Origin of the sequence: Oceanobacter sp. 4_MG-2023 (assembly GCF_030689165.1) — a bacterium.
GTDB lineage: Bacteria > Pseudomonadota > Gammaproteobacteria > Pseudomonadales > Oceanobacteraceae > Oceanobacter.
Genome location: NZ_JAUYVV010000012.1, coordinates 1 through 57,671, shown reverse-complemented (window position 1 = coordinate 57,671; position 57,671 = coordinate 1). Strand labels below are relative to the sequence as shown.

48 protein-coding genes, 1 tRNA gene, 1 other RNA gene and 2 pseudogenes (1 of these 52 running past the window's edge) are annotated in these 57,671 nt (G+C 51.9%); 12 read left to right on the top strand and 40 right to left on the bottom strand.

From position 1 onward, the window contains the following. On the top strand, positions 1-233 hold the final stretch of the coding sequence (locus Q8W24_RS10320) for a sodium:proton antiporter (RefSeq protein WP_303431862.1). The gene continues 967 nt to the left of window position 1, outside the view; the window shows 233 of its 1,200 coding nt (coding positions 968-1,200); its start codon lies off the left edge, out of view; its stop codon occupies positions 231-233. A gap of 39 nt (positions 234-272) precedes the next feature. Here the strand turns inward: Q8W24_RS10320 and Q8W24_RS10315 are convergent, their stop codons facing one another. The 6 genes from Q8W24_RS10315 to carA form a co-directional block, all read right to left on the bottom strand. After that, on the bottom strand, positions 273-1,526 hold the full coding sequence (locus Q8W24_RS10315) for a glycosyltransferase family 4 protein (RefSeq protein ID WP_303431861.1): 1,254 nt from the start codon (positions 1,524-1,526) through the stop codon (positions 273-275). Positions 1,527-1,645: 119 nt separating this feature from the next. Continuing rightward, entirely contained in the window at positions 1,646-3,301 is a 1,656-nt protein-coding gene (locus Q8W24_RS10310; protein WP_303431860.1) for a glycerol-3-phosphate dehydrogenase/oxidase, read from the bottom strand. Between the two features lie 28 nt (positions 3,302-3,329). Continuing rightward, the gene (gene glpK / locus Q8W24_RS10305; RefSeq protein WP_305475226.1) at positions 3,330-4,820 is read right to left on the bottom strand and encodes a glycerol kinase GlpK; all 1,491 of its coding nucleotides are present in this window, start codon (positions 4,818-4,820) and stop codon (positions 3,330-3,332) included. A 275-nt stretch (positions 4,821-5,095) separates the two neighbouring features. Next, positions 5,096-5,572 (bottom strand): transcription elongation factor GreA, encoded by a 477-nt coding sequence (gene greA, locus Q8W24_RS10300; RefSeq protein ID WP_303431858.1) that lies wholly within the window; start codon positions 5,570-5,572, stop codon positions 5,096-5,098. 25 nt (positions 5,573-5,597) lie between these two features. Next, the gene (gene carB, locus Q8W24_RS10295) at positions 5,598-8,819 is read right to left on the bottom strand and encodes a carbamoyl-phosphate synthase large subunit (protein ID WP_305475224.1); all 3,222 of its coding nucleotides are present in this window, start codon (positions 8,817-8,819) and stop codon (positions 5,598-5,600) included. Positions 8,820-8,838: 19 nt separating this feature from the next. Beyond that, positions 8,839-9,993, bottom strand: a complete 1,155-nt coding sequence (carA, locus tag Q8W24_RS10290; protein ID WP_303431856.1) for a glutamine-hydrolyzing carbamoyl-phosphate synthase small subunit — start codon at positions 9,991-9,993, stop codon at positions 8,839-8,841. Positions 9,994-10,478: 485 nt separating this feature from the next. Here carA and Q8W24_RS10285 point away from each other — a divergent pair, with 485 nt between their 5' ends. Further along, positions 10,479-11,135 (top strand): TetR/AcrR family transcriptional regulator, encoded by a 657-nt coding sequence (locus Q8W24_RS10285; protein WP_303431855.1) that lies wholly within the window; start codon positions 10,479-10,481, stop codon positions 11,133-11,135. A gap of 60 nt (positions 11,136-11,195) precedes the next feature. Here Q8W24_RS10285 and dapB read toward each other — a convergent pair whose 3' ends face one another. From dapB to grpE, 4 genes are all read right to left on the bottom strand, one after another. Next, positions 11,196-11,999 carry a 4-hydroxy-tetrahydrodipicolinate reductase gene (gene dapB / locus Q8W24_RS10280; protein WP_305413983.1) on the bottom strand — a complete coding sequence of 268 codons (804 nt, stop codon included), beginning with the start codon at positions 11,997-11,999 and terminating at the stop codon, positions 11,196-11,198. Positions 12,000-12,093: 94 nt separating this feature from the next. After that, the gene (gene dnaJ / locus Q8W24_RS10275; protein ID WP_303431853.1) at positions 12,094-13,218 is read right to left on the bottom strand and encodes a molecular chaperone DnaJ; all 1,125 of its coding nucleotides are present in this window, start codon (positions 13,216-13,218) and stop codon (positions 12,094-12,096) included. A gap of 104 nt (positions 13,219-13,322) precedes the next feature. Beyond that, positions 13,323-15,233 (bottom strand): molecular chaperone DnaK, encoded by a 1,911-nt coding sequence (gene dnaK / locus Q8W24_RS10270; protein ID WP_303431852.1) that lies wholly within the window; start codon positions 15,231-15,233, stop codon positions 13,323-13,325. Between the two features lie 153 nt (positions 15,234-15,386). Next, positions 15,387-15,968 (bottom strand): nucleotide exchange factor GrpE, encoded by a 582-nt coding sequence (grpE, locus tag Q8W24_RS10265; RefSeq protein WP_303431851.1) that lies wholly within the window; start codon positions 15,966-15,968, stop codon positions 15,387-15,389. Positions 15,969-16,128: 160 nt separating this feature from the next. Here grpE and recN point away from each other — a divergent pair, with 160 nt between their 5' ends. Continuing rightward, positions 16,129-17,808 carry a DNA repair protein RecN gene (gene recN, locus Q8W24_RS10260; RefSeq protein WP_305413979.1) on the top strand — a complete coding sequence of 560 codons (1,680 nt, stop codon included), beginning with the start codon at positions 16,129-16,131 and terminating at the stop codon, positions 17,806-17,808. Positions 17,809-18,120: 312 nt separating this feature from the next. On the opposite strand, the gene fur is transcribed toward recN, so the two are convergent. Next, on the bottom strand, positions 18,121-18,528 hold the full coding sequence (gene fur / locus Q8W24_RS10255; protein ID WP_303431849.1) for a ferric iron uptake transcriptional regulator: 408 nt from the start codon (positions 18,526-18,528) through the stop codon (positions 18,121-18,123). Positions 18,529-18,621: 93 nt separating this feature from the next. Here fur and Q8W24_RS10250 point away from each other — a divergent pair, with 93 nt between their 5' ends. Beyond that, entirely contained in the window at positions 18,622-19,029 is a 408-nt protein-coding gene (locus Q8W24_RS10250) for an outer membrane protein assembly factor BamE (protein WP_303431848.1), read from the top strand. A 29-nt stretch (positions 19,030-19,058) separates the two neighbouring features. Here the strand turns inward: Q8W24_RS10250 and Q8W24_RS10245 are convergent, their stop codons facing one another. After that, a complete protein-coding gene (locus Q8W24_RS10245) occupies positions 19,059-19,349 on the bottom strand; it encodes an RnfH family protein (RefSeq protein ID WP_305413978.1) in 291 nt (96 codons plus the stop codon). After that, positions 19,342-19,773, bottom strand: coding sequence for a type II toxin-antitoxin system RatA family toxin (locus tag Q8W24_RS10240; protein ID WP_303431846.1), 432 nt, complete (start codon positions 19,771-19,773; stop codon positions 19,342-19,344). Before Q8W24_RS10240 ends, Q8W24_RS10245 begins: the two co-directional genes overlap by 8 nt. Before the next feature lie 488 nt (positions 19,774-20,261). Here Q8W24_RS10240 and smpB point away from each other — a divergent pair, with 488 nt between their 5' ends. The 3 genes from smpB to Q8W24_RS10225 all read left to right on the top strand — a co-directional run bounded on the left by smpB (position 20,262) and on the right by Q8W24_RS10225 (position 21,917). Beyond that, positions 20,262-20,744: an SsrA-binding protein SmpB gene (gene smpB / locus Q8W24_RS10235; protein ID WP_303431845.1), complete on the top strand. Its 483-nt coding sequence runs from the start codon at positions 20,262-20,264 to the stop codon at positions 20,742-20,744. Positions 20,745-20,956: 212 nt separating this feature from the next. Beyond that, positions 20,957-21,314, top strand: a transfer-messenger RNA (tmRNA) gene (gene ssrA, locus Q8W24_RS10230). A 351-nt stretch (positions 21,315-21,665) separates the two neighbouring features. After that, positions 21,666-21,917 (top strand): YdcH family protein, encoded by a 252-nt coding sequence (locus tag Q8W24_RS10225; RefSeq protein ID WP_303431844.1) that lies wholly within the window; start codon positions 21,666-21,668, stop codon positions 21,915-21,917. A gap of 294 nt (positions 21,918-22,211) precedes the next feature. On the opposite strand, the pseudogene tadA reads toward Q8W24_RS10225, so the two are convergent. The 5 genes and pseudogenes from tadA to Q8W24_RS10200 all read right to left on the bottom strand — a co-directional run. Beyond that, positions 22,212-22,697: pseudogene (tadA, locus tag Q8W24_RS10220) on the bottom strand (tRNA adenosine(34) deaminase TadA); the annotation flags it as partial. A gap of 110 nt (positions 22,698-22,807) precedes the next feature. After that, positions 22,808-23,311 (bottom strand): MotA/TolQ/ExbB proton channel family protein, encoded by a 504-nt coding sequence (locus Q8W24_RS10215; protein ID WP_303431843.1) that lies wholly within the window; start codon positions 23,309-23,311, stop codon positions 22,808-22,810. A 156-nt stretch (positions 23,312-23,467) separates the two neighbouring features. Then, positions 23,468-23,827, bottom strand: coding sequence for a translation initiation factor Sui1 (locus tag Q8W24_RS10210; RefSeq protein WP_303431842.1), 360 nt, complete (start codon positions 23,825-23,827; stop codon positions 23,468-23,470). Positions 23,828-23,882: 55 nt separating this feature from the next. Then, positions 23,883-25,409 carry a sensor histidine kinase gene (locus tag Q8W24_RS10205; protein WP_305475223.1) on the bottom strand — a complete coding sequence of 509 codons (1,527 nt, stop codon included), beginning with the start codon at positions 25,407-25,409 and terminating at the stop codon, positions 23,883-23,885. A 100-nt stretch (positions 25,410-25,509) separates the two neighbouring features. Then, positions 25,510-25,998, bottom strand: a complete 489-nt coding sequence (locus tag Q8W24_RS10200) for an Lrp/AsnC family transcriptional regulator (RefSeq protein WP_305475222.1) — start codon at positions 25,996-25,998, stop codon at positions 25,510-25,512. 222 nt (positions 25,999-26,220) lie between these two features. Between Q8W24_RS10200 and Q8W24_RS10195 the strand changes: the two genes are divergently transcribed. Next, positions 26,221-27,897 (top strand): 2-isopropylmalate synthase, encoded by a 1,677-nt coding sequence (locus Q8W24_RS10195; protein WP_303431839.1) that lies wholly within the window; start codon positions 26,221-26,223, stop codon positions 27,895-27,897. Positions 27,898-28,257: 360 nt separating this feature from the next. Further along, positions 28,258-29,769, top strand: coding sequence for an acetyl-CoA hydrolase/transferase family protein (locus tag Q8W24_RS10190; protein ID WP_303431838.1), 1,512 nt, complete (start codon positions 28,258-28,260; stop codon positions 29,767-29,769). 210 nt (positions 29,770-29,979) lie between these two features. On the opposite strand, the gene Q8W24_RS10185 is transcribed toward Q8W24_RS10190, so the two are convergent. The 14 genes from Q8W24_RS10185 to rlmE form a co-directional block, all read right to left on the bottom strand. After that, positions 29,980-31,980: a hypothetical protein gene (locus tag Q8W24_RS10185; protein WP_305475221.1), complete on the bottom strand. Its 2,001-nt coding sequence runs from the start codon at positions 31,978-31,980 to the stop codon at positions 29,980-29,982. A gap of 342 nt (positions 31,981-32,322) precedes the next feature. Continuing rightward, entirely contained in the window at positions 32,323-34,431 is a 2,109-nt protein-coding gene (gene pnp, locus Q8W24_RS10180; RefSeq protein WP_303431836.1) for a polyribonucleotide nucleotidyltransferase, read from the bottom strand. A 271-nt stretch (positions 34,432-34,702) separates the two neighbouring features. Next, entirely contained in the window at positions 34,703-34,972 is a 270-nt protein-coding gene (gene rpsO, locus Q8W24_RS10175; RefSeq protein WP_303431835.1) for a 30S ribosomal protein S15, read from the bottom strand. A gap of 265 nt (positions 34,973-35,237) precedes the next feature. Further along, positions 35,238-35,642 (bottom strand): 30S ribosome-binding factor RbfA, encoded by a 405-nt coding sequence (gene rbfA / locus Q8W24_RS10170; RefSeq protein ID WP_303431834.1) that lies wholly within the window; start codon positions 35,640-35,642, stop codon positions 35,238-35,240. Between the two features lie 109 nt (positions 35,643-35,751). Continuing rightward, on the bottom strand, positions 35,752-38,496 hold the full coding sequence (gene infB, locus Q8W24_RS10165) for a translation initiation factor IF-2 (protein WP_305475220.1): 2,745 nt from the start codon (positions 38,494-38,496) through the stop codon (positions 35,752-35,754). A 27-nt stretch (positions 38,497-38,523) separates the two neighbouring features. Next, positions 38,524-40,020, bottom strand: coding sequence for a transcription termination factor NusA (nusA, locus tag Q8W24_RS10160; RefSeq protein WP_303431832.1), 1,497 nt, complete (start codon positions 40,018-40,020; stop codon positions 38,524-38,526). Between the two features lie 25 nt (positions 40,021-40,045). Beyond that, positions 40,046-40,507 carry a ribosome maturation factor RimP gene (gene rimP / locus Q8W24_RS10155; RefSeq protein ID WP_303431909.1) on the bottom strand — a complete coding sequence of 154 codons (462 nt, stop codon included), beginning with the start codon at positions 40,505-40,507 and terminating at the stop codon, positions 40,046-40,048. Positions 40,508-40,764: 257 nt separating this feature from the next. Continuing rightward, positions 40,765-40,850: transfer RNA gene (locus Q8W24_RS10150), tRNA-Leu, on the bottom strand. A gap of 33 nt (positions 40,851-40,883) precedes the next feature. Continuing rightward, entirely contained in the window at positions 40,884-41,261 is a 378-nt protein-coding gene (secG, locus tag Q8W24_RS10145) for a preprotein translocase subunit SecG (protein WP_303431831.1), read from the bottom strand. Between the two features lie 6 nt (positions 41,262-41,267). Then, a complete protein-coding gene (gene tpiA, locus Q8W24_RS10140) occupies positions 41,268-42,008 on the bottom strand; it encodes a triose-phosphate isomerase (RefSeq protein ID WP_305475219.1) in 741 nt (246 codons plus the stop codon). Positions 42,009-42,123: 115 nt separating this feature from the next. Next, positions 42,124-43,461 (bottom strand): phosphoglucosamine mutase, encoded by a 1,338-nt coding sequence (glmM, locus tag Q8W24_RS10135; RefSeq protein ID WP_305413968.1) that lies wholly within the window; start codon positions 43,459-43,461, stop codon positions 42,124-42,126. Continuing rightward, on the bottom strand, positions 43,454-44,293 hold the full coding sequence (folP, locus tag Q8W24_RS10130) for a dihydropteroate synthase (RefSeq protein WP_303431828.1): 840 nt from the start codon (positions 44,291-44,293) through the stop codon (positions 43,454-43,456). The genes glmM and folP overlap by 8 nt, the downstream gene beginning before the upstream one ends. Positions 44,294-44,473: 180 nt before the next feature. Next, positions 44,474-46,399, bottom strand: a complete 1,926-nt coding sequence (ftsH, locus tag Q8W24_RS10125) for an ATP-dependent zinc metalloprotease FtsH (protein WP_303431827.1) — start codon at positions 46,397-46,399, stop codon at positions 44,474-44,476. A gap of 66 nt (positions 46,400-46,465) precedes the next feature. Continuing rightward, positions 46,466-47,086, bottom strand: a complete 621-nt coding sequence (gene rlmE / locus Q8W24_RS10120; RefSeq protein ID WP_303431826.1) for a 23S rRNA (uridine(2552)-2'-O)-methyltransferase RlmE — start codon at positions 47,084-47,086, stop codon at positions 46,466-46,468. A gap of 110 nt (positions 47,087-47,196) precedes the next feature. Here rlmE and Q8W24_RS10115 point away from each other — a divergent pair, with 110 nt between their 5' ends. After that, complete coding sequence (locus Q8W24_RS10115) at positions 47,197-47,514, top strand: YhbY family RNA-binding protein (RefSeq protein ID WP_303431825.1); 318 nt, start codon at positions 47,197-47,199, stop codon at positions 47,512-47,514. A 40-nt stretch (positions 47,515-47,554) separates the two neighbouring features. Here Q8W24_RS10115 and Q8W24_RS10110 read toward each other — a convergent pair whose 3' ends face one another. Further along, complete coding sequence (locus tag Q8W24_RS10110; protein ID WP_305475217.1) at positions 47,555-47,896, bottom strand: hypothetical protein; 342 nt, start codon at positions 47,894-47,896, stop codon at positions 47,555-47,557. A 164-nt stretch (positions 47,897-48,060) separates the two neighbouring features. On the opposite strand from Q8W24_RS10110, the gene Q8W24_RS10105 reads away from it, so the two are divergent. Beyond that, positions 48,061-49,179 carry a beta-ketoacyl-ACP synthase III gene (locus tag Q8W24_RS10105; protein ID WP_305475215.1) on the top strand — a complete coding sequence of 373 codons (1,119 nt, stop codon included), beginning with the start codon at positions 48,061-48,063 and terminating at the stop codon, positions 49,177-49,179. A gap of 195 nt (positions 49,180-49,374) precedes the next feature. Continuing rightward, positions 49,375-49,890, top strand: a complete 516-nt coding sequence (fabA, locus tag Q8W24_RS10100) for a 3-hydroxyacyl-[acyl-carrier-protein] dehydratase FabA (RefSeq protein ID WP_303431822.1) — start codon at positions 49,375-49,377, stop codon at positions 49,888-49,890. 60 nt (positions 49,891-49,950) lie between these two features. Here the strand turns inward: fabA and Q8W24_RS10095 are convergent, their stop codons facing one another. The 7 genes and pseudogenes from Q8W24_RS10095 to Q8W24_RS16920 form a co-directional block, all read right to left on the bottom strand. Next, a complete protein-coding gene (locus Q8W24_RS10095; RefSeq protein WP_305451643.1) occupies positions 49,951-50,640 on the bottom strand; it encodes a hypothetical protein in 690 nt (229 codons plus the stop codon). After that, positions 50,603-52,831 (bottom strand): polysaccharide biosynthesis tyrosine autokinase, encoded by a 2,229-nt coding sequence (locus Q8W24_RS10090; RefSeq protein ID WP_305451642.1) that lies wholly within the window; start codon positions 52,829-52,831, stop codon positions 50,603-50,605. Before Q8W24_RS10090 ends, Q8W24_RS10095 begins: the two co-directional genes overlap by 38 nt. Before the next feature lie 7 nt (positions 52,832-52,838). After that, entirely contained in the window at positions 52,839-53,390 is a 552-nt protein-coding gene (locus Q8W24_RS10085; RefSeq protein WP_305451641.1) for a polysaccharide biosynthesis/export family protein, read from the bottom strand. 83 nt (positions 53,391-53,473) lie between these two features. Continuing rightward, a complete protein-coding gene (locus tag Q8W24_RS10080; RefSeq protein ID WP_305475213.1) occupies positions 53,474-54,664 on the bottom strand; it encodes an outer membrane beta-barrel protein in 1,191 nt (396 codons plus the stop codon). Between the two features lie 529 nt (positions 54,665-55,193). Beyond that, positions 55,194-56,597, bottom strand: a complete 1,404-nt coding sequence (locus tag Q8W24_RS10075) for an undecaprenyl-phosphate glucose phosphotransferase (protein ID WP_305451639.1) — start codon at positions 56,595-56,597, stop codon at positions 55,194-55,196. Between the two features lie 396 nt (positions 56,598-56,993). Then, the gene (locus tag Q8W24_RS16925; RefSeq protein ID WP_370693322.1) at positions 56,994-57,224 is read right to left on the bottom strand and encodes an MBL fold metallo-hydrolase RNA specificity domain-containing protein; all 231 of its coding nucleotides are present in this window, start codon (positions 57,222-57,224) and stop codon (positions 56,994-56,996) included. A gap of 39 nt (positions 57,225-57,263) precedes the next feature. Continuing rightward, a pseudogene (locus tag Q8W24_RS16920) lies at positions 57,264-57,536 on the bottom strand (MBL fold metallo-hydrolase); the annotation flags it as partial. Between the last annotated feature and the right edge of the window lie 135 nt (positions 57,537-57,671).

Here is a 57,671-nt window from a genome sequence, read left to right as displayed (position 1 = left end):
TGATTTCGCTGACAGGCAGTGGCTTGTCGTTTGGGCAACGGGTGTTTCTTGCCTGGTTTGGGCCCAGGGGCATCGCCAGTATTCTGTATCTGATGCTGGCGATCCAGCAAATGGGGTATGCCAACCGTATTGCCGCTTACGAAACGGTGTTTGGTACCACGGTGCTGACGGTGCTGCTGAGTATTTTTATTCATGGCATTTCCACCCATGTCTGGAAACGCTGGCCGGGCTAGCAATCCCTGCTCAACCGGTGGCTTGCCCACACAATGGCATCACAGCAACCGGTTTTTGGCCTCGATCCACTGCGACATATAACGGGTGCTTTTCAGGGTATGGTGCCGCAGCATGGCGCCGTAAAAGCCACTCAATCGATGCGCTTCCAGATTGGCTTCCAGCGTTTGCAGGCAAGCCAGCCAGCGCGGTGCATGTTCCGCAAAGGCGAAGCGTTCGGGAGCTAATTGTAATGCCGCCGTGGCACAAGCGTCCCACAAGCTGTCGTTCTGATACAGCCTGACCGCCGAGGTCACAAACGCCGTAGCAGACTCCGCCACCAGCACCCCCTGAGTACCTGGTGTTAACCCGCAGCCACCTTCACACTCGTACATGCCTTCAGCACCTACCGGAGTAGTCACTGCGGGGGTACCGGTAATGGCAGCATCCAGTAATTTGCCTTTAAGTCCGGCTCCAAACCGCAACGGTGCCAGCATTACACCGGCGGAACGCACCACTTCCAGTGCATCGTTTGCCCAGCCGGGCACATAAAAACCCAGTTTCTCATTCTGCAAACTGGTGGCTTTTTTGGGAGGATAAGCACCATACACATGCATTTCGGCCTGTGGTAACTGCTGACGAATCCCGGGCCAAATGGCTTCTCTGAGCCAGCGCACGGCATCCCAGTTGGGCTCGTGACGAAAGTTGCCGATACAGACAAAGTGCTGCCGCTGACTCCGTCGGGTAATGGGCTGCTGCCACTGCTCTGGCGACAACATAAACGGCAGGTAAATCAGCTGGGCCGCCGGTATCTGGAACTGCTGTTGCAGCCAGCGATATTCATATTCCGAGATCACCAACGTCTGGTCACAGCGTAAAATAGCCGCCACTTCCCGTATCGCCAGTTCGGAATAAACATGTTTCAGCCCCGGCTCAACGCCTTCTTTCAAAGCCTGGTGCCGGGCATGCCGCAAGCTGTGTACATCTTCCATATCCAGCACCCGCAGCGCGTTCGGGCAGTTTTCCTCGACCCGCCAGCCAAACTGTTCTTCCATCATAAAGCGGTCGAACATCACCAGGTCCGGCTGCAGCCCGGCGATATAGTGATCAAAGGTTGTGCTGTTAAGCTCCAGTCGGATGGCTTCAACGTTATAGTCTGCCAATGCCACGGCATGCTGGCTCCAATCGGCGGGAGATCCAAACACGATTTGGTAGCCCCCCGATTGCAACGCCGCCACCAGCTGCAACATCCGGCTACCGGCGGCCGATGACGCAGGTTCTGGCCAGACGTAGCCGATAATCAGAGCGGTTTTCATAAAGCATTCCCATAACAAGAAACCATCAACGATCCACCATAAAACGCGGCAGTATAGGCAGCCAATGGCTGGATTGACACAACCAGCGGGCATAACCGATGAACCGGATTACTGGCTATCTAACGGTCGTTGGTTGCCGCTGTTGTTGTCGCCAGATAGTTCTCCAGCTGTCGTTCTCCATCACTGCCAAACAACAGTTGACTGATCCGTGCCAAGGCCGGTGACTGTGCCAGCGCCGCTTTGCCCAGAGTCAGCTCCAGCATGGTACGGCGACGCAGAAAGTCTTCCAGCCGGGTGACCATTTCCAACCGCGCTGCCAGACGCACTTCTGCCTCGCGCACATCGTCACCATCCAGCATGGGCTGCAGCCATTCCGGATGGTCAGCCACATCCACCAGTAACTCAAAGGCATCGGTGCCGTAACGTCGCCACCAGCGTTGTGGCAGGGTCTCCCGACCGTGTTCACACCAGTGCTGATCCAATCCCTGTGCGGTGGCCTGATGCCAGAAACCTTCCCGGCGGCGCTCGTCCGGTTCTCCAAACCAACGATCCGACAGCGGTTGCAGTGATATGCCTAACGCGCACAGTCGCTCATGAATTTCTTCGCCGACGTTAATACAGTCGGTCAGCTTGCCACCAAAAATACTGAGGTAGCTGGGATCTGCGCTGTGATCAATTGCATGTTTGCGTGACAGGTTCAGCCAGTCGTTATCCCCACGGTCGTCTTGCTGACTTTCCGGGGAATCAGGGGCCGGACCAACCACCACCAGCGGCCGGACCCCGCAGCGTTCAGAGATGACATCAGCGATTGTCAGAGGCTGAGGCAGGTTCAAGCGTTGATTGACGTTATCCAGCACAAACTGGCGATCCGAATCAGTGACCACCGCCTCAGGCCGCTTAACCCGGGTATCCGTAGTACCCAGGCAGGTCTTGTTGCCCATGGGAATCATAAAAAACAGTCGTCCATCGCTGGCAAAAAATGCCAGTACCCGGTCTTCTTCCACCAACCGGGGAACAATCAAATGAATGCCTTTGGAATACACATGATGATGATTCATCGATTGCTGACTGTGCTGGTTATAATCATCCACCCACGGTCCTGTTGCATTCAACAATACACGGGAGCGAACCCGTGTTTTCTCGCCGCGGTACTGATCAACAGCCCAGGTGTGCCATTCGTCACCCACTTTTTGCGAGCCTGCAGAAGCCGTATAGTTGGCCACCACGGCCCCTTGTCGAACGGCTGTTCGAATAAAATCAAATGTCAGGCGAGCGTCGTTATCCACCAGCCAGGCGTCGGAATATTCCAACCCACCTTGAGCAATATCGGTGTTGATCAGTGGCTGACGTTGCTGCAAACGCCGTCGGGACAGGTATTCCGGCTTTAATGTGACACCGCGTCCAAACCCCCAGTACAACAAGGCACCCAGATATACCATCCAGGCCGGTTTGCGGAATCCTTTGGGTACTGTTGTCAGAAAGCGGATTTCCCGAATACGGCTGGGAAATCGCTGCATCAGGCGATTGCGACTGCGGCACAGTTCGTTCACCAGCGCCACTTCACCACTTTCCAGATATTTGATCCCGCCCCATACCAGGTTGGAGCTGTTGGCACTGGTGGCACTGCCAACGTCATGGGCATCAATCAGTGCCACCCGCGCACCATGGCTGGCCAAGGCCGCTGCGGATACAGCACCGTTAATGCCACCACCAACGATCAGTACATCAAAGCACTCACCATCCAGTTGTTTCAGAGTATCTTGTCGCAGGGTCACACGTTTTTCCTTATTGGCAGCAGGGCATTTATTCCAGCACCACACGCTGCACGGCTTTTTGCCAGCCAGCCAGCAGGGCCGTTCGCTGTGGCTCGCTCATGGTGGGTGTAAAGGTCGCGGTGCATTGCCACAAACGGGTAAATTCGTGGGTATCACCGTAGAGGCCGACAGCGCGTCCCGCCAGATACGCCGCTCCCAACGCGGTGGTTTCCAGCAGCGCCGGACGCAAGACTTCGGTATCCAGTACGTCGGCAAGAAATTGCAGCAACCAGTTGTTTGCCACCATACCGCCATCCACCCGCAATGACGTTGGCCGAATGCCTTCTTCTGCCATCACCGCAAACAGGTCGGCGGTCTGGTAACACACGGCTTCCAGTGCCGCCCGGGCCAGTTCGGCCTTGCCGGCCCCACGGGTCAGGCCAACAATGGCGGCACGGGCATCACTACGCCAGTAAGGTACACCTAACCCGGTAAATGCGGGCACCAGGTAAACGCCTTTGTTGCTGTCCAGTGCGCTGGCCAATCGTTCGGTATCGGACGCCCGTTCGATAATACCCAGTTCATCTCGCAGCCATTGCACCGTTGCTCCGGCAACAAAAATGGCTCCTTCCAACGCATAGGTACGCTGGCCATCCAGCTGCAAGGCAACCGTGGTCAGTAATCCATGACTGGAGCTCAGGGGTTGGGTACCGGTATTCAGCAGCACAAAACACCCAGTGCCGTAGGTGCTTTTGACTTGCCCCGGTTCAAAGCAACACTGGCCGACACTGGCGGCCTGCTGATCACCGGCCACACCGGTAATGGCAATGTCTTCAGCACCGGTAAAACACGCCAAGGCGGTGCCAAAATCGCCAGAGCAATCCTGTACCTGTGGCAGCATCGCCGCGGGAATACGAAACAGCTCGAGCAGTTCTTGATCCCACTCACCCCGATGAATATTAAACAGATTGGTACGGCTGGCGTTGGTGGCATCGGTTACGTGCCGCTGGCCACCGGTCAGCTTCCAGATCAGGTAACTGTCGACCGTCCCGAACAGCAGTTCACCGCGTTCGGCCCGTGCCCGGGCACCTTCCACATGATCCAGAATCCAGGCGGCCTTGGTGGCCGAAAAATAGGGGTCAAGGCGTAGGCCAGACCGCGCCTGAACGTATTCATCCCCGACCTCTGTCCGCAACTGATCACACAGCCGGGCGGTACGACGGTCTTGCCAGACAATGGCCGGATAAACCGCTTTACCACTGTGCCTGTCCCATACCAGGGTGGTTTCGCGCTGGTTGGTCATACCGATTGCGGCGACCTGGCAGCCTTGTTCTCTGGCAGCGGCCAGCGCTTGCTGTACCACCGCACAGGTACTCTGCCAAAGATCATCAGGATTGTGCTCAACCCAGCCATCATCCGGATAATGCTGGGGAAATTCCTGCTGTGCCGTGGCAAGGGTTTGCAACTGCTGGTCAAAGACAATGGCCCGCGTACTGGTGGTGCCCTGATCGATGGCAAGAATACCTAAACGGTTGCCCATGTCATTCTCCCGTAACACCTTATTATATTGATCATCTGACCATACCAGTCGCTGTCACCAGGATACAGCCTGAGTCCGCCGAACCGTGGCATAAAATCGGCTCAAAAATATAACAAGTATTTGATTTATAAAGATAATTCAAGAATCAGCCGCACTTGATACGAAGCGACACAAGCGGACACTCCCGGTACCAACCCACCTCTGGCGATGCAACAGCCAGATACAAAAACGCCTCCCGAAGGAGGCGATTAGGTGGTGCGGCAATCACTGACAGATCAGATATGTTCAACCTGATCAATTTCATATTCCACAGTACCACTTGGAATCTTGACGACAACGGTGTCGCCTTCTTCCTTGCCAATCAACGCACGCGCTATCGGCGATGACACCGAAATACGGTTGGCTTTGATATCGGCTTCGTCATCACCAACAATTTTGTATTTCACTTCTTCATCGGTATCGACGTTAATAATGGTAACGGTCACACCAAACAGCACCTTGCCGGTACGAGGAATGGAGTGAATATCGATCACCTGGCAATTGGATAGCTTGCCTTCAATTTCCTGAATCCGGCCTTCAATAAAACCCTGCTGCTCACGGGCTGCGTGATACTCGGCATTCTCTTTGAGATCGCCGTGTTCACGGGCATCCGCAATCGCCTGGATAACGGTCGGACGATCAACACTTTTCAGGCGTTGCAACTCATCGCGCAATGCCTTTTCCCCTTCTAGGGTCATAGGAAACTTCTGCATTTGCATTGACTCCTGATAACTTGGTTTATTGGCCGATGCTGGCATGCAGATCTTGCAGACGATGAACGTCTTTCAGACCTTCTGAACGCAGCGCTTCCACAATCGCTTCAGCACCTGCCAGTGTGGTGGTGTAATACACCTTGTGTTGCAATGCGCTGCGACGAATATCTGCTGAATCTGCAATAGCCTGGGCACCGTCTGTGGTATTGACGATCAGGTCGATGCCATCGTTCTTGATGGTGTCGACAATGTGCGGCCGGCCCTGGGTCACCTTGTTGATACGACTGGATGGCACTCCGGCCTCTTCCAGTACCCGTCGGGTACCGTCGGTACAGACCAGTTCAAAGCCGCATTCCACCAGCCCACGAGCAACCGCCACCAGACCGGCCTTGTCAGCTTCACGAACCGACAGGAAAGCAGTGCCACCTTCTGGCAAGTCTGCTCCGGCTCCCAGCTGAGCCTTGAAGAAGGCTTCGCCAAAAGTGGTGCCCGCTCCCATGACTTCGCCGGTCGACTTCATTTCTGGCCCAAGAATCGGGTCAACACCCTGGAACTTGTTGAACGGGAATACGGCTTCCTTGACGGAGAAATACGGTGGAATAATTTCTTCCGTAAAGCCCAGTTCCGCCAATGTCCGCCCCATCATGACCTTGGCAGCAACAGCGGCCAGCGATACACCGATACACTTGGAGACAAAAGGCACGGTACGTGATGCGCGAGGGTTCACCTCAATCACGTAGATTTCACCATCCTGCCAGGCCAACTGGGTATTCATCAGACCGACAACTCCCAGTTCCAGCGCCATGGCTTTCACTTGTTCGCGCATCAGGTCTTGCACTTCAGCCGACAAGCTGTAAGGCGGCAGTGAGCAGGCGGAATCCCCGGAGTGAATCCCGGCCTGTTCAATGTGTTGCATGATGGCACCAATCACGACCTGTTCGCCGTCACAAACGGCGTCAATGTCCACTTCAATGGCGCGATCCAGGAAGTAATCCAGCAGTACAGGGGAATCGTTGGAAACCCGTACTGCTTCGTTCATATAGCGGCGCAGGGATTTTTCGTTACTGACGATTTCCATCGCACGACCACCCAGAACATAGGATGGGCGCACAACCAACGGGTAACCGATTTCGGCGGCACGGGTGACAGCTTCTTCCGGAGAAGTCACGGTGGCGTTAACCGGCTGTTTGAGACCCAGACGCTGGATCATTTGCTGGAAGCGCTCGCGGTCTTCTGCACGGTCAATGGCTTCCGGCGAGGTACCAATCACCGGCACACCACAGGCTTCCAGTTCGTTGGCCAGTTTCAATGGCGTTTGGCCACCGTACTGGACAATGACACCCTTGGGTTTTTCTTTCTCGACGATTTCCAGCACATCTTCCAGGGTTACCGGTTCAAAGTACAAACGGTCAGACGTGTCGTAGTCGGTCGATACGGTTTCCGGGTTACAGTTGACCATGATGGCCTCGTACCCTTCTTCCTTCGCTGCCAGCGCCGCGTGTACGCAGCAGTAGTCAAACTCGATCCCTTGGCCAATCCGGTTAGGCCCGCCACCGAGTACAATAATTTTGTCACGATCGGTCGGATTCGCTTCGCACTCTTCCTCGTAGGTCGAGTACATGTAAGCGGTATCGGTCGAAAATTCAGCCGCACAGGTATCAACCCGCTTGTAAACCGGGCGAATATTCAATTTCTGGCGATGCTTGCGGAAGGCTTTTTCAGAAATGCCCAACAAGGTTGCCAGGCGTTGATCAGAAAAGCCTTTGCGTTTCAGGCGATAGACAGCGCTGGCATCCAATGCCGTCAGGCTGCTGGCAGAAACGGTGGCTTCGTCCTTGATCAGGTCTTCTATCTGTATCAGGAACCAGGGATCGATTCCGGAATACTGGTAAATCTCATCAATGGTCAACCCCATGCGGAAAGCATCACCTACGTACCAGATACGTTCGGCACCCGGCGTGACCAGTTCGGAGATCACTTTGTCGCGAGCTCCTTCGTCTGCCGGGTTTACCTTGGGATCCAGGCCGGATGCACCAACTTCGAGACCACGCAGGGCTTTTTGCAAGGATTCCTGCTGGGTACGGCCAATCGCCATCACTTCACCCACGGACTTCATCTGGGTGGTCAGACGGCCATCGGCCTGAGGGAATTTTTCAAAGGTAAAACGGGGGATCTTGGTAACCACATAATCAATCGACGGCTCGAACGATGCCGGGGTTGCACCACCGGTAATATCATTCTGCAATTCGTCCAGGGTGTAGCCAATCGCCAACTTGGCTGCCACCTTGGCAATCGGGAAACCGGTTGCCTTGGACGCCAGTGCCGAAGACCGGGATACCCGTGGGTTCATCTCGATCACGACCATACGACCGGTTTTTGGATCCATACCAAACTGCACGTTGGAACCGCCAGTTTCAACGCCGATCTCACGCAGTACCGCCAACGAGGCGTCACGCATGATTTGATATTCTTTGTCCGTCAGGGTTTGTGCCGGTGCCACAGTAATGGAGTCACCAGTGTGAACCCCCATGGCATCAAAGTTCTCGATGGCACACACAATAATACAGTTGTCGTTTTTGTCGCGCACGACTTCCATCTCGTACTCTTTCCAGCCAATCAGTGATTCATCGATCAACAGTTCGCTGGTTGGCGACAAGTCCAGACCACGGGTACAGATTTCTTCAAATTCTTCCTTGTTATAGGCGATACCGCCACCGGTGCCACCCATGGTAAAGGAAGGACGGATAATACAAGGGAAACCCAGTGATTGTTGTACTTCACGGGCTTCTTCCATGGTGTGGGCAATGCCCGCACGTGGACACGCCAGACCAATCTTTTTCATCGCCTGGTCAAAGCGATCACGGTCTTCTGCCTTGTCGATGGTATCGGCATTGGCACCGATCATTTCCACGCCGAACTGTTCCAGAACGCCGGCTTTTTCCAGGCCGAGGGCACAGTTCAAGGCGGTTTGACCACCCATGGTCGGCAACAACGCATCCGGGCGTTCTTTCTCGATAATTTTGGCCACCGCTTCCACGGTGATCGGTTCGATATAGGTCGCATCCGCCATCGATGGATCGGTCATGATGGTGGCGGGGTTTGAGTTGACCAGAATGACGCGGTAGCCCTCCTCGCGCAAGGCCTTACAGGCCTGGGCGCCGGAGTAGTCGAATTCGCACGCCTGGCCAATCACAATGGGGCCAGCGCCGATGATCAGAATGCTGTTGATATCAGTACGTTTTGGCATTACTCAGTCAGTCCTGTGGTTATCCGTTGGCCTTGGCTTTGGCGGTTTCAATCAGATCAATAAAGTGGTCGAACAGCGGTGCTACGTCACGAGGGCCAGGGCTGGCTTCAGGGTGTCCCTGAAAGCTGAACGCGGGCTTGTCGGTACGGGCAATGCCTTGCAGCGTGCCATCGAACAGTGACTTGTGGGTTGCCTTGAGGTTATCAGGCAACGAACTTTCATCGACCGCAAAGCCGTGGTTCTGACTGGTAATCATGACCTTGCCGGTGGCCAGATCCTGTACCGGGTGATTGGCACCGTGATGGCCATGACTCATTTTCAACGTGGTTGCACCGGAAGCCAGTGCCAGCAGTTGATGCCCCAGACAAATACCGAATACCGGGATGTCGGTTTCCAGGATTTCCCGGATCGCTTCTATGGCGTAGGTACAAGGCTCCGGGTCACCCGGGCCGTTGGACAAAAAGATGCCATCCGGATTCATCGCCAGTACATCGGCGGCTGACGTTTGTGCCGGTACAACGGTCAGTTCACAACCGCGCTCGGCCAACAGGCGCAAGATGTTGTACTTGACGCCAAAATCGTAAGCGACAACCTTGAATCGGGTTTCGCTCTGTTCGCCATAACCTTCTCCCAGAGTCCAGTCGGTCTGGGTCCACTGGAAGGGTTCACTGACTGTGACTTCCTTGGCCAGATCCATCCCTTTCAAACCGGGGAAAGCCTTGGCTTCGGTCAGGGCCTGTTGTTGGCTCTCGTCACTCCAGGCATCTTCCGCTGCAATCAGACAACCGTTCAGAGACCCTTTTTCACGCAGGATACGGGTCAGGCGGCGGGTATCGATATCCGCCAGTCCGACCACGTTGTTGGCGCGCAGGTATTCATCCAGTGCTTGTTCGCTGCGAAAGCTGGAGGCCATTAATGGCAAGTCGCGAATAATCAACCCTTTGGCGGCAATACCAGCGGACTCAACGTCTTCGCTGTTGGTTCCGTAGCTGCCAATATGTGGGTAAGTGAGTGTAACAATCTGATTGGTATAGGACGGGTCAGTCAGGATTTCCTGATAACCGGTCATGGACGTGTTGAAAACAACCTCTCCAACAGACGTTCCCAAAGCACCGATACTGGTGCCCTTAAACAAGCTGCCGTCTTCAAGAGCTAGAATGGCTGGCGTAGACAAAACTGTATCCCCGAGCAAAGAAAAACAGGCGAAGCGAGGTACTAGGCAGGTACCCCATGCGTAAAAAAGCGGAATGCTGATCCGCTCATCGGCATTCCGCTAATTTCAGAAATTTTGTAATGGTCGGTGACTTCTGCAGGAGAAGCTCCGAGCTTTGATTAACCGGGAATTATACGCAAAAGACGCTTTTATGTCCATGGCGCTGAAGGTGTTCCGGGCGGTGTTCAGGTTATCTGCCCGGAATTCTGATAAAGCCCTTTTACATAACCGGAAAACACACCAGCCAGAACTCGCTTACACATTGTTACATACAATTTGAAACGGTATTTTGCTTCCAGAAACAGGCGATTTATTTACATAGTGACTATGGGTAGCCAGTTGCTGGACAGCTTGTCAGTTTTTTGCCGCGTATTCACCCGTACGGTACAGGCATTCCTGTTTGGCTTCAGGCGCGTAATGATAGAACACAAGAATGAGGGATTTTCATGCCTGTTGCTGTTGATGGTCGCCGACGGCTTGCTCCGGAGGAGCGCAAACGGTTACTACTCACACACGCTGTTGAGGTTTTTTCCCGGCGCGGTATCGGTCGTGGAGGCCATACAGATATCGCCGAATTGGGAGGGGTATCGGTAGCCACTGTTTTTAATTATTTCAAAACCCGTGACTCCCTGGTTATCAGTGTCCTGGATGAAATCGCCCGCTTTATGCTGGCGATGGCAGAAGAGGCTTTTACTGCAGAAGCAACCCCTCTGGCGCGCATTCGTGACTACTTCCAGCGCTTTTTACAAGCGTGTGAAGAACAGCCGGATTACATCAAGGTCTGGCTGGAATGGAGTGCATCACCAAGAGAAGTCGTCTGGCCTCGCTATTTGACACTGCAGTCAGAGTTGCTGCAGCAGTTATCCACCCAGATAGAAGCTGCCATCAGACAGGGTGAGCTGGAGCAAGGGTTAGCCGCAACAGAACGGGCCCGTTGGTTATGGGGTAACAGCCAGATGCTGACCGGGATGATGTTTGACCCACAAGGAAAACCCGACGATATCCATCGCATCGTCGATCAGGCGCTGGATCATTTACTGCGAGTAAAACACCAGCGAACCGAAAAGACTGCACGACCTGCCACGGCCGCCATGACGGCCTGAAAACCAGAGCCAGCCGAGTATCACAGGCAACCAACAATATCCGGTTGCCTGCTCTCACAGTCAGAAACCCAGCACATCCTGCATATCGTACAAACCAGCCCCCTGAGTGGGAATCCACAGAGCTGAACGCACCGCACCTCGAGCGAAGGTCATACGGCTCTGGGCTTTGTGAGTAACTTCAACCCGTTCACCTTCGGTAGCAAACATGACCGTATGATCCCCTACCACATCACCCCCACGAATGGTTTCAAAACCAATTTGCTTGTGCGGACGAGCACCGGTTTGGCCTTCCCGGCCGTAGCAGGCTACTTCTTTCAAATCCCAGCCCATGGTTTCTGCCACCACTTCTCCCATACGCAGAGCGGTACCGGATGGCGCATCGACCTTATGACGGTGGTGCATTTCAACCACTTCAATATCGCTCTCTTCGCCCATCACCTTGGCTGCCATACGCAGCAAATTCAGGCACAGGTTAACCCCTACCGAATAATTCGGGGCAAATACCACACCGGTGTGTTTTGCCGTGTCGGCCAGGATGGCTTTTTCAGCGTCACTGAAACCGGTTGTACCAATCACAATGCATTTGCCGTGGTGCTGGCAAAAGGCCAGGTTGGCCAGTGTCGCGACCGGGGTCGTAAAATCGATCAGCACATCAAACTGGTCAGCCACTTCGTCCAGGCTGGCGACGGCTGGAATACCCAGATCTTTCCCCAAACCGGCAATTGCGCCGGCATCAATGCCTAACATTGGGTCGTCGTGGCGTACAATTACGGCACCAATATCTGCGCCTTCCGCGGCATCAACAGCCTGAATCAGCACTCGTCCCATACGTCCGGCCGCACCGGTAATGGCAATTCGTGTCATGGTTGAATTCCTGATAAGAAAAAGCCCGAGGTGGCACAAGGTGCAACCGCGGGCTGTATTTGAATGTCAGCTTTTAATGGCCTCTAACGCCATTTCAAACGTCTTCGAAGAACCGTTTCACACCTTCAAACCAGCTCTTTTTTTGCGGCGCGTGTTTTTCGCCTGTCAGTGATTCCTGGAACTTCATCAGCAAGGCTTTTTGTTCATCGTTCAGGCTGACAGGCGTTTCAACCTGCACTCGACAGAGCAAATCACCGGCACCACCACCACGTACTGGCGCAACACCCTTGCCTTTCAGGCGGAACAATTTACCGCTTTGGGTTTCAGCTGGAATCTTCAGGCGTACCCGTCCATCCAGTGTCGGCACTTCCATTTCGCCACCCAATGCCGCATCCACAATACTGATCGGCACGTCGCAATAAAGATTGCGGCCGTCGCGATGAAACAGTGCATGTTCGCGCACACTGACCTGAACATACAGGTCACCAGCGGGTCCACCCATGGCGCCAGCTTCGCCTTCGCCCGACAGGCGAATACGGTCACCGGTATCCACACCTGGCGGAATCTTAACCGACAGGGTTTTGGTTTCTTCTTTTACACCACGGCCATGACAGCTGGTACACGGATCTTCAATGATTGTGCCCTGGCCATGACAGGTCGGACAGGTTTGCTGCACCGAAAAGAAACCTTGCTGCATCCGCACCTGGCCAACCCCATTACAGGTAGGACAGTGTTTCGGAGTGGTACCTGGTTTGGCACCACTGCCGTGACAAACTTCACAGCTGACCAGTGTTGGAATCCGCACTTTCTTTTCGACACCGCGAACGGCTTCTTCCAGCGATAATTCCATGGTGTAGCGCAGGTCAGAACCACGCTGCGGACCACCACGGCCACCGCCGCCAGCACCACCAAAAATATCGCCAAACACATCGCCGAAGATATCGCCAAAGCCTGCAGCACCAGCACCGCCGTATCCGCCACCACCCGCATTGGGATCAACCCCGGCATGACCGTACTGGTCATACGCTGCGCGTTTCTGGCTATCATTCAGGATTTCGTAGGCTTCCGTTGCCTCTTTGAATTTGGCTTCGGCATCCTTGTCATCCGGGTTACGGTCCGGGTGATATTTCATGGCCAATTTACGGTAGGCCTTCTTAAGGTCCTTGGCATCAATATCTTTTGATACACCAAGAATCTCGTAATAATCTCGTTTGGACATCGTCTTTCTTGCCTCAGATGGGAGCTATTGATCCAGCCATGTGAGACGCAAGACGGGAGTCAGCCCACCAGAGGTTGGCTGACTCCCGTCTCCCATCTGTCGTCTTACTTGTCTTTGACTTCTTCAAATTCAGCATCAACGACATCGTCATCCGCTGAAGAAGAGCCTGCATCAGCAGCACCGGCTTTTTCAGCTTCGGCCTTCTCGGCATACAGCTTTTGCGCCAGCGTACCAGAAGCTTCTGTCAGAGTGGTGGTTTTAGCTTCAATGTCAGCCTTGTCATCACCTTTCAGTGCTGCTTCAAGTTCAGTAATCGCTGTTTCAATGGCTGTTTTTTCTTCTTCCGTTGCCTTGTCACCGGCTTCTTCCAGCGTTTTCTTGGTCGCGTGGATCATGCCATCGGCGGTATTACGAGCCTGAATCAGTTCTTCAAAATGTTTGTCCGCTTCCGCATTCGCTTCAGCGTCCTGAACCATTTGTTCAATCTCTTCATCGCTCAGGCCAGAAGAGGCCTTGATCACAATCGACTGCTCTTTGCCGGTCGCCTTATCTTTGGCGCTAACGTTCAGAATACCGTTTGCGTCGATGTCGAAGGTGACTTCGATTTGTGGCGTGCCACGTGGCGCAGGCGGAATATCAGCCAGGTCAAAACGGCCCAGTGACTTGTTCTGGGCAGCCTGTTTACGCTCACCCTGTACTACATGGATCGTTACGGCAGTCTGGTTATCATCTGCAGTAGAGAACACTTGTGATTTCTTGGTAGGAATCGTGGTGTTCTTGTCGATAACCGGTGTTGCCACACCACCCATGGTTTCGATACCCAGAGTCAGAGGAGTAACATCCAACAACAGTACATCTTTCACATCACCAGACAGAACCGCACCCTGAATCGCAGCACCAACGGCTACCGCTTCGTCCGGGTTAACGTCTTTACGTGGCTCTTTACCAAAGAAATCGGCAACGCTTTTCTGTACCAGCGGCATACGGGTCTGACCACCGACCAGAATCACTTCGTCAATTTCACTGGCACTCAGACCAGAGTCTTTCAGTGCCATGCGGCAAGGATCCAGTGAATTCTTGACCAGCTCTTCCACCAGGCTTTCCAACTTGGCACGCGTCACTTTGACGTTCAAGTGCTTGGGACCAGTGGCATCCGCCGTAATATAAGGCAAGTTCACATCGGTTTGCTGACTGCTGGACAATTCAACCTTGGCTTTTTCAGCGCCTTCTTTCAGACGTTGCAGAGCCAATGGATCGTTGTTCAGGTCGATGCCGCTGTCTTTCTTGAATTCATCCGCCAGATATTCAATCAGGCGCATATCGAAATCTTCACCACCCAGGAAGGTGTCACCATTGGTGGCCAGCACTTCAAATTGTTTCTCGCCATCCACATCAGCGACTTCGATAATGGAGATATCGAAGGTACCACCACCCAGGTCATAGACAGCAACAGTCCGGTCGCCACCTTCCTTGTCGATGCCGTAAGCCAGCGCCGCTGCGGTTGGTTCGTTGATAATACGCTTGACTTCCAGACCGGCAATTTTACCGGCGTCTTTGGTTGCCTGACGCTGGGAGTCGTTAAAGTAAGCAGGTACGGTAATCACTGCTTCGGTAACGCTTTCGCCGAGATAGTCTTCAGCGGTTTTTTTCATTTTTTTCAGGATTTCAGCAGACACCTGTGGGGGAGCAAACTGCTCGCCACGTACTTCAACCCATGCATCACCATTGCTGGCTTCCATGATTTTGTACGGTACCATTTTGATGTCTTTCTGAACCACATCATCCTTGAAGCGACGACCGATCAGACGTTTGACCGCAAACAAGGTATTTTGTGGGTTTGTAACGGCCTGGCGCTTGGCAGATTGACCAACCAGTACTTCTTCGTCAGCGTAAGCGACGACAGACGGTGTAGTACGATCACCCTCTGCATTTTCAATAACTCTGGTCTTATCGCCATCCAGGATCGCCACACAGGAGTTGGTGGTTCCCAGGTCAATACCAATAATCTTACCCATGATAAATCTCTCCAAAACTCGAGCAGTGATCACTGCTTGCTTGTCTTTAACCGATTGCAACGAGGAACGTTGCGATGTATTTGCCTATGACTTGTATATGTGTCCGAAGCTGGCGCTTTCAAGGCATGCCATTAAATTTTTGCAACCTGCCATTCAGCTTGCAGAGCTGCCTTTACTCACAACAACCATTGCAGGACGTAACAAGCGACCGTTCATCAGGTAGCCTTTTTGCATCACAGCAACCACCGAATTGGGTTCGGCATCCGCGCTTTCGACCATGGTCATGGCCTGGTGGTGTTCAGGGTCAAACGGATGACCAACCGGATCGACCACATCGACATTAAACTTGGCCAGGGCCGACAGGAATCCGTTCAGCGTCATCTCGATGCCGTCACGAATGGCTTTGGTCGCCTCTTCTTCCGGTGCGGCCGCCAGGCCACGCTCCAGGTTATCCACGACGGTAACCATTTCGTTGGCAAATTTTTCCAGACCGAACTTGTGGGCTTTTTCCACGTCCAGTTCAGCACGACGACGTACATTTTGCATTTCGGCCTGAACGCGAAGAACCTGCTCTTTCAGATCAGCGATTTCTTGCTGGGCTGCTGCCAGCTGTGCTTCGACATCTGGCTGATCAGTGGCTGCCGCTTCTTCAGCCTCTCCGGTCTCAATACTGGCATCAGCTTGCTGATTTTCGTTTTGCAGGGCTTCGTCCTGATTTTTTTGCTCGTCTGACATGAAGTACTCCTCTCGTCGAAAAATGGCGCTCGCAGCTATATGGGGTTCCGCTCGTCGGATTCAAGGGTATAACCGTAAGAGAATTCAACTTGTCACTTGACAGTAACAAGTACTGTATATAAAAACACTGGTTATACATTCAGATAAAGGCGTTATTTTCATGCTCACCCATCTGTCTATTCATCAATTTGCCCTGGTTGAACATCTCGAACTGGAGTTTCAGCGCGGCATGGCCGTCATCACTGGAGAAACCGGTGCTGGCAAATCCATTCTGCTGGATGCTCTTGGTCTGGCGCTGGGTCAACGTGCCGATGCCGCCATGGTGCGACAAGGTGCTGAACGTGCGGAAATCTGCGCCAGTTTTTGCCCAACACCCAAGGCTCGTCAGTGGCTGGCTGGCCGCGATATTCCTGATGAAGAAGACCTTGTCTTGCTGCGGCGGGTTGTTTCGGCCGAGGGCCGCTCCCGCGGCTATATTAATGGCCGCCCCGCGTCTGCCAACGATTTGCGTGAGTTATCACAACATCTGATCGAGGTTCATTCCCAGCACGCCCACCAACGGCTGATGGAAAAAGACGCCCCTCGTGACATCGTCGATGCCTTTGGCAACCTGAAACCATTGGCCACCAGAGTCGCCAACTGTTTTCAGCAATGGCAACGTATGAAAAAACGCCTGCACAAGCTGCAGGAAGTCAGTAGTGAAGTCCAGGCTCAGCGTCAATTACTCAGCTATCAGGTAGAAGAATTACGAGAATTGTCTCTCGGCGTGACGGAGTTGGCGGATCTGGAGCTGGAGCATAAGCGCCTGGCCAATGCAGAATCCATGTTACTGGGCGGACAACAGGCACTGGCCGCCAGCACAGGTGACGACGGTGACAGCCAGGGAGCAGCCCAGATGGCCTGGGTTGCCTATCAGCAACTCTTGCGTATTGATGACCAGCACACCAGCCTGACAGAAGCACGTGACTTGATGCAGCAAGCCCAGATACTGCTCGAGGAAGCAGGTCACTCGTTACGTCACTATCTGGAGCAGGTAGACATTAACCCCCACCGGCTACAGCAGGTAGAGCAACGTCTCAGTGATATTTTCAGCATGGCACGCAAGCATCAGATCCAACCGACCGAGCTGTACGATCACTGGCAGCAGCAAGAAGCCGCACTTGCCGAACTAAGCATGTCAGACGAAGACCTCGCAGATCTGCAAGAGCAAGTGATCGCACTGGAACAGCGCTACTTGACCGAAGCGCAGACATTGAGCCAGGCACGCATCCAGGCCGCCGCCAGGTTGGATGCCAACGTATGTGATCAATTTGATGCCATGGCACTGGGGCGCACCCGGTTTGAAACCCATATCAACCCGCTGTCACTGAGTGAAGCAGGCAAGCACGGCATCGACCAGATCCGTTTTATGGTTCAAACCAACCCGGGGATGCCTGCCGGACCGCTGGCCAAAGTCGCCTCCGGAGGTGAGCTGTCACGAATCAGCCTGGCAATTCAGGTCGTCACCGCAGCCACCAGCGATATTGCCTGCCTGATTTTTGATGAAGTAGACGTTGGTATTGGCGGTGGCACCGCTGAACGGGTGGGTCGCCTGATGCGTGCTCTTGGTGAACGCGGCCAGGTCATGTGCGTCACCCACCAGCCCCAGGTGGCGGCGCAAGCACATCAGCACTTTATGGTCAGTAAGATTTCTGGCGATGAGTACACTCACACGCGTATTACAGAACTCGGCGACACCCAACGGACTCAGGAAATTGCTCGTATGCTGGGAGGTGTTGATATCACACACAGCACCATGACTCATGCCAAAGAGATGCTGGCACTGGTCAAACAGGCGTAGCGCTGGCTGACAAAGCAATAAAATGATACGGCCCAGCATGAATATTCATTAACCGGGCAAGATCACAGCACCGCCAACCGTCAAATAATCAGAGCGGCAAACCACACAGAAGCGCTATCAGAGAAAGGAAAACAGGCAGCAACGACGAATGTCGTCACCGATGTTACAGAGGCTTCGGCACAAAGGCACAAATCTGCCAACGACCGACGTTGGTAAAAAGCGGCCAAGGCCGCCATATCTGGGGAGACACATCACAGCCCCCTCATCTCCCCTATAAAACCAATGTCATCATCTGACATTGGCCAATACGGATTACTTCTTCTTGCGGATATAAAGCACCAGGCTGTGATCAACCAGGTCGTAACCGTGCTGTGCTGCAATTTCATGCTGCAACCGCTCGATTTCTTCATTGGTAAATTCAACCACTGTGCCAGAATCAACATCTACCATATGGTCGTGGTGACCTCCTTTATCCAGCTCAAACACAGAATGACCACCATCAAAATTATGGCGAGTCACCAGTCCAGCGCCCTCAAACTGGGTCAGCACCCGATAAACAGTTGCCAGCCCAACATCTTCACCTGCCTCAATCAATGATTTATAGACATCTTCAGCACTCAGATGCGCTTCCGGATTACATTCCAGAATGCTCAAGATTTTGATTCTTGGCAGAGTGACTTTCAGACCTGCTTTACGCAACTCCAGATTTTGATCGGACATTGCAACCCTCGAATATTTCACAGCGACTTGGTTCATCAGGTATCATCGTCCATCAATGCAAAAACGCAAACCTCCGGACGAGACAACAGCTGAATGATGCGAGCGACAATTCTGACTTTTTTACTTGGTTTTGCAACCCTTTCCGGCTGCGTTTTCCCAGGTGTACACAAGCTGAACATTCAGCAGGGCAATATCGTCACCCAGGATATGCTGGATCAGCTACATGCTGGCATGACGGCGCACCAGGTTGAATTCGTGATGGGCACCCCGGTACTGCAAAATCCATTCAACAGCCAACGCTGGGATTATATCTATACGCTGGAAGAGCGTGACGAAATCACCAAGCAATATCACATCCAGGTATTTTTTGATGATCAGGGCAATTATATGAACTACACCGGCACGCTGCCCAACGCGACGTTCTCGGAACAGAGCCAGCTGGATTCTCTGCCCCAGGAAGAAACCTCCGTCAATACCATCCCGGTCGAACTCACCCAGTAATGCGTCAAAATCACGCCAGGGCAAGCAGGCTACGCCTTTGCCTTGGCGGCACGATTGGCTCGCGCCTGCTTCGGGTCGATAATCAGCGGACGGTAAATCTCAATGCGGTCGCCGTCCTGAACCGCCTCAGCCAAATTTCTCACCGCCTTGCCAAAAATACCCATTTTGGCGGACTCCAGATCCAATGAAGGAAATTCCCGCTGAATACCAGAGAGACGGGCAGCTTCCAGCAAACTACTCCCGACAGGGACTTGCACCACCAGAATCCGCTGTTTTTCCGGCAACGCGTACGCCACTTCAACCGTTATTGTGTCAGCCATACACCACCTGAGCTCGCTTCACAAACGAATCAACCATCATATTAGCCACCTGTTTGAAGGCGACCCCCAAAGCAACACCGGTCAGTTTGTTTGCCACTTCAAATTCCATATCCAGGGATACCTTGCAGGCTTCCTCCGACAATTTTTGAAAATGCCAAATACCATGAAAACGGGTAAATGGGCCGTCCAGCAGCTCCATTTCCATCCGCTCCGGCTTGACCAGACGATTGTGGGTACTAAAACTCTGATTAATGCCAGCCTTGGCGATCGTCAGCCGAGCCTTGATAAAATCCTCACCCTCGTCAATCACCTCAGTCTGTCGACAACCATCCAGAAACTCCGGATAGCGGCGAACGTCATTCACCAGATCGAACATCTGCTCTGCACTGAACATCACCAGCGCACTGCGCGTAATGGTGGTCATGATACCTCTTGAATAAAGTTGAAAAACCGCTGACTTAACCGCCGCCAAGGCAACATCGAGACCGTAAACCATTCATCAAAAACAGCCCAACAGCCACGGGCAACAGACAACCCAGCCAACAAAAACTGCGCAAAGAATACCACTGAGTGGCAATAAAATGTTAGCTGAGAGAAACCCCTGCGTGTGGCCTTCCATTCTTCCACGCCAAAGCTCCTTGATAAAAAACACGCCATAATGACCCGTTCACCACTGGCCAGCGAATGTTCCCCAGGCTGGCAACGCAGTCAGAATCCAGATCCCAATCAACACCTCACACCACTCATACCGGTTTTATCTGAATTCATGTTATTCTCCTGACCAACCTGTGGCTGTATTGTTAAAAATTCTTCAGCTGTATCAAGTTGAGAACAACGCCAAAAACAGACGCTGATGCCACAGCATCCGACCAGACAAGTCCCACACCGCCCAGAGACATTCCTGTTGACAGTATGAGTACCAAAAAAAAGCCAAAAGCCGCCAGCTCGACCATCGCCTTGAACAAACGGGCTCGCCATGACTATTTCCTTGAAGACAAGCAAGAAGCTGGAGTGATGCTCAGCGGCTGGGAAGTCAAAGCACTGCGAGAAGGCAAGTGCCAGCTACTGGATTCATACGTCACCTTCCACAAAGGCGAAGTGTGGCTCACCGGCGCACTGATTACGCCGCTGAACCAGGCATCCAGCCACATCATTGCGGAACCCAGACGAGAGCGCAAACTGCTGCTCCACGCCCGTGAAATCGAACGGCTGGAGCAAAAAGTACTGGCCAAAGGCTATACCTGCGTCTGCACCGCCCTTTACTGGAAAGGCCATCGCGTCAAGGCCGAAATCGCCCTGGCCAAAGGCAAACAGTCCCACGACAAACGCGCCGCCAGCAAGGACCGCGACTGGGCCAAACAAAAAGAACGCATCATGAAACACTCGGTACGCTGATTTATCCTGTTTTCCAGGTACTGGTTCGATAGGTACTTGGCAAAACCCACGGATAGACGTATAGTTCCGCTCTTGCTACGCGAAATACTGCGTTGCCACAACAGTCAGAACATTACCTGCAAGGGAACCTGGCCGATAAAAAAGCCTATGGGTTTCTGACTGGACAGAAGGGCTGTTGCCCTGGGCTCACAAGCCTGAACAACACCGATTTTGGGGATGATCCGGATTCGACGTTGATTACAAAGCTAGTGGTGCATGCCGAGAGGGTAAGACGATCTCGTAAATCAAACGTTTTACATTTATATAGTCGCAAACGACGAAAACTACGCACTAGCTGCTTAATTGCAGCTTACCTCTGAACCCCGGTGCCTATAACAGGGGGACGAGGGCTAAGCCCTATAGGATCGCTTGGATGCTTCGCTCGGAGTTGAAGAGTTAAAACCAATCGAGCTCGTTCTGAACGCCCTGCCCCTCGGGCCGTGACGAACTAAATGAATAGAGACGGCTAAGCATGTAGATCTCCTAGTGGAGGATTGGCGGACGCGGGTTCAACTCCCGCCATCTCCACCAAATACGAAACCCCAACTGTTATCAGTTGGGGTTTTTTATTGCCTGTACCCCGCGCTACAGGTCCTATGAGGAAGGCCCAGAGCCTTTACGATAAAAAATGACCACTACCAAACACCTTATTCAGAGCTAAGCAGTTTGCACAAAATATAACCCCTACGGAAAGAGTTTGTGCGGATCAGCCAACCAGAAAAAGGCAATACAAGCCCAAGCATCAGATCTCCGGCTCATGCTTGTGATTTCATGATTGCAATAGCCTTCCACGCAGCATAGCCATTGTCTTTGAATCTGACCTGTATCAAGACTGCCTTACTGGCCGGCGTTATCCTGAATGCAGTCACCAAGGAGATTTACATGCCGATAGAAGCCCATGACCTGCACCACGATTTTCCAGAGTTGAGTGAACAGATTCGTGATTTGAAGATGAATGACCGTCATTTCGCCAAGCTGTTCGAAGAATACGATGTGCTGGACAAGGAAATACGCCATATAGAAGAACAAAAAGAAGCTGCTTCTGATGAACGTCTTGAAACGCTGAAGGTGCGTCGTGTTGCACTGAAAGATGAGCTTTACACCATGCTGAATCAGGCCGTTGATAACGCCTGATAGTGCTGGCCCGCTCCCCGACTCTGACTGACGTATCTCTCAGTCTCCGACTAACGCCTCGCTCTTGCGGGGCGTTTTTGATGGTGACCCCAAACCAGATACAAAATACCGGATGGCAGGCTTTTGCTGATACCTGTGGCTGCGCGCTTTATAAATAACGCCAAAATGCACTTTAACTTAACAAGCCGTCTCTCCGCCAGCATCGCAGCCTGACGGCTTGCCTGAATGATGGTCCGATGCATCCGGTTCCTCTTGAATGGGAGTGTCGGAAGTGTCCGGTTGTCGGGCAAGCGCTTTCAGGCGTTTGCGCGCCGCTCGCCGTGCAGCAAAGAAAGCCGACAACATCTGGCCACACTCTGCCGCCATCACACCACTCTCAATCTGGAAGGTATGGTTAAAGACAGGATTAGCGGCTAGCGGTATGGCACTGTGAACCGCACCGGATTTCGGTTCAGATGCCCCATACACCAGACGTTCGATACGGCTGTGAACCAACAAGCCATAACACATGGTGCAGGGTTCCAGGGTAACGTACAGGCAAGCACCACTGAGCCGGTAGTTACCAATGGTGGCGGCAGCTTCGCGTATTGCCAGCATTTCGGCATGGGCACTGGGGTCAAGATCGGTAATCTGGCGATTACGTCCACGACCAATCACCTGACCATGCAGCACAACCACGGCACCGACCGGTACTTCACCATCGTCAGCAGCGGTTTGCGCCAAGGCCAGCGCCAGAGTCATGGCTTCTTCATCACTGCTGATCAGCGATTGTGATGACATCGGCTTATGACTCACTGATTTTGCCTGCGGCTGTTATTTCTCTCACGACGGTTATTAAACCCATGGTTTGGCGTCTGTACTGTTAAAACAGGCAGCATGATACCCACTGCCTAATCGAAAGCCAGTACCGTTTTGATGCGCCGTTTTTCGTGTTCAATAATCCGTCTCAAGACGGTTTGTGCCAGCAAGCCTGTGATCGCGCCCACCATACCGGCAACCGTTGACAAGATGGCTTTGGAAATACCAGCCGCCATGGGTTTGGGGCTACCGGCACCGAGTTGCACCATGACATCAAATACTTCAATCATGCCTGTGACCGTCCCCAGCAAACCCAGCAGAGGACAAATAACAATAAACATCCGGATAGTAGTGAATCCTGCATCCAGCCCCATCGTCAAACTGGCCAGCAGTTCCTGATGAATCTGTCGAGAGATCCAGCTGTGTTTACAAGAACGGGAACACCATTCCTGCTGTGCAATGGCGCATCGTGCCGGGTGCACTGCCACCACATACAAGGTGCGTTCGATCAGGTACGCCCAGAGTAAAAAGATAACCGCCATAATGGGGTAAATCACTTCACCGCCGCGTTCCAGAAACAAGCTGATTTCTTCCATTAGCGCAGACTCCGGCATGCTATTGAAGTCATCAGCTTATCGTGTTGGCAAAACAAATAATCAGGTTGTTGGGCCAGGTTTGAAGTACATCAAACCTGGCGGACAATTCATCAGATCGTCATTCGTTTAATGAGGCAGTGTCATGTATCGGGCTTATTATCCGCCAGATTTTTTCACCGTAAAACCACGCCGGGTCAGCTCAGACATCAGCAAATCACGCTGCTCCCCCTGAATTTCAATAACACCATCCTTGAGTACACCACCAACGCCACATTTCTTTTTCAGCTCTTTGGCCAGTGTCTTAAGCTCGGCTCCGATCAGCGGCACTCCGGTCACCAGAGTCACAACCTTGCCACCACGCCCTTTGGTTTCTCGTGCCAGACGCACAATCCCGTCACCCTGGGGTTGCTCTGGCTCTCCGCAGCGACACTGTGCCACGGCTTCCCGACATGCGGGGCAGGTACGTCCAATTTCAGTGGAATAGACCAGTCCACCGCTGTTTTTTTGCTTGGCCATGTGATTCCTCATTGTTGCTACCGCAACGCTAAATCATTCACAGCCATTCGGCAAATCAACCTGCCGCAGAGCTGGCACTGCTCGATAACGTTGCCACAGGAAATGTCAGCATCACTTGGGTACCGACTCCCAACTCACTATCAATGGTCAAATCCCCACTATGATAAGCCATCACAATAGCGACCTCCGCCAACCCCAAGCCGTTTTCCGGCACTCCCCAATCCGCATGGATCCAGCTGTTCACCGCGGTAGCATCCATGCCCTCCCCGGTATCCCGGATGGATACACATACCGTGTCGTTCACGGTTTCGAGGCAAATGGTTATCTTGCCCGGATCACTTCCAAGGGCTTCACGGGCATTGGCAAGCAGCTGCCGAAATGCCAGACGAACCTGACTCTCAACACATTCAATTCCGGGGATAGGCGTTGTTTCAATTACCAGGTTGATACGTTCATTGAGCGACTGCTCCGCGACCACCTTCTGCATCAAGGCAGCCAGATCCAGGCTCTGTCGAGGCTCTGGGCTGGCCAGAACATGTAGTTCGTTGATTCTCCGGTGGACTTGCTCCAGATTGGTTCTGAGCCTGACCAGCTGGCCCGGAGGATGATCGCGACCATCGGATGCCAGCCATTGCTTCACTTGCTGCTCAGACTCGGCCAGTGGCTGATTGGATTCTTCTGTAATGGCCGCAACCAGATACCCCAACGATGCCATTTGCTGCGAGTGAGACAACAGTCGCTGGGTACGCTCCAGTTCATCAAAACGCTGCTGCAGCTGGCTCTTGCTGTTTTTTAACGCCCTGTTACAAGCCTGCATCTCATGTTCCAGCACTTGCTGCTCTTGACGGGCGTTTTGCTCCTCTTGCTGGCAACGCCGCAGCTCCGCTGCTGTAGACGTTAACAAGTAATTGATCTTGCCCGTTAATGCCTGCAATTCACACAGCCTTTCCTGACATGTCACCGGGGGCTGCTCAGTACAACCAGGGACAATCCCCTGGAGTTGCCGAATCAGCTCACCCAGCGGGCGAGTCAGTCGCTGATAGAAAATCACCACCAGCGCCAGCACCAGCAAAAGGTTGCGTACCACCTCCAGTGCCATGGTCATCGCTGCTCGTTCTCGAAACTCGGTATGAATTTCACGCTTATCAATCCAGACGGTCAAACTGCCTATTTTTTCAAAATGTGCTTCCACCAGATTATTGCCGAGCAGGTCGACTGTTTTTTCCAGCAAGTAAGGCTGCAGCAGATCATTTTTCAGATCATCAGCCGACAGTCCACGCCGCTGGCTATAACCAGACAAGTCATCGTCGACATACACTGACACAATGGAGCGATCCAGCATCAACCCTTCAAAAATCAGCTGAACGGCGGTGTTATGGTATTGCTGCAGTGCCAATGCCAGCTGATCGCTCTGATACACCAGCAAGGTATCCAGATTGGTCTGAAAACGTTCTTTTTCTATTAGATAATCGATGCGAATTTGTACTGCACTAAACAGCACACTGAGAACCAGGCTGCATATAAGAATGTAGCCTGTCAGTTTACTTGCTGCTGAAGGAAATTGAGGTATCACAGTTGCCATTGCCTGATTCCGCTGGTTCTACCTGAGTATAGCCGCCTCCGCTGCCGCTGTTTGGAGCGGACACTCGGCAAAAACGACACTGCATCACAACACTGGCCTGCTAATCCAGTGGCAAAGCACTGCGATCGACCACCTTACGCATTACAAAACTGGAATGAACACCGCTGACACCTTCAATACGAGTCAGCGTTCCAAGCAATAATTGCTGAAAGGCTTCCATATCACGGACAATAACCTTGAGTACATAGTCTGCCGACTGACCGGTAATCAGATAACACTCCAGTACTTCAGGGCAAGCATCCACCGCAGCCTCAAAGGTAGCAAATCGTTCCGGTGTATGTTTGTCCATATTAATATGTATCAACGCCAGCAAATCCAGGCCCAGTTTTCGGGAGCTGACATGAGCACGATACCCTTCAATCACGCCGCTGTCCTGCAATGCCTTGACCCGGCGAGAACAGGGCGAGGGAGACAAGCCAACCTGATCAGCCAGCTCCAGGTTCGACAAGGCTCCATGCTGCTGCAACAGCGCCAGAATACGCCGATCGGTACGATCCAGAACAACCAGGTCACGAGCAGATCGACTCATGCAAATCTCTCCATCAATATCTTTGAGGAAGCCGCAGAAAAAGCATCTTTTACCAAGCCTAAAAGCAACTCAGCAATTTATCACCAACAATTCAAGATATAGAACAATATTCACAAAAACAACCGTGCAAAACCACAACAATTAACAATCTTTCATCCCGTACTTCACTTTACACTGTACCCAGTTTCATCACAGCAATCTGAATACCAGTACGGAGCCACCATGAGTCATCATAAATACAGCAACCCGGACTTCAATCCGGAAAAATACCCGCGTTTTCCTGTTATCCGGAAAAGCGATCGCCGCTGGCCCAATGCGGAAATCAAGGCGGCTCCGCTGTGGTGCTCTGTCGACCTGCGTGATGGTAACCAGGCGTTGATTGAGCCCATGAACGTTAGCCAGAAACAGGCAATGTGGCACTTATTGGTCGATATGGGCTTCAAGGAAATTGAAGTCGGCTTCCCTGCTGCATCACAACCGGACTTCGACTTTGTCCGCTGGTTGATCGAAGAAAATCGTATTCCGGATGATGTCACGATCCAGGTGTTGGTACAGGCGCGTAATGATCTGATCGAACGCACCTACGAAGCCCTTGATGGTGTGCGCCGCGCCGTGGTGCACGTGTACAACTCAACCTCTCCGGTCCAGCGCCAGAAAGTCTTTAACCTCGACAAGGCCGGTATCATCGACATTGCCCGCAAAGGCGCTGCCAAGGTACAGCAAGTCGCACGGGACTATCCGGCAACAGACTGGACCTTCCAATATTCACCAGAAAGCTTTTCCGGTACGGAAGTCGACTTCGCCGTCGAGGTGTGTAATGCCGTCATTGATGTTTGGCAGCCCACTCCCGAGAAAAAAATCATCCTCAACCTTCCTGCCACGGTTGAATCGGCCATGCCCAATGTATTTGCTGATCAAATTGAATGGTTTTGTGATCATGTTGAAAAACGCGATAGCCTGTTAATCAGCATCCACACCCATAACGACCGGGGTTGTGCCGTAGCCGCAGCGGAAATGGCCATTCTGGCCGGAGCCGATCGTATAGAAGGCACCTTGCTGGGCAATGGTGAGCGCACCGGGAATATGGATATCGTTACCATGGCCATGAACCTCTATAGCCAGGGCATCGACCCGCAGTTGGATATCAGCATGGCTGACGACATTATCAGCACCGTCGAAGCCTGTACCAATATCAAGACCCATCCGCGCCACCCCTGGCTTGGAGAACTGGTATATACCGCTTTTTCCGGTAGCCACCAGGATGCCATCCGTAAATGCCTCGCCGTGCAAACAGCGAGTGAACACTGGGATGTCGCTTATTTGCCAATCAATCCGGAAGATATCGGTCGCAGCTACCAGTCTGTCATCCGGGTCAACAGCCAGTCGGGCAAAGGAGGAGCCAGTTATTTGCTTGAGCAGGAAATGGCCATCACCTTGCCACGCTGGGTACAGATTGAACTGGCCCAACCTGTGCAGGCATTGGCTGAACGCAGTGCCAGCGAACTGCAAACCGACGATATCGTCAGCTTGTTCCGCCGCACCTTTATGACCAGCCATGGCCAGTTGCAACTCGACAGCTACACCCTTGAAGGCAGTGGCAGCCAGACCGCCGTTCAGGCTTGCCTTAACGACGGCAGCAACCTGATCAGCTTGCACGGGCACGGCAACGGTGCGATCAGTGCCTTTACTGACGCCATCCACCGCGCATTAGGTGTGTCGGTCCAGATCGTGCAATTTGATGAGCAATCATCCGGTGAAGGTTCGGATGCCGGGGCTGTCGCCTTTATCCAGGCCAATATCAATGGCCAACGCTACACTGGCGCGGCAGAAGACGAAGACACATTAAGCGCCAGCATGAATGCCGTTTTGGCGGTGGTGAACCAGTCTATCGCCCAGTAGTCTTCGAGAGAACAGCATCGGTGCAAAACTAACGACTGCAAGGCTTGCACCGGTGCTGTTCTCTACTGTCTTTTGTATAACTAACTAACGTATCACCGACAGCCAATACCGCAACGTTATAAGATAAGCTCGCCCTGCCCTCAGCGTTTTACGCTTACAGCGGTATTTCCCGCCCGTTTTGCAAAAAAACCACCTGACAATTATGTCATTTTACTCAACACACTGTTTTTATAGACTTAAGTCGATACCGAAAGATGGTACTTAGCACGCATAAAGCCATACTATTTGGCACGTATTGGCATAAAAAAGACATGAAATACGCCAATCGGATATTACTCTTTATATAACCGGGACTTTTCTATGGCTACAGATTCACGCATGCTCTGCACGGCACTCTCTGATCGACTTATGTCTGCCGAAGACGCCGCCGCACTGATACCTGCTGGCAGCACCGTTGGCATGAGCGGCTTTACTGGCGCAGGTTACCCTAAAGCCATTCCTGCTGCTTTGGCTGATCGTATAGAAAAACTGAACAACGCTGGCGAAGAATTCCGCATCAACATCTGGACTGGCGCGTCAACCGCACCGGAACTGGATGGTAAGCTGGCGGCCGTCAACGGCATCAATATGCGTTTGCCTTTCCAATCAGATCCAATCTGCCGTGAAAAAATCAATAACGGCAGCATGGATTACATCGATATCCACCTGTCCGAAGTATCCCAGTACGCCTGGTCCGGCTTCCTTGGCAAAATGAACATTGCCGTCATCGAAGTCACTGGTGTACTTGAAGATGGTCGCCTGATCCCTTCCTCTGCGGTTGGTAACAACAAGACCTGGATCGAACAAGCTGACCACATCATTCTGGAAGTCAACAGCGCTCAAAGTGCTGGTCTGGAAGGCATGCACGATATCTACTACGGTACTGCCTTGCCGCCGAACCGCAAACCTATCCAGATCAGCAAGCCGACCGACCGTATTGGCAAGCATTATCTGGATTGCCCAACCGAGAAAGTCATTGCGGTTGTTGAAAGCCACGCTCCCGATCGCAATTCAGCGTTTAACCCACCAGATGAAATTTCGCGCCGCATTGCCGGCCATATCCTCGAATTCTTCGAGCAGGAAATTGCTCTGGGACGTATGCCGAAAGAATTGCTGCCAATCCAATCCGGTGTGGGCAACATTCCTAACGCCGTACTGGAAGGTCTTGATGCCGGCCCATTCAAACAGCTGACTGCTTTTACCGAAGTAATCCAGGACGGCATGCTGGCCATGCTGAAATCCGGCACTCTGGCAGCCGCATCTTCTACCGCTTTCTCACTCAGCCCGACCGCCATGGACGAGCTGAACAATAACATCGACTTCTACCGGGAACGGATCATCTTGCGTCAGCAAGACATCAGTAACCACCCGGAACTGATTCGTCGTTTGGGCGTGATCGCCATGAATGGCCTGATCGAAGCCGATATGTACGGCAACGTCAACTCTACCCACATTATGGGTAGCCGTATGATGAACGGTATTGGTGGTTCCGGTGACTTCGCCCGTAACGGTTATCTGTCGATTTTTGTAACGCCATCAACCGCCAAAAACGGTGCCATCTCTGCCATCGTGCCAATGGTTTCTCACGTTGACCACACGGAACACGACGTCAAGATTCTGGTTACCGAACACGGTCTGGCGGATTTGCGCGGTCTGTCTCCAAGACAGCGTGCACACGTCATTATAGAAAAATGTGCCGATCCAGCCTTCCGCCCAGCCTTGCGCGATTACTTTGATCGCGCCTGCGCCAGTGGTCGTGGCATGCATACTCCGCATTTGCTGGGTGAAGCATTAAGCTGGCACCAACGTTACGAAGAAACCGGCCATATGTAAGACGATGTAATATCGTTTTGATGGTTTCCAGCCATCAGGTGTCAGCTCCTGACCCTGATGGCTGATCTTCTTCAGATGCTGGCTATTCAGTTCTGATATCAAGCTTTCTATTCTTTTCCAGCCCTGCACTCAGACAGTCCCAACACCAGCCACAACACCAGTCACTATGACTGCAACCCCTTACCACCATCCCTGTGTGTCAGATCAACGTTATCGCTGTAACGACTGCCATTCCGACTCCGTCAACCAGCTTGCTTCTGGCAGCCCCAAAGATAACGCCAACCGAACCAGGCCGTGCAACCAGCTGCATGCATTCGCTTGTGGTATTTCGCCCAGCCGCGCCGCAGGGTGATTACTGAACCCCAGTACCTGACTGCTATCCAGATGCAGGCGACGACAATGCCCAATAAACACTTCCGGGCGCATATCACAGAAAACCAGACGCTGACGTACAATCTCGGGGAACAGACCACTGATAATTTGATCGTCAACCTGACAACCGGCTTCGGCTGAATCCCTGGCGTGGCGAAACCGGCCAGGCTCCAGCAAGTACACCAATGAATGTGGCCGTTGATGCTGTTGCAAGCGCTCACTGATCTGTAATGCCTGCTGCAAAGACTGATAACCACTGGCCACCAGCTGAATTTCCGCAGCACAATGCCCATGCAAACACACAGCCCCATGACTGACCAACTGCTCTGCCATCGCCGGTGTCATAATAGAGGCAACCGGGCCATCCGGAATGACTAGCTGCATCACCACTCCAGTCTCACCGTAGCAGCTCTTTAAAGCCGCCTGCGCAGTATTGCCATCCGGGATCAACAGCACCCGCATCTGATCGGCACTTTGCGACAACAAGAGTTCTGTCATTTCAGGAGCGGCAGGGTCATGACGACAAACCAGTGGCAAGCCAGCCCAGGGGGCGGCTTCATCATCCAGCTTTTGCCGACGGGCAAAGGCAATCGCCTGTAACACCGGCTCCAGTATGGCAAGACCGGCAGACTCGTGTGTCACCAGCATATTGATGCCCATCTGATTGCCCAAGCAGGCATTGACCAGTAATTCACCATCGTGATGATGAAGCAAAGCTCCGGCTGTTCCGGCACTGCGAAGCCCCAACCGCTCACAGCTGATCGGCAATGTCTTTTGTACAGCACCAAGGTGGCTCGCCAGCCGAGGCCGTAATGCCGGATTAATTTCACAGATATCGGCGAAGTAACGATCCAGCACTGACAACACGTCATGCGGTTGTTGCGCACCTTGCCAATGCGGGTCTGGACGGTTCACCGTTACCATAAAAGGTCGTAATGGCTGACGCGGCTGTCGTAGTACTGCAGCCTTGGCAGGCCAACCGGTACTGGCTGCTGGCTCAATTGCGACTGCAATAACCGGCTGGCACACCAGCGTAAGCCAGGGCAACCAGTGTATATCGGCAGTCTGTCGCAACGGCCACTCCGCCTCAGCTTCCAGCAATGCACAAGCAATATTGACTGGTCTGGTATCGGTTAATAACAGCTCATCACTATCCACGGGCTGCTGACCATTGTCCGCAACCCAGACCGGAATCAATACACCGCTATCCTGCCGGGACCACCAAGCCAGGGTGCGTCCCATTCGCTCTTTTAATTCGTCAATATCACCATCCATCACCAGCAAGGCCACTTCTCCTGGTAACGGTTGATGGACAGCCTGAGTTACCAAGGTATCCAGCGGTGCTCTGGCTCCCATCAGTTCAGGCGAAATCCAGGGGCCAGGCAGAATCTGTTGCTCCGTATCCCGGCCAAATTCCTGTTCAAAACGAGTCCAGCCATCAAGAGTTAACGGATAACGCTGTTGGCGGGCACGGTTTGCACTGCCAGTAAGTAACTGCCAGATTTCCAGCGCCGCTCCCATGCCTGGCAGAGCCGATAACCAGTCGCGGCGCTTGCCCGTCAGGTGGTTGATCAACATACCCGCAGCGGCCAGTTGCATCAGTACCTGCCACTGAGCGGCGGAACCTGGCATGGATAAAAACCCGGCTTGTCGTTGCAGCGCCGGAATACGGTCATACAGCTGATCAGACAACCGCTCGGCCACCCACAAGGCTTCCGTCACCCGACTCATCGGCACAGAACAACCGGCCTGTGCCAGCGCACGAGACAACCGACCGGCGTCCGAGCTAACATCCAGACTGCCGCCGGTTTCTTTAAGTACCATTCGTTCACGTGCCATCACGCTCTCCAGACCAATCATTGCCAACAGTTAAAGACACATCCACCCGCTGCCAACACAAAAAACAGAATAAAACCCACCTGCACCATCGTTTTAATGGATCCATACCCGGCGCAATCTGAACCGGTCATCGGCGAGCAGGCTGTTATTACTGCAGCGGATTTCAGCTACTTTATTAGTCTAGGAGCAGCCACTCTCTGGTGTCTTGCCGTGCATCAACCCCTGCCGTATCAATCACAGTGAGAGAGCAGCCATAAAAAAACCGCCCGAAGGCGGTTTCAGAAAGCAGTCAGTCCGTTTTCGTCAGCTAAAAATCAACGAAACCGGTGCACCGCTCAGATATCAAGCAGGTTGCTCGACACCCTTCATGGTCAGTTTGACACGACCTTTTGGATCAACATCCATTACGTGTACGTTAACCATTTGACCTTCTTTCAGGTAATCGGTCACGTTCTCAACACGCTCTTCGCTGATCTGAGAGATGTGCAACAGACCATCCTTGCCAGGCAGAACGGTGATGAAAGCACCAAAATCGACGATTTTGCTGACTTTACCTGTGTAGGTAGTTCCTACTTCGATATCCGCAGTGATTGCTTCAATCATGCTGCGCGCCAAATCAGAGGCTTCTTTACCAGCCGCAAAGATCTTGATTTCGCCATCATCATTGATGTCGATCGAAGCACCGGATTTTTCCGTAATATCACGAATGGTCGCGCCACCTTTACCAATCACTTCACGGATTTTATCGGAAGGAATCTTCATGGTGCTCATGGTCGGTGCGTTTTCAGCCAGTGTTGTACGTGGCTCAGCAATCACAGTGTTCATCTGACCCAGAATGTTCAGACGGGCTGCTTTGGCTTTTTCCAGAGCAATTTCCATGATTTGCTCGGTAATACCTTCGATCTTGATATCCATCTGCAAGGCAGTGATACCTTCATCAGTACCAGCCACTTTGAAGTCCATATCACCCAGGTGATCTTCGTCACCCAGAATGTCAGTCAGAACGGCAAACTGTTCGCCTTCCTTGATCAGTCCCATGGCGATACCAGCAACCGGGGCCTTGATCGGTACACCTGCGTCCATCAGTGCCAGGGAAGCACCACACACGGACGCCATGGAAGAAGAACCGTTGGATTCGGTGATTTCTGACACAATACGAATGGTATAAGGAAATTCGTCTGCTGTAGGCATCATTGCCTGGATACCACGACGGGCAAGGCGACCATGACCAATTTCACGACGGCCTGGCGTACCCAGACGGCCAGCTTCACCAACAGAATATGGAGGGAAGTTGTAGTGGAACAGGAACGGATCGTCCTTGGTGCCGTGCAGGAAGTCGATCATCTGTGCATCACGGGCAGAGCCCAGAGTGGTCACAACAATCGCCTGGGTTTCACCACGGGTGAACAGAGCTGAACCGTGCGTGGTGTTCAGTACACCGGTCTCGATGGTCAGAGGACGAACGGTATCGTTATCACGGCCGTCAATACGTGGCTCGCCATCGATAATGCGTTTGCGCACAACTTCGTATTTCAGCTCGCCCATCATGTCAGCGATATCGTCAGCGGAGAAACCTTCTTCGCCTTCTGCTGCAGCCAGTTTTGTAATCGCGTCAGCCTTGATCGCGTCCAGCTTGCCGTAACGCTCCATCTTGTCAGACGTGGTATAGGCTTCACCGATCGCAGCTGCAGTCTCTGCTTTTACTGCTTCGTACAGCTCAACGTTCTTGGCTTCAGCTGCCCAATCCCATTTGCTGACACCCAGTTCTTCAACCCACTCACTGATGGCCGTGATAGCAGGCTGGAAACCTTTGTGGGCAAACAGTACAGCACCCAGCATTTCGTCTTCAGTTAGTTCGTCGGCTTCGGATTCCACCATCAAGACGGCATCTTTGGTACCGGCAACGATCATATCCAGCAAGGAATCTTCCAGCTGAGTCTGAGTCGGGTTCAGGATGTAACCCTTGTCCTCAATAAAGGCAACCCGTGCACCACCGATTGGACCATTAAAAGGCACACCGGATACTGCCAAGGCAGCGGAGGTAGCAATCATGCCGCACATGTCTGGATCAACATCTTTTTCAGACGACATAACCGTGACGATGACCTGAACTTCGTTCATGAAGCCATCGGCAAACAAAGGACGGATCGGACGGTCAATCAGACGGGAAGTCAGTGTTTCTTTTTCTGAAGGGCGGCCTTCGCGCTTCAGGTAACCACCAGGAATACGGCCTGCAGCGTACATTTTTTCCTGATAATGAACCGACAGCGGGAAGAAATCCTGGCCGGGTTTGGTTTTCTTGGCAGCTACGACAGTAGCCAGCACCTGGGTTTTACCCATGGTAACCAGTACCGCACCATCGGCTTGACGGGCAATTCGGCCAGTTTCAAGCGTGATGGTGTCGTTACCGAGTTGGAACGTTTTGGTATTAGCGACAGGTTTGTTGCTCATGTATTCATTTTTCCTGTAAATCAAACGAAGCTGCATCACCGCCGGTGCTTCTAAGCATTGGCCGTTGCACGAGCCGGCTTCCCCCACGCTGACAGCAGAACGGGGATATCGGGTTCCCTGACGGGAACCAACGACAAATGGTTAGAAGCACCACCGCGTTCTTGCGGGGCTGGCACCACAGTGATAACAGAATTTAGAGGGAGTATAGACAGCCGCACAAGCGAGCTACAGAAACAACAAAAGCCCCGGAGGGCTTTTGCTGCAAGCGAGATTAGCGACGCAGACCCAAACGCTGGATCAGATCCAGGTAACGGTTAGCATCTTTACGCTTCAGATAGTCCAGCAGCTTACGACGCTGGTTAACCATGCGAATCAGACCGCGACGGGAGTGGTGATCTTTGCCATGCTCCTTGAAGTGACCTTGCAAACCCAGAATGTTATGGGTCAGCAGGGCAACCTGAACTTCCGGTGAACCGGTGTCGCCTTCGGCAGTTTGATACTCTGTAACGATCTCAGCTTTTTTCTCAGCAGATAATGCCATGTATAACTCCAACATAATGTGCATCAGGTAAACCTGACGTTAAAAAAGACATCGCTACCGTGCACATTAACAGTAGTATGCCGTTGCAGACCTGACCAACCACGAGAAGGTCAAATGCTGCAGATACTGGCCATAACCAAGGCTTGATCAGCCTTGTACCGGCGCTTGTAATTGTACTGAAGGTGCTGCATTGAGGCTAGTATTAAGTGCTTGCCGCAGCAGGTCTTTATACGGTAGTGCCTCAGCATCGCCACCCCAGCCGCCTTTATGCGTCGTCGTCTTCAGCAGAAGCCTGATTGGCCTTGTCCTGATCACGGGCCTGACGAATCAGGCCAGTCAGGTGGTGTCCCCGATCCATGCTTTCATCATAGTGGAAACGTAACATCGGCGTCACACGAGTCGTCAGAATACGGGCCAGTTCGGAGCGCAGATAACCGGCGGCGTCATTTAAAATGGCGACAGTCTGTGCCTGGATTTCCTGATCGGTTTCTCCCTTGGCACCCATCACGGTGAAATAGATATCGGCATAGCCGAGATCCTTAGCCACCCGCACGTCATTCAAAGTCACCATTCCCAGGCGCGGATCTTTCATTTCAAACTGGATTTTCAAGGCCAGTTCGCGCTGAATCTGTTCCGACAAACGGGAGGTTCGACTGTAATCTTTTGGCATGATATTTCTCTCTTGCTGCGGCTATGGGCGCAGGCTACAGACGCCAAAGCCCGGCAAGGCCGGGCTTTGTCAAAGGGTCAGACCCAAAGTACACAAGGTACTTGATGGATCACAGAGTACGAGCAACCTCACGGACGTCAAATACTTCAATCTGATCGCCAGGGCGAACATCCTGATAGTTTTTCACGCCAATACCACACTCCATACCCTGGCGAACATCAGCCACATCGTCTTTATAACGACGCAACGATTCCAGCTCACCTTCATAAATCACCACGTTTTCACGCAGCACACGGATTTTCTTGTTCCGATGCACTGTGCCTTCGGTCACCATACAACCAGCAATCTGGCCGAATTTTGGTGAGTTGAAGACATCGCGAACTTCGGCGATACCAACGATTTCTTCGCGCAGCTCCGGCGCCAACAAACCAGCCATCGCCTGTTTCACGTCATCCAGCAGATCGTAGATCACGCTGTAATAACGCATATCCAGGCCGCTGTTTTCCACGATACGACGGGCAGCATTGTCAGCCCGTACGTTAAAGCCGAAAACAACCGCACTGGAAGCAACCGCCAGAGTCACGTCGGTTTCCGTAATACCACCCACTCCGGACGATACCACGTTCACTTTCACTTCATCGGTAGCCAGCTTCTGCAAGGAAGACACAATGGCTTCCAACGAACCCCGAACGTCGGTTTTCAAGACGATATTCAGTACCGCTGGAGCACCTTCGCCCATACCACTGAACAAGGCGTCCAGTTTTGCGGCTTGCTGACGTTGTTGTACCTGCTCTTTGGCCTTGTTCTCACGATATTCCGCCACTTCGCGGGCTTTCTTCTCGTTTTCAACCACCATGAAGCTGTCACCAGCATCCGGAGTGCCATTCAGACCCAGGATCGCAACCGGAATAGACGGGCCGGCTTCATCAACCGGCTTGCCGTTTTCGTCCAGCAGCGCACGGGCGCGGCCATAACAGGTACCGGCAAGCACGATATCGCCTTTTTTCAGCGTACCGTTCTGCACCAGCATGGTTGCAACCGGACCACGTCCTTTATCAAGACGGGATTCCACAATAACACCACAGCCCGGGCCGTCGAAGTGTGCTTTCAGCTCCAGTACTTCGGCTTGCAGCAACACCGCTTCCAGCAGCTCGTCGATACCCAGACCGGTATGAGCAGAAACCGGGATAAAAGGTACATCGCCACCCCAGTCTTCTGGCAGTACGCCACGCGCGGACAATTCATTTTTGACACGGTCAACATCCGCGCCTTCCTTGTCCATTTTGTTGATCGCAACAACCAGAGGAACTCCGGCAGCATGGGCATGCTGTACGGCTTCTTCGGTTTGAGGCATCACGCCGTCATCGGCGGCAACCACCAGAATAACCACGTCGGTTGACTGGGCACCACGAGCACGCATGGCAGTAAACGCCGCGTGTCCCGGTGTATCCAGGAAGGACACCATGCCGTGATCTGTTTGCACATGGTAGGCACCAATATGCTGGGTAATACCACCGGCTTCTCCGGCCACCACTCGAGTACGACGAATGTGATCAAGCAACGACGTTTTACCATGGTCAACGTGACCCATAACCGTTACGACCGGCGCCCGGGTTTTTTCTTCACCCTCGTAAGATACGGAGTCTGTAACGTCTTCTTCCAGCTGATTGTCAGAAATCAGCTTCGCCACCTTGTGACCCATATCTTCAACCAGCAGAGTCGCGGTGTCCTGATCCAGCGTCTGGTTGATGGTCGCCATAACGCCCATACCCATCAGACTCTTGATCACTTCACCGGCTTTAACACTCATACGGGAAGCCAGTTCGCCGACTGTAATCGCTTCTGGCAATTCAACTTCACGAATAACCGGTGCTGTTGGACGGGTAAAAGCGTGTTCGTTGTTGTTTTGCTGCTGCTGACGGCTACGGCTGCCCTTGCCTTTAGCCTTGCTGCGACGACGACCGCTATTCTGGCCACCCTCGGAATCCATATAACGGCTGTTTTCGCGGGTATCGGAACGCTTCTTGTCGACCACCTTGCCTTTCTTGCGATGCTCTTCCTGACGTTGCTGAGCAGCTTCTGCCTCTGCACGTTTTTGCGCGGCATCTTCTTCAGCAGTCAGTGGCTTGGCCTTGACGCGAGCGGTAGCAACCGGCTTGCTGGGACGTGCGGAACGATCATCGCGGCGAGGCTGGGGTGCCGGCTCTGTTTTGGCTGCTGCAGGCTTGGCCTTGGCGGCAGCAGCGGCTTTGGCAGCCTTGGCAGCAGCCGCGGCTTTTTCGGCGGCAGCTTTTTCAGCAGCAGCCTTGGAAGCCAGCGCCGCCTTGGAGTCAGCACGCGGAGCAATACTGACCCGCGCGGTTTGTGTGATGGGCTTGCTAGCCGCCTCGGCCTGGGCACGAGATTCAGCTTCGGCTGCACTGCGCGCAGCACGTGCTGCCCGTTCTTCGGCAACACGACGTTCAGCAACACGAGCCGCTTCGTCAGCCGCCTTGGCTTCTGCAGCCAATCGTTCTGCTTCTGCCTGACGTGCTGTTTCAACGTCTTTATCCATTTCATCCCGTTTCACGTAAGTACGTTTTTTGCGTACTTCGATCGATACGGCTTTCTTGCCACCCTGACCGGTTTTCAACGTTGTGGTCACCTTGCGTTTCAGAGTGATTTTCTGGGGTGCCAGTTCATTGGCACCACCGTGGCTCTTTTTCAAAAAAGTCAACAGGCCGGCTTTTTCTTCATCCGACACTCTTTGTTCTGCTGCGGTCTGTGGCAGGCCCGCTTCTTTCATTTGGGACAACAAGCGATCTACGCTGGTCCCCACCACGTCGGCGAGTTCTTTAACTGTTACTTCTGCCATGCGTTTCTCCTATGCCGAGTGAGTGGATTAATCATTGCCCTCAAACCAGGGCTTGCGTGCGGTCATTATGAGGTCCGCCGCTTTCTCCTCGGTCATATCCTCAATGTCCATCAGGTCGTCAATGGATTGCTCGGCAAGATCTTCCATCGTACAAATACCTTTGCTGGCCAATACCAGCGCCAGATGTTTTTCCATGCCCTCCATTTCCAGCAGATCTTCTGCTGGCTGCGACTGTTCGAGCTTCTCTTCCGAGGCCAGAGCCCGGGTCAGTAGCACGTCTTTGGCGCGAGTACGGAGTTCATTAATCATGTCTTCATCCAGCTCTTCAATGTCCAGCATCTCGTCAATCGGGATGTAGGCAATTTCTTCCAGCGTGGTGAAGCCTTCTTCAACCAGCAACACCGCAAAATCTTCTTCGATGTCGAGAGTGTTAATAAAGTTATCAATATATGCCGACGCTTCCTGATCCTGCTTCGCAGCAGCATCTTCGATGGTCATGACATTGATTGTCCAGCCCGTCAGCTCGGATGCCAGGCGGACGTTTTGTCCACCACGCCCGATGGCCTGAGCCAGATTGTCGCTTTCTACCGCCACATCCATGGTGTTGGTTTCTTCATCCATGACAATGGATGCAACGTCTGCCGGAGCCATGGCATTGATAACCAGCTGTGCCGGGTTGTCATCCCAGAGCACGATATCAATCCGTTCGCTACCACCCAGTTCGTTGGTAACAGCCTGTACACGTGCTCCGCGCATACCAACACAGGCACCGACCGGATCTATACGCTTGTCATTGGTTTTGACAGCAATTTTGGCACGAGAACCGGGGTCACGCGAAGCCCCTTTGATTTCAATCACCTCTTCGGCGATTTCAGGTACTTCAATACGGAACAGCTCGATCAGCATCTCTGAAATGGTGCGACTCAACATCAATTGAGGGCCACGGTTTTCAGGGCGAACCGCATTCAGGATGGCGCGGACACGATCCCCCATGCGCATGATTTCCCGACCGATCAGCTGATCTTTGGGCAGCAAGCCTTCAGCGTTGTTGCCAAGATCAACGATAACATTGTCGCGAGTAACCTTTTTGACGGTACCGTTAACAATCTCGCCAACACGATCCTGATACTGCTCAACAATCTGGGCACGCTCAGCTTCACGTACTTTCTGAACAATAATTTGCTTGGCGGCCTGCGCAGCAATACGACCAAAATCCGGATTTTCAACCTTGACTTCGTAGGTGTCGCCGGGCTGGAGATTGGTGTCGATGTCATGCGCTTCCTGCAAGGTCAATTCATCTCCCAGACCCGGCACCACATCATTGCTAACAACCAGCCAGCTACGATAAGTATCGTAGTCACCGGTCTTGCGATCAATATCAACCCGAATGATCGCTTCTTCATCTTCGTAGCGTTTCTTCGCGGCGGCGGCCAGTGCCGATTCAATGGCCTCAAAAATAACGTCTCGCGATACGCCTTTTTCGTTGGAAACCGCTTCCGCGACCAGGAGAATTTCTTTACTCATCTTCCAGCCTCGCTGCTATGCAACCTTAGTTATCAAAATTGGGAACAATATGAGCCTTTTCTATCAGCTCGACAGGTAACAGGTATTCATGATTATCAACCAACAGCACAATATCCTGTTCCTCGATACCCTGAAGACGCCCCTTGAATTTGCGGCGTCCATCAAAGGGCATACGCAAACGCAGTTCGATTTCTTCACCGACTGATTGCACGTACTGATCCATGGTGAACAATGGACGATCCATACCAGGGGAAGAGACTTCCAGGGTGTAATCCTGAGAAATCGGATCTTCTACATCCAGTACGCTACCGATCTGACGGCTGACATCCGCACAATGGTCGACCGTAATGCCGTCTGCATGGTCAATGTACACCCGCAACAGCGTATGGCGCCCCTGAGCGACCAGCTCAAGACCCCAGAAGACAAACCCCATTGATTCAACAACAGGAGCCAACATTTCCAGCAAGCGGGCATCACGAGCCAATATTTTTTACCTCTCAGAAACAAAAACTGGGCACCTAGTGCCCAGCCCGATGTTGTTGCCTGATGACCAGACAACAGATCTGCCAAATCTTTACACCGGACGTTATCTATCATCCGGTATTCGTCACAAATCGGTGTTTGACTGTGACGACAGCTACTAAAAAGCCCCTGACATGAGGGGCTTTAGGGCAGCTTGAGTCGACGTATTATAGGGCGTTTCGACCGTAAAAGCGAACGACATCGCTTTTACTCAAGCTGGATTGGTGCGGATAGCGAGACTCGAACTCGCACGAGCATTGCTCACCACCCCCTCAAGATGGCGTGTCTACCAATTCCACCACATCCGCATCAAAGACTTGCCAGAGGATCAACCAGTCGTGTTATTCGACGCTTGGTTGATCACTCGCAGATGCATCCAATTCCGGTGCATCCACAGCAGGCGCGTATTCTTCCACAAGTGGGGTATCTTTCTCAAGCTTTTCAATCACTTCCTGGGCAGGAATACCTATATTCGATATTTTTTCGGCATTTTGCTTGGCATAAAGCCCCAATCCCAAGCTGGTAACAAAAAAAGCTGCCGCCAGATACGCCGTTGTATGGCTGAGGAAGTTACCGGAGCCGCCACTGCCAAAGACAGTTTGTGATGCACCAGCACCAAATGAAGCACCGGCGTCTGCACCCTTGCCTTGCTGTAACATCACAAAACCAACGATACCAAGAGCCAACAGGATGTGAACAATGAGAATGATAGATTCCATACTTTCCTAAGCCGTGCAAATTTTCAGAAATTGGTCAGCATCCAGTGAGGCACCGCCCACCAGACCACCATCGATATCAGGTTGAGAAAACAATTCTCCGGCGTTTTCTGCTTTTACGCTACCGCCATAGAGAATTTGAGTTGTGGCAGCCAGGCTGGCATCGCGCCCTGCCAACTGCTCACGTATAAACAAGTGTATTGCCTGGGCTTGTGCCGGAGTTGCCGTTTCACCGGTGCCTATCGCCCAAACCGGCTCATAGGCCACGATCACGGACTGCCATTCAGCATCACTCAAGGATGTCAGCAACAGTGACAGCTGTGTGCCAACCACCTGCTCGGCATTACCCGCCTGCCGTTCGGACAGTGTTTCGCCAACACAAACGATCGCTTTCATGCCGGCAGCCAGTACTCGACGGGTTTTCTCCAAGACCAGCGTATCAGTTTCGGCATACAGGGCACGACGCTCGGAATGACCGACAATAACGTAGCGGCAACCCATGTCTGCCAACATGCCGACCGACACTTCACCGGTGAAAGCACCTGCTTCTTCACTGGCACAATTTTGCGCGCCGACCTGAACCTGACTGTGTTCAAGTCCGGCGACCACCTGACCCAGATACGGAAACGGCGGACAAACCACCAGATCGCGCTCCGGTGCATTCACTGCGGCAACAGCATCAAGCCATGCAGCCGTTGTGTCGCTCGCAGCGTTCATTTTCCAGTTACCGGCAATCATCAAGCGACGCACAGGACACTCCCAAATTCAAAGAGCGCAGATACTATCCAAGAAGTGCCTGCGAAACAAGCCGAAGCGCATATTCACAAAGGATACACTCACTTCGACCACCTGTATTCCAACCATTTCAGATGTCCAGTTCTGCTTCGACGACATCTGCCAACTGTCTGGCCAGTGTTTGCGCCAATACTTCTGTCTCTGCTTCAATCATCACTCGCACCACGGGTTCTGTTCCGGAGGGGCGCAGCAACACCCGGCCTCGTCCTGCCAGAGTGGATTCGGCATCCATCACAGCATGACGGATAACATCCGATGTCTGAATATCTACCTCCCGGCGGCGGGGCACATTAATCATCACCTGAGGCATTTTAGCCATGCGCTTGTGCCAGTCATGCAACGAAGTGCCTGTTTCCATCAGCGCGGTCAATACCTGCAGGGCAGCAACAATACCGTCCCCAGTGGTCTGAACATCCAGCGCCAGCAAATGCCCGGAAGATTCCCCCCCAAGACGCCAGCCATGCTCATCCAGTTTCTGCATCACATAACGGTCACCGACTCTGGCTCGCACAAAAGGAATATCCAGCTCCTGCATCGCCAGCTCCAGCCCCATATTACTCATCAGGGTTCCGACCACCCCTCCCTGCAAACGACCGGATTGCTGTGCATAAGCCGCCATGATGTACAACAACTGGTCACCATCAACCAGTTCACCACGATGATCAACCATAACCACCCGGTCACCATCCCCATCAAACGCGATACCCAGATCAGCACTTTCTTCCAGCACCTTGCACTGCAATCGTTTCGGTTCAGTGGAGCCAGTTTCACGATTAATATTAAATCCGTCGGGCTGATTTCCCAACACCACAATATCAGCTCCCAGCTCGGAAAACACCGCAGGTGCGATCGCATAGGTAGCGCCATGTGCGCAATCCAGCACAATCTTCAAACCGCGCAAATTCAACGAACTGGCCGTTCCTTTACAGAATTCGGTATAGCGGCCAGCGGCATCGTTGATCCGGACAGCCTTACCTAGCTGCTGTGATTCCACACAGACCATGGGTTGCTGCAGATAATGCTCAATGGCACCTTCCGTCTCATCAGGCAGTTTTTGCCCAACGCCAGAGAAAAACTTGATGCCGTTATCGTAATAAGGGTTATGGGAAGCACTGATAACAATGCCAGCCTGGGCACGAAAAGTTCGGGTCAGATAGGCAATCCCCGGGGTTGGAATCGGCCCCAGCAAGGCAATATCCACCCCCGCCGCCGACAGCCCGGCTTCGAGCGCCGACTCAAACATATAGCCAGAAATACGGGTATCCTTGCCTATCAGGATTTTGCTTTTTCCTTGCCGAGAAAAGACCTTGCCAGCGGCCCAGCCGAGCCGCATGACAAAATCAGGAGTGATTGGTGACTCACCCACCCGGCCGCGGATACCATCGGTACCAAAATATTGTCTAGCCATGACGCACCCCCAGAGTTGCCGCTACTACCTGCATTGCCTCTACGGTCTCCCGTACATCGTGTACGCGTAAAATGCGCGCACCCTTCATGGCACAAATCACAGCTCCGGCAACACTGCCGATCATGCGCTGATCCGGCTCCGTCACACCGGTTACTTCTGCAATCATACGTTTCCGAGACAGGCCCGCTAACAATGGCAAGCCTAACCGGCTCAGTCGCTGCAGATGACACATCAACTCATAGTTATGGTCACAGGTTTTACCAAAACCAAAACCCGGATCAATCAGCAATTGGCTTTTATCTATTCCGGCTGCGACGCAAGCGGCAATGCGTTGTTCAAGAAAATGGCAGACTTCATCCACCACGGACTCATAGCGAGGGGCTTGCTGCATGGAATCGGGCTGCCCCTGCATATGCATCAGACACACAGGCAACCTGCTGGCTGCTGCCGCTTCGATAGCACCATGACGGCTCAGTGCCCGCACATCATTGATCATATGGGCACCCGCCGTGGCGGATTCAGTGATCACCGCTGCGGTGCTGGTATCAACCGAAATCACCACATCCAGCTCTCTGGCTATCGCCTCAACGACCGGCACGACACGATCCAGCTCTTCCGCCGTAGACACCGGATCAGCCCCTGGGCGGGTAGACTCACCGCCAACATCGATAATCCCGGCACCCTCAAGAACCAGTCGCTCGGCCTGACGCAAAGCGGCATCCAGGCTGTTATAACAGCCACCATCAGAAAATGAATCCGGTGTTGTATTCACAATCCCCATCACCACCGGGCGAACCAGAGACAGTTGGCGTTTACCACATTGAAGAATCACTGCATTTTTATCCGTTCAGATAGTGGAGAAACATCCTGTTTTCCACACACTTGTCACCGAACCGGCGTATCCACCCCGGCCATCGCATTATCAGGCTGAATAATCAGCAAACATTATTGGCAATACCCAGAAACGGAAAGAGCGGCCATTGCCGCTCCTTGCCAAGCCTCACAGAGACGGTCAGCGATCGCTGACTGACTCTCCTTCGGCATCATCCTTTGGATCCTTTGCCATATCGCGACTTTCTTCGCTGGCAGGTGCGGATGGACCCGATGAGTTACGATCATCCCAGGACTTCGGTGGGCTAGGCTTGTGCCCGGCCATGATTTCACTGATTTGATCAGCATCAATCGTCTCATATTCCATCAAGGCATCTTTCATCAATTCAAGCTTGTCCCGATGCTCTTCCAGGATAGCCGCCGAACGCTTGTAACATGTATCCAGCAAATCCTTGATTTCAGCATCGATGACCCGGGCCGTTTCATCAGACAAGTGCGACAACTGGCCACCACCACCTGAACCCAGATAACCTTGCTGTTCTTCTTCGGTATACAGCTGTGCGCCGAGTTTCTCGGACAGACCCCACTTGGTGACATAATTACGCGCATACTTGGTCGCGCGCTCAATATCATTGGAAGCGCCAGTCGTCACGCCATCCTTGCCCAGTGTCATCTCTTCAGCAATACGTCCGCCATAGAGCGAGCAGATATTACTTTCAATACCTCGCTTGCTGATCGAATGTCGATCTTCCTCTGGCAAGAACATGGTGACACCCAATGCTCGTCCACGAGGAATAATGGAAACCTTGTAAACCGGGTCATGCTCCGGCATCAGGCGTCCGACAATGGCATGACCAGCTTCATGATAGGCTGTATTGGTTTTTTCTTTCTCCGACATCACCATGGTCTTGCGTTCAGCACCCATAAGGATTTTGTCCTTGGCCTGCTCGAACTCTTCCATAGTGACGCGATTACTGTTGGCACGTGCAGCAAACAAGGCTGCCTCGTTTACCAGGTTGGCCAGATCCGCACCTGAAAATCCAGGTGTACCACGGGCAATCAAGGAAGCGTTGACGTTGTCAGCCACCGGCACCTTGCGCATGTGTACTTTGAGAATCTGCTCACGCCCCCGGATATCTGGCAAACCAACCACCACCTGGCGGTCAAAACGACCAGGACGCAGCAATGCAGGGTCCAGCACATCCGGACGGTTGGTTGCAGCAATAACGATAATACCGTCATTGACTTCAAAACCATCCATCTCAACCAGCAGCTGGTTCAGAGTCTGTTCACGCTCATCATTACCCCCACCAATGCCAACGCCACGGGAGCGACCAACGGCATCGATTTCGTCAATAAAGATAATACAAGGAGCCTGCTTCTTGGCCTGATCAAACATATCCCGTACACGGGATGCACCAACACCAACAAACATTTCGACAAAATCAGAACCGGAAATCGAAAAGAACGGCACCTTGGCTTCACCAGCAATGGCTTTCGCCAACAGGGTTTTACCTGTACCGGGTTGACCCACCATCAACACACCACGGGGAATCTTGCCTCCCAGCCGTTGGTATTTGCCTGGATCACGTAAAAACTCAACCAGTTCTTTGACGTCTTCCTTGGCTTCGTCACAACCGGCGACATCTTCAAAAGTCGTCTTGATCTGATCTTCGCTCAGCAATTTGGCTTTGCTTTTACCGAAGGCCATCGGGCCGCCCCGACCAGAACCTCCACCTTGCATCTGCCGCATAAAAAACATGAATACCGCCAGAATGATCAGGATTGGCAAGGATGCCAGCAGCAGCTGGGTAAAGAAGCCTTGTTTCTCTGGCTTCTCACCCACTACCTTCACTTGATTATTCAGCAGGGTATCCATCAGCTTATCGTCGTACGCTGGCAGCACGGTTTCAAACGATTCACCATTGCTGCTGATGCCAGTAATGTTCTGACCCGCGATGGTGACGCGTTCAACCTGGCCGCTTTCAACAGCAGTGATAAATTCTGAATACGACAGTTCGTTACCACGTCCGACGTTCTGGAAGTTGTTAAACACCATCATCAGGACCGCAGCAATCACTGCCCACAGTACGAAATTCTTTGCCATGGGTGGCACTACCTCTCTATTACAGGCTTATGACGCCTTGATTCTTCTTAGCTTAGCAAGCATCTACTAGCCACGGAAACCTTTCGCAACAATATAGACTTCCCGAGACCGTGGCCTGGATGCCTTGGGCTTGCGAATCAGCACTTTGTCAAAGGATGAACGAAGATCTTTGAGGTAATCATCATACCCTTCTCCCTGAAATACCTTGGCAACAAAATTGCCGCCACGGCTCAACACTTGCCGCGCCATATCCAGCGCCAGCTCAACCAGATACATCGCACCGGGCTGATCAATCGAACTTACCCCACTCATGTTGGGGGCCATATCTGAAATTACAAGGCTCACCGGGTTGGAGCCAATGCGTTCCATCAACACATTAAATACTGATTCTTCAGTAAAATCGCCCTGAATAAAGTCAACACCGGCTATCGCATCCATAGATAAAATATCAGAGGCAATCACCACACCCCGCTCTCCCACCCGCTGCACCACCACCTGTGACCAACCACCCGGAGCCGATCCCAGATCGATCACCGTCATGCCGGGGCGAATCAGCTGGTCTTTTTCATCCAGCTCTATCAGTTTATAGCTGGCACGGGTTCGATAACCATCCTGCTGTGCTTTCTGGACATAAAAATCATCCACATGTTCCTTTAACCAGCCTGCACTGGATTTCGATCGCGCCATAGGGGTTTGCCTTCCGGTCAGATATACTCTTGCATCATGCCCTGCTTGTCAGGGGCCCCGCTACCGGGGCAAACCATTTTAACACTCTCATCCGAGGGCCGGACAAACAAATGCCGCTCACCAACGAACAAAAAAAAGCGTATCGCGCTATTGGACACAACCTGAACCCGATTGTTACCGTCGCCAGCAATGGCCTGAGCGAGAACGTACTCGATGAACTCAATCGGGCACTGGACGACCATGAACTGATCAAAATCAAGATTTCGGTCGGTGACAGGGATCTGAAAAAAGAAGTAATCGCCGAGCTGTTAAAGCTTAGTAAAGCCATACTGGTACAGCAAATCGGCAATACCGCCTTGCTGTTACGCCGTAACCCACGCGCCAAAATCAATTTGTCCAACCTGCAGCGTGGCGACCACAAACTGTAAATATCAAGGCTCCACTTCACACCCCGACCGAGACAAATGCTCACAGCACCGATCGGGGTGCAATCATGACCCAGACACCCCCCAGCACACACAGGGCATGCATCAACATCATCTGCAGCTTCCACCAGGGCATCAGGCCAAAATACGCCAATGACAACAGCAGCATAGCCAGCAGTATCTGGGTCATCCTTGATTGGGGGTGTAAAACACCATCAAACACAGCCAGAGCAATCATCAATAGCGCCACAGCGATACCCACCAGTATCATGCCATGCATTACCACCAAGCCATGCTGTGGAAAATACCCTTGCTGTCCCAGCAGCGGCCGCACCAACCAGGTACAGATCCAGAGACCACCCAACCAGACTGTCCGCAGCAACATCAAATAATCCCGAACCACAAGAAGCCCCCATCAGACTGACTGGATTAATTCCCTTGTACTCACATGATCGATCACAGCAAAAAACGCCAGAGGAAAAACATTCGTGAAAATCTGGCATATAAATCCAATCTGTCGATAATAAGATAAAAACAAGGTAATCCTACATGACAGATATCCTGATCACAGGCACCGGCCTGTACACACCCAATGACAGCATCAGCAACGAGGAGTTGGTAAGTGCTTATAACACCTGGGCAGAGCAGCACAACCAACGTAATGCCGACGCCATTACCGCAGGCCAAGCCACCGAAGCTCCTCTCTCCAGTGCCGCCTTTATTGAAAAAGCCTCCGGCATCCAACATCGTTACACCATGCACAAACAAGGGATGCTGGACCCATCACGTATGCGGCCAACCTTTACAGCCACCCAGCCAGGAGAACCACCAGAGGCTGTTATTATGGGCATGGCAGCCGCTCGCGATGCCTTGGCTGCCGCCAAGCTGCAAGCCGCTGATATCGACCTGCTGATCGTCGCCTGCACAAACCACCAACGCGCTTACCCTTCCATCGCTGTAGAAATCCAGCACAGACTTGGCTGCTCAGGTTACGCCTACGACATGGGCATTGCCTGCTCATCGGCTACCTTTGGGCTGATTAGCGCTTACAACGCCCTCAAAGCAGGAACTGCCAAACGTGCATTATTGGTAAACCCGGAATTTGTAACACCTCAGGTCGATCTGACTTCACGTGACAGCCACTTTATTTTTGGTGATGTCGCCACCGCCGCCGTTCTCGAACCGGCTGATGCGGCCCACCCCAAATCCGGCTTCAAAATTCTCGACACCCAACAACTCACATCTTTTTCCGACAACATTCGCTGTGATGGCAACTACACCGACCACTGTCAGGATGCCCTGCCGGAGAGCCGACCCTACTTCAAACAGGAAGGTCGCAAGGTATTCAAGGAATTGCTGCCACTGGTAACCGACCTGATTGAAAACCAACTGACGCACAATCACCTGCAAGCCAGCGAACTGAAACGGATGTGGTTACACCAGGCCAATATCAATATGAACCTGTTTGCAGCCAAAAAGCTGCTTGGTCGACTCCCGGAACCACATGAAGCTCCAACTGTACTGGATGAGTTTGCCAATACCGCCTCTGCCGGTTCAGTTATTGCTTTTCACCGCCATCATGATGATTTTAACCCGGGCGACAAAGGGCTGATTTGCTCCTTCGGGGCAGGCTACTCCATTGGCAGCCTGTTGATTGAGAAATGCTGACACCACACCCCATACCCAAAACACGTCAGCGCAGATGTAAACACCAACTAACAGGAATTGACTCATGTCTTCACAAGAAGAAGTTGATTGTCATTATTTCCTTTATTTCAAGTAACCTTCATTAGCGTTAAACAAAACGCTGTGTCATCTTACCCGGCACTTTGAAGAACATGCCATAACAACGAGGAAGCGTGCATGACTCGCCAACATTCTTACGATCGCGAAGCCCTTTTAGCTTGCGGTCACGGTCAACTTTTTGGTGAAGGGAACGCCCGTTTGCCATTGCCTAACATGCTGATGATGGACCGCATAACCAACATCAGCAACGAAGGCGGACATTATGGCAAAGGTGAAATTGTTGCCGAATTGGATATTGACCCATCCCTGTGGTTTTTCGACTGTCATTTTGAAACAGACCCGGTTATGCCTGGCTGCCTTGGCCTGGACGCCATGTGGCAACTGGTTGGATTTTATCTGGGATGGCGTGGCAACCCGGGCCGGGGACGCGCACTGGGTAGCGGTGAGGTTAAATTTCGTGGCCAAGTACTGCCAACCGCCAAAAAAGTGACCTATCGCATCAGCATCAAACGTGTGATGGAACAAAAACTGGTCATGGGTATTGCGGATGCCAGCATGGAAGTAGATGGTCGCGAAATTTATACCGCCAAAGACCTGCGTGTTGGGCTGTTCACATCTACAGAGAATTTCTGAGGCTCGCCACAAGACTGATTCCACACCACGGTACGCCGTGGTGACAAACATACATCAGTACTAATAACAGATATCCTTAGCAACACTCCACGGCAAAGTCGCACACAGCAAGGGCATTCGATTAACACTCTTGGCTGCTTTAATTGCCCGATTAAACGTATCACCACCAGGTAATTGAACCTGACGTATAATCCAGCGTTGCTGATCAGCACGCAATTTCTCCCAGGCAATAAAAGCGTACCGGAACAGATTTCTGTATAAGCCGCGTTCATTTGGCGCTATGTGCATCAGCTGATCCAAGCGCATCTGAATGCGTTCTGCTGGAGCGTTATAGGCAATTTCTGCGGATAAAGCCGACAAGGGGTAATAAGGCCAATCCGGTCGGATTTCTGCGGCCCTACCCCAATAAGCCGCCGACTGCATCAACATCTCGCTACGTGCTTCATCACTCAGCAGCACTCCCTGTCGATGCAAAAAAGAACCTTTTGCTTCATAAATATCAGGAATACCCACGATATCCAGCTGCTCTGCAGTATCGAGCCAGCCATTACTTCCAGAGGCTGATACCTCCGCACGCTCCCCAATCAGTACAAGAGAATGTACAAACGATAAATAAATGCAGGCAACAACAACGGGAAGGGCTAAAAGCCAAAAGAAACGTCCGAACACACCCAGCCACGCGGGTGCGTTCGCAGTAGCAACCGCCCTGGAATCAGGACGGTTTATCATCAGCGGTGTAACCATAGGCATCGTAATAACCAGCGTAGTAGCCATAGCCACTGTAACGAGCTTCCTTGTTTACATCCAACTGATTCAGCAACACACCAAAGATACGAGCGTTTGAATCGTCCAGCTTGCTCAGACTTCCTTTCACCCATTTATCCTTGGTCGCATCCGCTTTCACAACGTACACCACACCATCAACCAGCGTTGAAAGATACAATGCATCGCTGACCAGGCGCATAGGCGCCGTATCGATAATGATACGATCATAACGGCCACGCAAGGTGTTCAGTAATTGCTCAAAATTACGAGAGCTTAGCAGTTCCAGCGGGTTTGGAGGAATCGGTCCTGACGGAATAACATCAATACTCAAATCTTCCAAGTGATGAATACATTCATCCAGTGCATCCGGATACGCCACCGCATTCGACAGACCTTTACTGTTATGAGGCAAGCCCAATTTCTTCGCCAGAGTGGGGCGGCGCATGTCAGCATCGATCAGCAAGGTTTTTTCCATCTGACCATAAGCTTCAGCCAAGTTGGCAGAAGTGGTCGTTTTCCCTTCACCAGGCACCGACGATGTTAACAGCACCACCTTGGCTGAATGCTCCAGACCAGCCAGCGTCAAACTGGTACGCAACGTCCGTACCGACTCCGAAAAACCATGCAAGGCATCATCAGAGAACGCCCGCACCAAGCGTCCATCTTCAAACCCCAGTTTCTTCAGTACAGAGTCTTCAATCATAGGTAGCATACCCAATAACGGCATACCCAATTTACGCTCCACGTCTTCAGCATTTTTGAGAGTGGCATCCAATGCGTCCAACAACAATGCCAGCCCAACTCCGAACATCAAACTGACAACGAATGTCAAAATGACCATTAGTTTCTTGTTTGGTTTAATTGGTACTTCTGGCACAACTGCCGGATCTGAAATACGGGCGTTGGCGGTTTGCAAATCACCGGTTTCCGTGGTCTCACGTATACGATTAAAAAATGTTTCGTACATGGTCCGGTTGGCAGTCACTTCACGAGTATATTCATTCAAGGTGAATTCTGTACGATTCAAATTACGCACCTCCTTGATTTTATCTGCCAATGCGCGTTCCAAAGCCGCTTCCTTGACTTTGGCCGACATATACTCCTTTTCAATACCTGTGGCAATTCGCTTCATTTGTGTTGCCATCGAATCACGCACGGCATCCAGGTCAGACTGCGCGGCAATCATTTTGGGGTGTTTGGTACCATAACGCTTGGAAAGCTCAGATACTTTTAATTCCGCCTGGGTTTCATTTGCCCGCAACGTAACCACCAAGGGGTTACTCAGAATCACTGGCAAGCTACTCAAACTGTCGTAACTGCGATCGGTCAGGGAATTCACCTGCTGATAAATAGTTTCAGCCTCCAATCGCTTGGAACTGGCATCTACCAACCGCTTTGTGATTTCATCCAACTGCTTGGACACCAAGGTATCCACGCCAGCTACATCAATCAGACCATTGGCTTCACGATACTCTTGCAACTTGTGTTCAGAGCCTTCCAAGCGTTCTTTTAACCCGCCCAAACGCTCCGATAACCAAACCGCCGCCTGCTGAGTCATACCCACACGGGCTTCCATTTGCGACTGGATATAGGCATTCGCCATTGCATCCGCCGCTACTTGTGCCAGCTTGGGATTACGATTTTGAACCGATATTTTTACCAGTTGGGTTTTACCCAATGGAATAACGGAAACTGCATGCCAAAAATTATTAACAGTAGCGGTAAGAACCTTGGCTTCAGTAGGAGGCTCACGTTCTTCCTCTCCAAAGAGATAATCCTTGATTGAGAAAGATTTTTTATTCGCAGGGTGAAAAGGATTAAATTCCGGTGTTTCTACAAGGTTTAATTCAAGCACCACTCGTTTGGCCAGTTCCCGAGACTTCAGAATCTCAAACTGAGTCTGATAATATTCAGATGACTGACCATTCAGGCCATACACCTCTTCAATCGATAGAATCTTGGCTTCTTCTGCCTCAATCAATAATGTGGTAGTGGCTTTATATATCGGTGTTATCGACATCACCACCAAAGCGGCAATAACAGTCGCCACAGCACTGAGAGCAATAATTTTGGTTAAATGGCGACGTAATACATGCCAATAATACATCAGATCAATAACTTCGACTGACTGGGAAGCTGAAGCGCCAAATCCCTGTGTCCTTTCATTCATATTCATAAGTCAATCAGAAGAAACTCTGCTCCACAGTAATCACATCACCAGGTTGAACAACATCGTAAAGTTTGACCGACTTCCTCGCGGCACTACGTTTACTATCTTCAGCAATAGACTCGTAAGGGCTTTGGTCATGCATCACAAAAATCTTGCCCTTGGAAGCACGCTCAGTGAACCCTCCCGCAATAGTAATGGCTTTATCAACCGTCAAACCAGGATGAAAAGCATAGTTACCTGGCCTTGCTACCTCGCCAGTGACATAAAACGGCCGATACTCCACGATAGACACCGTTACACTGGGATTCAGCAAATACGGACCTTTCAAGCGTTCGACCAGATTCAACTCAAGTTCTTTAGGGCTGAGTCCAGCAACGGTTACATCACCCAACAATGGAAAAGAAATTTCACCAGACAAGCCAATACGTACATCCAGACTCAAATCCGGTTCATCATACACACTGATTTTAATAACATCACCAGCACCTAAACGATACTGACTAGAATCCGCCAATGTGACGAAGGAGAAAAAAACAAGAACAATCAGGCTGGGCAACCGCAGCATTAGGACATCCTGTAAACAACTAACTAAAAAAATCATCGGTCATAAAACTGACCGATGATTTACAAGCTTTAAAAGGTGTTAACTCAGAAGGCCAAGTTAAGACCCACGGACAAGACTTGCAATTCATAGTCAAGACCAGAAGCATCAGAACTTCGGGAAGATTTTTCCAAGCCAGCGGTTACATCCAACATTTTATTGGGTGAGAAAATTCCTTCTACACCCATAGCCGTCGTCGTATCTTGACGATCATCACCATCACCATCGGCCACTACAAAGTTATCCTTATTCAAGGATAACTTGGCATTCAAAGCCCACCTTGGAGAAAAGGTATGATCCCAGCTCAACTTGGTAAATTGATTGGCATTGTAGTTACCTGGGCCCGTAGTCTCTTTCGCTGACTCACTGGTAGTGAGGTTCAGCACAGAATATGTTTTAGGAGACCAGGTAATACCTGCTTCCCAAGCAAAGCGGCTATCACTATCTACATCTGCACCATCAAAGTCGCGAGTTGTGGTACCAACTTTTACATTACCAGTAGTTTTACCAGCAATATCCCAACTGGCACCTGCCAGCAACGTCATGATGCTACCATCTTTTGCTTCAATAGCCGTATCGGTATCGTAGGCCAGAGTCGCATTACGTAACTCAAATAAAACCCGAGTTGCAGAGCTGACTTTTAATCCCAACTCAGCGCCAATCGTGGTTTTGTCATAGTTCAAATCGTCGGTGGCTGATTCGTTATTGGAATACTCTTTATTATAAAGCGAACTATAAACAGTGACATTGGCGAATGCACTATCTGCACCGTAAGTGTAGTCACCGCCAAAGCTGGTATCTGTATATTCACTGGGATCAACAACTGTTTCACCCTCCAGAGAACCAGAACCACGAGGGTCATGCCCTTTCTTCAGGGAAAAATCCAGGCTAATCGCCTGACGAGAAGTCATTTCTATCTCAGAGCCCAAAATCAGATTTTGATCAAGGTAATTATCATCAGAGTCGGCATCGTAGGAAGCACTTTCCACTTCATAATAAGCCGCCAGCTGAATAGCGCCCAAGTCCGCCGCCAAGCCAACATTAGGTCGAATCGTGGTAATTGTTGAGCCTGTTTCATCATTTTCTTGCAAGTAGATGTTGCTATCATCACTGATGGATACTTCCACACCAGGCAGCAAAGTCACCCCACTTCCAAGCAAAATTCCATCTGGTTGAACTGCATATGCCGTCGTACTCACGGACGCCACTGCAAACAAAGGTAGCTGCCAAGCTTTCATATCAATCCTCTCATAACTGGCTTGTATAAGTTTTACGTCTGCCAGAGTCTCTGGCGTCCAAAATTCGGGCAATTATGACCGTTACTTACAGAAATTAACAGTGAGCAAATTCCCATTCACACTAAAACACGACTCTTCGACAATATAGTTTTCAGTGTCGCCACAAGAACAGGTCATTCTCTGGTATCGCGCAATAAAACAACCCAGTCGTACATAAAATTCCAACAGCATCGTCACCAAAACCAAACTACCATACCTTGCCTTCAGAGGCTGGGTACAATGATTAATTATCGAAAAAACCAACCCAATCCCGACAAAACTTCACTCACTATCCATTGCTTTTACAAAACAAACACTGACCGTTAGGCTACGCTCGGGATGTGAACAATATATGAAAGAGAGTGACTCCAGTCAAAAACACGTCACACTTAAAAGCAGCAATGCTAGCAAATATCATTGACACCCAATCACTCCTGTACTTCGATCGCACAATAATCCGCATAGAATCAGGACACCCCCAAGGGTCGAATCAGTGAACATGACTACCGGTAAAACCTTTGAAAAAGGTCAAAAACACAATTTTGACATCCATCCACAATGACCAGTTTCGAATATACTCAAGGTCATAATCCACGCGACCAGACATTTTATCCAGCGTGTCTGTTTCACCCCGGTAGCCGTTAATCTGTGCCCACCCTGTGATCCCCGGTTTCACCTTGTGACGCAGCATGTAATAGGGAATCAGCTTGCGATACTCTTCATTATGAGCCACCGCATGGGGGCGAGGCCCAACCACAGACATACGCCCCTGCAACACATTAATAAACTGCGGCAGTTCATCCAAGGATGTCTTGCGTATCAATGCCCCAACACGGGTAATCCGTGCATCCCCTTTGCGAGCCTGAACAACGGTATCGGAATTTTCCATCACACTCATGCTTCTGAATTTCCACACCTGAATCTTGCGGCCATCCAACCCGTATCGATACTGCTTGAAGAGCACTGGGCCGGGCGAGGTGTACTTTACCGCAGCAGCAATAATCAGCATAGGCAGAGCAATCACACTCAACACACAAAGAGAAAACGTCACGTCAAACAGGCGCTTCAGGACGTCGTTAAAACCAAAGATAGGGGTATCGTAAACACTGATGGTTTGCATATTGCCCACTTCACTCAAGCGAGCATGAATCAGGTTGTAGGTAAAAAAGTCCGGTATCAGATGAACAGATGCGGTGGTATCCCCACAATGCTGCAAAATTTCATCTATGCGGCCTTGGGCCTTGAGCGGCAGCGCCAGAAAAATCACCTCGAACTCGCCGTTACGCGTGCGGGTGATCAGTTCATTAATGCGGCCTTCCAAGTGAATGTCCGGATACTCTTCCAGTACCCGATTACTGCTTCGATCATCAAAGAAACCACCAAATTCATAACCCAGCTCAGGGATAGATTCCAATTGCTCGCGCATGGCCAGGGCACATTCATTAACACCAACGATGGCTGCTCGGCGGGTGTTAACCCCCTTGGCTCGCAAATACCCCAGAAAACGACCAAACCCCAAGCGCCACAGCATCAACAACAGCAGGCTGGACAACATCCAACCCCCCATCACCACTCGGGAATAATCAGCCGTTACCTTGGCAAAAAAGGCAAGTGCCATCAAACCGACACAAACCAGCACCCACACCGTCCCTGCAACAGAAAGAATACGCAGAGCCGAAGTGCCACGCCAGGACCGATACACCCCAAAGGATTCAGCCATCAACAAGTAAGCCACGGCTGCCAGCAGACCAGTCGACACATACACGGAGGTCATGGGCTGGCTATAAGCCCACAAACACAGTGCTAACAGCCCCAGGATCAGCACAACATCCAATAAACGAAACAGAGCGCTATAAGTATTTTGATACGATCGAATCATTCCCTGAGCTGTCATCACACGTCTCTCATTAACATTGTTTGACCCAACCTGAACACATCCATAACCATGCCTATCCATCTACTTCTGATTTACTGTTTACCTACTTCTCCGTACCCAGGCTTTTACTTGCACCCAGGCTGGTATCTTTGGCGGCCCGTCCAATCCAGCCATCACATGGAAAACAACATCAATCTTACAGTCGTTACCCACTGCAGCTAGCAAAATTAGCTCGACTACACCGTGAAGTGTCTATCACTTTAAAACAGCAACAACATCAATTCCTCCTCAGACAGCCCAGTAGCAGCAACCAAAAACACTGACGGAAACTATTTTCTGATACACACATCGTGCGCCGGACCACAGCCCAGGAAATTATCCTCCAGAAAAACCCTCACTCTCCCGAAAAACGAGTTACTCCGCAACTGCCACTATAACCACTCTAGCATCAGGCAACACCGTCTGTAACCGGCTTTTCAGTGCCTGCTTGGCAACGGAGTCGCCATGCACAATCCGGATATCCAGCGGCGGATATCGCATCCGCCTGACAAAGTTGATCAAGTCTTGCTGATCCGCGTGGGCACTGTACCCTGACAAGGTCTGAATATTGGCTCGAATGGTTACACGCTCTCCATCCAAAACCACGTACCCTCCCTTCGGCCCCCAGTACTGGATATCCCGCCCAGGTGTCCCTTTGGCCTGATAGCCTACAAACAGTACATCTGTGCGTTTATCGGGCAGCAGTGCTTTCAAGTAATTCACAATACGCCCGCCAGCACACATGCCACTGGCAGCAATGACAATCGCTGGCCTGCCAGTACGTCGCAAGTAGTCTACCGTTTGTAGATGTTCTTCATGGAAATTGATCGTTAATAATTGCTCAAATGACAATGGATGACGACCTCGCGCCAAACGCCCTCGCGCCTCCGCATCCCACAGGCGACTCAAACGGCGATACTGACGTGTAAACTGTAGTGGTCAACTAATCCCGGACAGTATTTTAAAGTTTTCCTCAGCTGCAACGGGCGAAATGCCGTCGTTGAATGTATGAGGTCGCTGCCGGTTGTAGTAGTCCATCAGATAACCACCAAC

What these genes read in the sequence shown, in the direction of transcription:
- ftsH (WP_303431827.1), bottom strand. Translation starts at nt 46,399, where the DNA reads ATGGCAAAGAATTTCGTACTGTGGGCAGTGATTGCTGCGGTCCTGATG.
- smpB (WP_303431845.1), top strand. Translation starts at nt 20,262, where the DNA reads ATGAGTACCAAAAAAAAGCCAAAAGCCGCCAGCTCGACCATCGCCTTG.
- Q8W24_RS10200 (WP_305475222.1), bottom strand. Translation starts at nt 25,998, where the DNA reads ATGAGTCGATCTGCTCGTGACCTGGTTGTTCTGGATCGTACCGATCGG.
- Q8W24_RS10110 (WP_305475217.1), bottom strand. Translation starts at nt 47,896, where the DNA reads ATGTTGCTGCGGACAGTCTGGTTGGGTGGTCTCTGGATCTGTACCTGG.
- carB (WP_305475224.1), bottom strand. Translation starts at nt 8,819, where the DNA reads ATGCCAAAACGTACTGATATCAACAGCATTCTGATCATCGGCGCTGGC.
- Q8W24_RS10315 (WP_303431861.1), bottom strand. Translation starts at nt 1,526, where the DNA reads ATGAAAACCGCTCTGATTATCGGCTACGTCTGGCCAGAACCTGCGTCA.
- Q8W24_RS10080 (WP_305475213.1), bottom strand. Translation starts at nt 54,664, where the DNA reads ATGAAAGCTTGGCAGCTACCTTTGTTTGCAGTGGCGTCCGTGAGTACG.
- Q8W24_RS10085 (WP_305451641.1), bottom strand. Translation starts at nt 53,390, where the DNA reads ATGCTGCGGTTGCCCAGCCTGATTGTTCTTGTTTTTTTCTCCTTCGTC.
- pnp (WP_303431836.1), bottom strand. Translation starts at nt 34,431, where the DNA reads ATGAGCAACAAACCTGTCGCTAATACCAAAACGTTCCAACTCGGTAAC.
- Q8W24_RS10195 (WP_303431839.1), top strand. Translation starts at nt 26,221, where the DNA reads ATGAGTCATCATAAATACAGCAACCCGGACTTCAATCCGGAAAAATAC.
- secG (WP_303431831.1), bottom strand. Translation starts at nt 41,261, where the DNA reads ATGGAATCTATCATTCTCATTGTTCACATCCTGTTGGCTCTTGGTATC.
- Q8W24_RS10285 (WP_303431855.1), top strand. Translation starts at nt 10,479, where the DNA reads ATGCCTGTTGCTGTTGATGGTCGCCGACGGCTTGCTCCGGAGGAGCGC.
- Q8W24_RS10115 (WP_303431825.1), top strand. Translation starts at nt 47,197, where the DNA reads ATGCCGCTCACCAACGAACAAAAAAAAGCGTATCGCGCTATTGGACAC.
- Q8W24_RS10095 (WP_305451643.1), bottom strand. Translation starts at nt 50,640, where the DNA reads ATGCCTATGGTTACACCGCTGATGATAAACCGTCCTGATTCCAGGGCG.
- Q8W24_RS10240 (WP_303431846.1), bottom strand. Translation starts at nt 19,773, where the DNA reads ATGACCACCATTACGCGCAGTGCGCTGGTGATGTTCAGTGCAGAGCAG.
- fabA (WP_303431822.1), top strand. Translation starts at nt 49,375, where the DNA reads ATGACTCGCCAACATTCTTACGATCGCGAAGCCCTTTTAGCTTGCGGT.
- rlmE (WP_303431826.1), bottom strand. Translation starts at nt 47,086, where the DNA reads ATGGCGCGATCGAAATCCAGTGCAGGCTGGTTAAAGGAACATGTGGAT.
- glpK (WP_305475226.1), bottom strand. Translation starts at nt 4,820, where the DNA reads ATGGGCAACCGTTTAGGTATTCTTGCCATCGATCAGGGCACCACCAGT.
- rbfA (WP_303431834.1), bottom strand. Translation starts at nt 35,642, where the DNA reads ATGCCAAAAGATTACAGTCGAACCTCCCGTTTGTCGGAACAGATTCAG.
- Q8W24_RS10105 (WP_305475215.1), top strand. Translation starts at nt 48,061, where the DNA reads ATGACAGATATCCTGATCACAGGCACCGGCCTGTACACACCCAATGAC.
- dnaJ (WP_303431853.1), bottom strand. Translation starts at nt 13,218, where the DNA reads ATGTCCAAACGAGATTATTACGAGATTCTTGGTGTATCAAAAGATATT.
- dapB (WP_305413983.1), bottom strand. Translation starts at nt 11,999, where the DNA reads ATGACACGAATTGCCATTACCGGTGCGGCCGGACGTATGGGACGAGTG.
- Q8W24_RS10185 (WP_305475221.1), bottom strand. Translation starts at nt 31,980, where the DNA reads ATGGCACGTGAACGAATGGTACTTAAAGAAACCGGCGGCAGTCTGGAT.
- Q8W24_RS10090 (WP_305451642.1), bottom strand. Translation starts at nt 52,831, where the DNA reads ATGAATATGAATGAAAGGACACAGGGATTTGGCGCTTCAGCTTCCCAG.
- Q8W24_RS10250 (WP_303431848.1), top strand. Translation starts at nt 18,622, where the DNA reads ATGATGCGAGCGACAATTCTGACTTTTTTACTTGGTTTTGCAACCCTT.
- infB (WP_305475220.1), bottom strand. Translation starts at nt 38,496, where the DNA reads ATGGCAGAAGTAACAGTTAAAGAACTCGCCGACGTGGTGGGGACCAGC.
- Q8W24_RS10215 (WP_303431843.1), bottom strand. Translation starts at nt 23,311, where the DNA reads ATGGAAGAAATCAGCTTGTTTCTGGAACGCGGCGGTGAAGTGATTTAC.
- Q8W24_RS10245 (WP_305413978.1), bottom strand. Translation starts at nt 19,349, where the DNA reads ATGGCTGACACAATAACGGTTGAAGTGGCGTACGCGTTGCCGGAAAAA.
- rpsO (WP_303431835.1), bottom strand. Translation starts at nt 34,972, where the DNA reads ATGGCATTATCTGCTGAGAAAAAAGCTGAGATCGTTACAGAGTATCAA.
- Q8W24_RS10190 (WP_303431838.1), top strand. Translation starts at nt 28,258, where the DNA reads ATGGCTACAGATTCACGCATGCTCTGCACGGCACTCTCTGATCGACTT.
- recN (WP_305413979.1), top strand. Translation starts at nt 16,129, where the DNA reads ATGCTCACCCATCTGTCTATTCATCAATTTGCCCTGGTTGAACATCTC.
- Q8W24_RS10210 (WP_303431842.1), bottom strand. Translation starts at nt 23,827, where the DNA reads ATGGCCAAGCAAAAAAACAGCGGTGGACTGGTCTATTCCACTGAAATT.
- Q8W24_RS10225 (WP_303431844.1), top strand. Translation starts at nt 21,666, where the DNA reads ATGCCGATAGAAGCCCATGACCTGCACCACGATTTTCCAGAGTTGAGT.
- Q8W24_RS10205 (WP_305475223.1), bottom strand. Translation starts at nt 25,409, where the DNA reads ATGGCAACTGTGATACCTCAATTTCCTTCAGCAGCAAGTAAACTGACA.
- dnaK (WP_303431852.1), bottom strand. Translation starts at nt 15,233, where the DNA reads ATGGGTAAGATTATTGGTATTGACCTGGGAACCACCAACTCCTGTGTG.
- glmM (WP_305413968.1), bottom strand. Translation starts at nt 43,461, where the DNA reads ATGGCTAGACAATATTTTGGTACCGATGGTATCCGCGGCCGGGTGGGT.
- fur (WP_303431849.1), bottom strand. Translation starts at nt 18,528, where the DNA reads ATGTCCGATCAAAATCTGGAGTTGCGTAAAGCAGGTCTGAAAGTCACT.
- Q8W24_RS10075 (WP_305451639.1), bottom strand. Translation starts at nt 56,597, where the DNA reads ATGACAGCTCAGGGAATGATTCGATCGTATCAAAATACTTATAGCGCT.
- greA (WP_303431858.1), bottom strand. Translation starts at nt 5,572, where the DNA reads ATGCAGAAGTTTCCTATGACCCTAGAAGGGGAAAAGGCATTGCGCGAT.
- nusA (WP_303431832.1), bottom strand. Translation starts at nt 40,020, where the DNA reads ATGAGTAAAGAAATTCTCCTGGTCGCGGAAGCGGTTTCCAACGAAAAA.
- grpE (WP_303431851.1), bottom strand. Translation starts at nt 15,968, where the DNA reads ATGTCAGACGAGCAAAAAAATCAGGACGAAGCCCTGCAAAACGAAAAT.